This window comes from Brevundimonas sp. VNH65, assembly GCF_049445955.1.
Lineage (GTDB): Bacteria > Pseudomonadota > Alphaproteobacteria > Caulobacterales > Caulobacteraceae > Brevundimonas.
The window spans coordinates 110018-165781 of record NZ_JBMSDX010000007.1; the positions used below are offsets into that span (position 1 = coordinate 110018).

The 55764-nt window shown below is 69.5% G+C and carries 55 protein-coding genes (2 of these 55 only partly in view); 23 read left to right on the forward strand and 32 right to left on the reverse strand.

The window, feature by feature from the left end:
- From ACO2Q1_RS12185 to ACO2Q1_RS12195, 3 genes are all read right to left on the reverse strand, one after another.
- Positions 1-864, reverse strand: partial view of a S41 family peptidase gene (locus ACO2Q1_RS12185; protein ID WP_423329738.1) — the 5' portion only. The gene continues 411 nt to the left of window position 1, outside the view; only the first 864 of its 1275 coding nucleotides appear in the window; the start codon lies at positions 862-864; the stop codon falls past the left edge of the window.
- A 2-nt stretch (positions 865-866) separates the two neighbouring features.
- Positions 867-2183, reverse strand: a complete 1317-nt coding sequence (locus ACO2Q1_RS12190) for a S41 family peptidase (protein WP_423329739.1) — start codon at positions 2181-2183, stop codon at positions 867-869.
- Positions 2184-2276: 93 nt separating this feature from the next.
- The gene (locus ACO2Q1_RS12195) at positions 2277-2969 is read right to left on the reverse strand and encodes a hypothetical protein (protein WP_423329740.1); all 693 of its coding nucleotides are present in this window, start codon (positions 2967-2969) and stop codon (positions 2277-2279) included.
- Between the two features lie 126 nt (positions 2970-3095).
- Here ACO2Q1_RS12195 and ACO2Q1_RS12200 point away from each other — a divergent pair, with 126 nt between their 5' ends.
- The 4 genes from ACO2Q1_RS12200 (at position 3096) to ACO2Q1_RS12215 (ending at position 7876) form a co-directional block, all read left to right on the forward strand.
- Positions 3096-3806, forward strand: a complete 711-nt coding sequence (locus ACO2Q1_RS12200) for a response regulator (RefSeq protein ID WP_423329741.1) — start codon at positions 3096-3098, stop codon at positions 3804-3806.
- The gene (locus ACO2Q1_RS12205) at positions 3803-5380 is read left to right on the forward strand and encodes an ATP-binding protein (protein ID WP_423329742.1); all 1578 of its coding nucleotides are present in this window, start codon (positions 3803-3805) and stop codon (positions 5378-5380) included. The genes ACO2Q1_RS12200 and ACO2Q1_RS12205 overlap by 4 nt, the downstream gene beginning before the upstream one ends.
- 120 nt (positions 5381-5500) lie before the next feature.
- Complete coding sequence (gap, locus tag ACO2Q1_RS12210) at positions 5501-6508, forward strand: type I glyceraldehyde-3-phosphate dehydrogenase (RefSeq protein WP_423329743.1); 1008 nt, start codon at positions 5501-5503, stop codon at positions 6506-6508.
- A 171-nt stretch (positions 6509-6679) separates the two neighbouring features.
- Positions 6680-7876: a phosphoglycerate kinase gene (locus tag ACO2Q1_RS12215; RefSeq protein WP_423329744.1), complete on the forward strand. Its 1197-nt coding sequence runs from the start codon at positions 6680-6682 to the stop codon at positions 7874-7876.
- 1 nt (position 7877) lies between these two features.
- Here ACO2Q1_RS12215 and ACO2Q1_RS12220 read toward each other — a convergent pair whose 3' ends face one another.
- Positions 7878-8060, reverse strand: a complete 183-nt coding sequence (locus tag ACO2Q1_RS12220; protein ID WP_423329745.1) for a hypothetical protein — start codon at positions 8058-8060, stop codon at positions 7878-7880.
- A gap of 183 nt (positions 8061-8243) precedes the next feature.
- On the opposite strand from ACO2Q1_RS12220, the gene fba reads away from it, so the two are divergent.
- The gene (gene fba / locus ACO2Q1_RS12225; RefSeq protein WP_423329746.1) at positions 8244-9329 is read left to right on the forward strand and encodes a class II fructose-bisphosphate aldolase; all 1086 of its coding nucleotides are present in this window, start codon (positions 8244-8246) and stop codon (positions 9327-9329) included.
- A gap of 25 nt (positions 9330-9354) precedes the next feature.
- Here the strand turns inward: fba and ACO2Q1_RS12230 are convergent, their stop codons facing one another.
- Positions 9355-9996, reverse strand: coding sequence for a DUF2799 domain-containing protein (locus ACO2Q1_RS12230; RefSeq protein WP_423329747.1), 642 nt, complete (start codon positions 9994-9996; stop codon positions 9355-9357).
- A 103-nt stretch (positions 9997-10099) separates the two neighbouring features.
- Here ACO2Q1_RS12230 and ACO2Q1_RS12235 point away from each other — a divergent pair, with 103 nt between their 5' ends.
- Entirely contained in the window at positions 10100-11104 is a 1005-nt protein-coding gene (locus ACO2Q1_RS12235) for an RluA family pseudouridine synthase (RefSeq protein WP_423329748.1), read from the forward strand.
- A gap of 13 nt (positions 11105-11117) precedes the next feature.
- On the forward strand, positions 11118-11432 hold the full coding sequence (locus ACO2Q1_RS12240; RefSeq protein WP_423329749.1) for a GNAT family N-acetyltransferase: 315 nt from the start codon (positions 11118-11120) through the stop codon (positions 11430-11432).
- Between the two features lie 3 nt (positions 11433-11435).
- Here ACO2Q1_RS12240 and ACO2Q1_RS12245 read toward each other — a convergent pair whose 3' ends face one another.
- Positions 11436-13076, reverse strand: a complete 1641-nt coding sequence (locus tag ACO2Q1_RS12245) for a DUF5605 domain-containing protein (protein WP_423329750.1) — start codon at positions 13074-13076, stop codon at positions 11436-11438.
- Between the two features lie 255 nt (positions 13077-13331).
- Between ACO2Q1_RS12245 and rpoH the strand changes: the two genes are divergently transcribed.
- A complete protein-coding gene (rpoH, locus tag ACO2Q1_RS12250; protein ID WP_423329805.1) occupies positions 13332-14219 on the forward strand; it encodes an RNA polymerase sigma factor RpoH in 888 nt (295 codons plus the stop codon).
- Positions 14220-14259: 40 nt separating this feature from the next.
- Here rpoH and ACO2Q1_RS12255 read toward each other — a convergent pair whose 3' ends face one another.
- The 8 genes from ACO2Q1_RS12255 to ACO2Q1_RS12290 form a co-directional block, all read right to left on the reverse strand.
- Positions 14260-15060 carry a response regulator gene (locus ACO2Q1_RS12255; protein ID WP_423329751.1) on the reverse strand — a complete coding sequence of 267 codons (801 nt, stop codon included), beginning with the start codon at positions 15058-15060 and terminating at the stop codon, positions 14260-14262.
- A 147-nt stretch (positions 15061-15207) separates the two neighbouring features.
- Entirely contained in the window at positions 15208-16503 is a 1296-nt protein-coding gene (locus ACO2Q1_RS12260) for an adenylosuccinate synthase (RefSeq protein WP_423329752.1), read from the reverse strand.
- Positions 16504-16575: 72 nt separating this feature from the next.
- The gene (locus ACO2Q1_RS12265; RefSeq protein ID WP_423329753.1) at positions 16576-17736 is read right to left on the reverse strand and encodes a phosphoserine transaminase; all 1161 of its coding nucleotides are present in this window, start codon (positions 17734-17736) and stop codon (positions 16576-16578) included.
- Between the two features lie 5 nt (positions 17737-17741).
- On the reverse strand, positions 17742-18665 hold the full coding sequence (locus ACO2Q1_RS12270; protein ID WP_423329754.1) for a DnaJ C-terminal domain-containing protein: 924 nt from the start codon (positions 18663-18665) through the stop codon (positions 17742-17744).
- 53 nt (positions 18666-18718) lie between these two features.
- Positions 18719-22474 (reverse strand): baseplate multidomain protein megatron, encoded by a 3756-nt coding sequence (locus ACO2Q1_RS12275; RefSeq protein ID WP_423329755.1) that lies wholly within the window; start codon positions 22472-22474, stop codon positions 18719-18721.
- The gene (locus ACO2Q1_RS12280) at positions 22474-22920 is read right to left on the reverse strand and encodes an NlpC/P60 family protein (RefSeq protein WP_423329756.1); all 447 of its coding nucleotides are present in this window, start codon (positions 22918-22920) and stop codon (positions 22474-22476) included. The genes ACO2Q1_RS12275 and ACO2Q1_RS12280 overlap by 1 nt, the downstream gene beginning before the upstream one ends.
- Positions 22917-23567, reverse strand: a complete 651-nt coding sequence (locus tag ACO2Q1_RS12285; protein WP_423329757.1) for a DUF2163 domain-containing protein — start codon at positions 23565-23567, stop codon at positions 22917-22919. The genes ACO2Q1_RS12280 and ACO2Q1_RS12285 overlap by 4 nt, the downstream gene beginning before the upstream one ends.
- Positions 23567-24184: a phage distal tail protein, Rcc01695 family gene (locus tag ACO2Q1_RS12290; protein ID WP_423329758.1), complete on the reverse strand. Its 618-nt coding sequence runs from the start codon at positions 24182-24184 to the stop codon at positions 23567-23569. Before ACO2Q1_RS12290 ends, ACO2Q1_RS12285 begins: the two co-directional genes overlap by 1 nt.
- Before the next feature lie 95 nt (positions 24185-24279).
- Between ACO2Q1_RS12290 and ACO2Q1_RS12295 the strand changes: the two genes are divergently transcribed.
- On the forward strand, positions 24280-24975 hold the full coding sequence (locus tag ACO2Q1_RS12295) for a DUF805 domain-containing protein (protein WP_423329759.1): 696 nt from the start codon (positions 24280-24282) through the stop codon (positions 24973-24975).
- A gap of 15 nt (positions 24976-24990) precedes the next feature.
- Here the strand turns inward: ACO2Q1_RS12295 and ACO2Q1_RS12300 are convergent, their stop codons facing one another.
- The 8 genes from ACO2Q1_RS12300 to ACO2Q1_RS12335 all read right to left on the reverse strand — a co-directional run bounded on the left by ACO2Q1_RS12300 (position 24991) and on the right by ACO2Q1_RS12335 (position 28906).
- Positions 24991-25566 (reverse strand): phage tail tape measure protein, encoded by a 576-nt coding sequence (locus ACO2Q1_RS12300; protein WP_423329760.1) that lies wholly within the window; start codon positions 25564-25566, stop codon positions 24991-24993.
- On the reverse strand, positions 25556-25714 hold the full coding sequence (locus ACO2Q1_RS12305) for a phage tail assembly chaperone (protein ID WP_423329761.1): 159 nt from the start codon (positions 25712-25714) through the stop codon (positions 25556-25558). The genes ACO2Q1_RS12300 and ACO2Q1_RS12305 overlap by 11 nt, the downstream gene beginning before the upstream one ends.
- A 26-nt stretch (positions 25715-25740) precedes the next feature.
- Positions 25741-26049, reverse strand: a complete 309-nt coding sequence (locus ACO2Q1_RS12310) for a GTA-gp10 family protein (protein ID WP_423329762.1) — start codon at positions 26047-26049, stop codon at positions 25741-25743.
- A complete protein-coding gene (locus tag ACO2Q1_RS12315; protein ID WP_423329763.1) occupies positions 26046-26462 on the reverse strand; it encodes a phage major tail protein, TP901-1 family in 417 nt (138 codons plus the stop codon). Before ACO2Q1_RS12315 ends, ACO2Q1_RS12310 begins: the two co-directional genes overlap by 4 nt.
- 99 nt (positions 26463-26561) lie before the next feature.
- Positions 26562-26966: a DUF3168 domain-containing protein gene (locus ACO2Q1_RS12320; RefSeq protein WP_423329764.1), complete on the reverse strand. Its 405-nt coding sequence runs from the start codon at positions 26964-26966 to the stop codon at positions 26562-26564.
- Positions 26963-27262, reverse strand: coding sequence for a phage head-tail adapter protein (locus tag ACO2Q1_RS12325; protein WP_423329765.1), 300 nt, complete (start codon positions 27260-27262; stop codon positions 26963-26965). Before ACO2Q1_RS12325 ends, ACO2Q1_RS12320 begins: the two co-directional genes overlap by 4 nt.
- Positions 27259-27525 (reverse strand): head-tail connector protein, encoded by a 267-nt coding sequence (locus ACO2Q1_RS12330; RefSeq protein ID WP_423329766.1) that lies wholly within the window; start codon positions 27523-27525, stop codon positions 27259-27261. Before ACO2Q1_RS12330 ends, ACO2Q1_RS12325 begins: the two co-directional genes overlap by 4 nt.
- 142 nt (positions 27526-27667) lie before the next feature.
- Positions 27668-28906 (reverse strand): phage major capsid protein, encoded by a 1239-nt coding sequence (locus tag ACO2Q1_RS12335; RefSeq protein ID WP_423329767.1) that lies wholly within the window; start codon positions 28904-28906, stop codon positions 27668-27670.
- A gap of 46 nt (positions 28907-28952) precedes the next feature.
- Between ACO2Q1_RS12335 and ACO2Q1_RS12340 the strand changes: the two genes are divergently transcribed.
- Positions 28953-29543 carry a hypothetical protein gene (locus tag ACO2Q1_RS12340; protein WP_423329768.1) on the forward strand — a complete coding sequence of 197 codons (591 nt, stop codon included), beginning with the start codon at positions 28953-28955 and terminating at the stop codon, positions 29541-29543.
- Positions 29540-30400, forward strand: coding sequence for a hypothetical protein (locus ACO2Q1_RS12345; RefSeq protein ID WP_423329769.1), 861 nt, complete (start codon positions 29540-29542; stop codon positions 30398-30400). Before ACO2Q1_RS12340 ends, ACO2Q1_RS12345 begins: the two co-directional genes overlap by 4 nt.
- A gap of 253 nt (positions 30401-30653) precedes the next feature.
- Here ACO2Q1_RS12345 and ACO2Q1_RS12350 read toward each other — a convergent pair whose 3' ends face one another.
- The 8 genes from ACO2Q1_RS12350 to ACO2Q1_RS12385 form a co-directional block, all read right to left on the reverse strand.
- The gene (locus ACO2Q1_RS12350) at positions 30654-31061 is read right to left on the reverse strand and encodes an HK97 family phage prohead protease (protein ID WP_423329770.1); all 408 of its coding nucleotides are present in this window, start codon (positions 31059-31061) and stop codon (positions 30654-30656) included.
- Positions 31062-31120: 59 nt separating this feature from the next.
- Positions 31121-31351 carry a hypothetical protein gene (locus ACO2Q1_RS12355; RefSeq protein ID WP_423329771.1) on the reverse strand — a complete coding sequence of 77 codons (231 nt, stop codon included), beginning with the start codon at positions 31349-31351 and terminating at the stop codon, positions 31121-31123.
- Positions 31348-32532, reverse strand: a complete 1185-nt coding sequence (locus tag ACO2Q1_RS12360; protein WP_423329772.1) for a phage portal protein — start codon at positions 32530-32532, stop codon at positions 31348-31350. The genes ACO2Q1_RS12355 and ACO2Q1_RS12360 overlap by 4 nt, the downstream gene beginning before the upstream one ends.
- Positions 32533-32570: 38 nt before the next feature.
- Positions 32571-33494: a phage head spike fiber domain-containing protein gene (locus ACO2Q1_RS12365; protein WP_423329773.1), complete on the reverse strand. Its 924-nt coding sequence runs from the start codon at positions 33492-33494 to the stop codon at positions 32571-32573.
- Positions 33491-33826 (reverse strand): hypothetical protein, encoded by a 336-nt coding sequence (locus ACO2Q1_RS12370; RefSeq protein WP_423329774.1) that lies wholly within the window; start codon positions 33824-33826, stop codon positions 33491-33493. The genes ACO2Q1_RS12365 and ACO2Q1_RS12370 overlap by 4 nt, the downstream gene beginning before the upstream one ends.
- Before the next feature lie 54 nt (positions 33827-33880).
- On the reverse strand, positions 33881-35077 hold the full coding sequence (locus ACO2Q1_RS12375; protein WP_423329775.1) for a DNA-packaging protein: 1197 nt from the start codon (positions 35075-35077) through the stop codon (positions 33881-33883).
- Positions 35016-35408, reverse strand: coding sequence for a hypothetical protein (locus tag ACO2Q1_RS12380; protein ID WP_423329776.1), 393 nt, complete (start codon positions 35406-35408; stop codon positions 35016-35018). The genes ACO2Q1_RS12375 and ACO2Q1_RS12380 overlap by 62 nt, the downstream gene beginning before the upstream one ends.
- A 107-nt stretch (positions 35409-35515) precedes the next feature.
- Complete coding sequence (locus ACO2Q1_RS12385; protein WP_423329777.1) at positions 35516-35980, reverse strand: YcgN family cysteine cluster protein; 465 nt, start codon at positions 35978-35980, stop codon at positions 35516-35518.
- Between the two features lie 86 nt (positions 35981-36066).
- On the opposite strand from ACO2Q1_RS12385, the gene ACO2Q1_RS12390 reads away from it, so the two are divergent.
- The 7 genes from ACO2Q1_RS12390 (at position 36067) to ACO2Q1_RS12420 (ending at position 44429) form a co-directional block, all read left to right on the forward strand.
- Complete coding sequence (locus tag ACO2Q1_RS12390) at positions 36067-37995, forward strand: ABC-F family ATP-binding cassette domain-containing protein (protein ID WP_423329778.1); 1929 nt, start codon at positions 36067-36069, stop codon at positions 37993-37995.
- A gap of 691 nt (positions 37996-38686) precedes the next feature.
- Positions 38687-39409, forward strand: a complete 723-nt coding sequence (locus ACO2Q1_RS12395) for a DUF4386 domain-containing protein (protein WP_423329779.1) — start codon at positions 38687-38689, stop codon at positions 39407-39409.
- Positions 39410-39558: 149 nt separating this feature from the next.
- Positions 39559-40605, forward strand: a complete 1047-nt coding sequence (locus ACO2Q1_RS12400; protein WP_423329780.1) for an ABC transporter substrate-binding protein — start codon at positions 39559-39561, stop codon at positions 40603-40605.
- Positions 40598-41374, forward strand: a complete 777-nt coding sequence (locus ACO2Q1_RS12405) for an ABC transporter ATP-binding protein (RefSeq protein ID WP_423329781.1) — start codon at positions 40598-40600, stop codon at positions 41372-41374. Before ACO2Q1_RS12400 ends, ACO2Q1_RS12405 begins: the two co-directional genes overlap by 8 nt.
- Positions 41371-42144 (forward strand): ABC transporter permease, encoded by a 774-nt coding sequence (locus tag ACO2Q1_RS12410; RefSeq protein WP_423329782.1) that lies wholly within the window; start codon positions 41371-41373, stop codon positions 42142-42144. The genes ACO2Q1_RS12405 and ACO2Q1_RS12410 overlap by 4 nt, the downstream gene beginning before the upstream one ends.
- Positions 42145-42204: 60 nt before the next feature.
- On the forward strand, positions 42205-43299 hold the full coding sequence (locus tag ACO2Q1_RS12415; protein WP_423329783.1) for a hypothetical protein: 1095 nt from the start codon (positions 42205-42207) through the stop codon (positions 43297-43299).
- 29 nt (positions 43300-43328) lie between these two features.
- Positions 43329-44429, forward strand: coding sequence for a DUF2336 domain-containing protein (locus ACO2Q1_RS12420; RefSeq protein ID WP_423329784.1), 1101 nt, complete (start codon positions 43329-43331; stop codon positions 44427-44429).
- 16 nt (positions 44430-44445) lie between these two features.
- Here the strand turns inward: ACO2Q1_RS12420 and ACO2Q1_RS12425 are convergent, their stop codons facing one another.
- Positions 44446-45678: a DUF2336 domain-containing protein gene (locus ACO2Q1_RS12425; protein WP_423329785.1), complete on the reverse strand. Its 1233-nt coding sequence runs from the start codon at positions 45676-45678 to the stop codon at positions 44446-44448.
- Positions 45679-45853: 175 nt separating this feature from the next.
- Here ACO2Q1_RS12425 and ACO2Q1_RS12430 point away from each other — a divergent pair, with 175 nt between their 5' ends.
- Both ACO2Q1_RS12430 and ACO2Q1_RS12435 read left to right on the forward strand, forming a co-directional pair.
- Positions 45854-47527, forward strand: coding sequence for an MFS transporter (locus ACO2Q1_RS12430; protein ID WP_423329786.1), 1674 nt, complete (start codon positions 45854-45856; stop codon positions 47525-47527).
- A gap of 128 nt (positions 47528-47655) precedes the next feature.
- Positions 47656-51063, forward strand: coding sequence for a PAS-domain containing protein (locus ACO2Q1_RS12435; protein ID WP_423329787.1), 3408 nt, complete (start codon positions 47656-47658; stop codon positions 51061-51063).
- A 3-nt stretch (positions 51064-51066) separates the two neighbouring features.
- On the opposite strand, the gene ACO2Q1_RS12440 is transcribed toward ACO2Q1_RS12435, so the two are convergent.
- Complete coding sequence (locus tag ACO2Q1_RS12440) at positions 51067-51696, reverse strand: response regulator (protein WP_423329788.1); 630 nt, start codon at positions 51694-51696, stop codon at positions 51067-51069.
- A gap of 173 nt (positions 51697-51869) precedes the next feature.
- On the opposite strand from ACO2Q1_RS12440, the gene ACO2Q1_RS12445 reads away from it, so the two are divergent.
- From ACO2Q1_RS12445 to ACO2Q1_RS12455, 3 genes are all read left to right on the forward strand, one after another.
- On the forward strand, positions 51870-53243 hold the full coding sequence (locus ACO2Q1_RS12445; RefSeq protein WP_423329789.1) for a DcaP family trimeric outer membrane transporter: 1374 nt from the start codon (positions 51870-51872) through the stop codon (positions 53241-53243).
- 86 nt (positions 53244-53329) lie between these two features.
- Positions 53330-55225, forward strand: a complete 1896-nt coding sequence (gene acs, locus ACO2Q1_RS12450) for an acetate--CoA ligase (RefSeq protein ID WP_423329806.1) — start codon at positions 53330-53332, stop codon at positions 55223-55225.
- Positions 55226-55428: 203 nt separating this feature from the next.
- A protein-coding gene (locus ACO2Q1_RS12455; RefSeq protein ID WP_423329790.1) for a class I SAM-dependent methyltransferase crosses the window boundary here: on the forward strand, positions 55429-55764 show its 5' end (the start). It continues 906 nt past the right edge of the window; the window shows 336 of its 1242 coding nt (coding positions 1-336); its start codon is at positions 55429-55431; its stop codon lies beyond the right edge, outside the window.

Genomic DNA, 55764 nt, shown 5'->3' on the forward strand with positions numbered 1-55764 from the left:
ATAGGCATAGGGCTGACGCTCGGCGAAGAAGGGGGACAGGGTCGCGCCCACCGCCCGCAACAGCCCGCCGCCGTTATCCCGCAAATCCACGATGATGCCCGGCGGCGGATCTTCGACGAGCTCCCGCATCCGGGCCAGGAACCAGTCGCGCGTGGCCGGGGCGAAATAGTCGAACGACAGGATCACTACGCCGTCGGCGCGGCGCTCCATGTCGCCCAGATGCGGCGGGAGGTCGACTTCCGGTAGGATCACGGTCCGGGATTGGTCGTCGGCGTCCGTGAAGATCAGTTCGTGTTCGGGTTGGCTCTTTGAGGACAGGCCTTCGCTTATGGGCTGGCCATCGATGCTTTCCAGCCGCCAGCCGCGCTGGATCTTGCCGGCCGCCGGGGCGTCGGCGCGCACCTCGGTGACGATGTATTGGCCGTCCACCACCCGCATGCCGAAGCCGATGACGGGCCGAGCCTCGCGACGATCCCGCAGCCGCTCGCGATAGCGGGTCGGGGTCACGGCTGTGGTGTGGGGATCCTTCAGCAGATCCAGCGTGGCGTTCAGCGCGCCATAGAAGCTTGCGTCGTCCGGTTGAGCCACGGCCGCGGCGCGCCGCTCCGCCGTCTCGCCCGCCCAATCGACACCGCCGAAATCCCGCTTGTAGAACCGCCGGGTCACCCAGCGCACGGCGGCGTCGTAGGTGCGGGCGTTCAGCGCCTCACGCGCGGGAGAAGCGTCGGCGACCTCCACCACGGGAGGCGTCGTCCTGTCGTCGGCGTAGGGCAGTGTCTGACATGCCGAAAGGGCGATCGCCAGGCCGGCGAGCAGCGTCCGCCCCACCGCCTGGCGCAACCTCGGGCATATCGGAAAGGCCAAGGCTATGACCCTTGGTCGGCGACGCCGGCCGAGGCGCCGACGGGCGCCTGTTCGGATGTGGCCAGCAGGCTCAGGGCGGCTTCCAGCGCAGGGTCGCGACCGGCACGGCGATCAGCGGGCGTCGTCTCCGCGAGGATGTCAGGCGTCACCCCCCGCTTTTCGAGCCGGACGCCGGCGGTGGTGACGAAATCGGCCCGACTGAGCGTCAGCCGACCTCCATCGGGAAGGTCGGTGTCGCGCGAGATCAGCACGGCCCCCGGCGACCGCGCGCCCACCACGATCGCCCGCCCCGCCTCCTGAAGCGCGGCCGGCGTCAGCTCAGCGGCGCTGCGGCTGGATCCGTCGATGAGCACGGCGAGACCGTTGGGCGCCGGCCGGCCCAGGGAGCCGCAGCCCGGGCGCACGCGCAGGGTCGCCGCCTGACCGGATCGGGTCGTGCGCACGGCCCAGGCCGTCCGATGCGGAAGGAAGCAGGACAGGACGGCGTCCGCCTCGCTGAGCAGGCCGCCCGGATTGGCGCGCAGGTCCAGAACCACCTCGGTGGCGGCGGGGAGGTTCGCAAGCTGTGCGCCCATCCACTCTCCCAGACCGCTTTCGAACTGTTCGATACGCAGCACCAGGACATCGGGGCGCGACCGGTCCGCAGAAAACAGGGGAACCGGCTCCATGACGCGCGGCCGGATCACCGCTGTCCGCACCGCGCCCGAGGCATCGGTGAAGGCGAGTTCGATCGGCTGGTCTTCCACCACCGGATCGGCGACCGTCCAGGGGCGTTCCGTCGTCGGCGGCAGCAGCCGCCAGCCGGGCTCGACGCCCGCCGCCTCCGCCGGAGAGCCCGGCCGCACACGTTCGACGCCGAATTGTTCGCCGTCCCGGGCGTAGAAGGTCAGGCCCAGAACCGCGCGACGGGTCCGGGCGTCCGCCTGATTCCGCACAGAGGCCGGCGACGCCGCGACCGCATGGCTGTCATCCAGCAAGGCCAGCATCCGCCCGAGCACGCGATACAGGGCCGCATCATCGGTCGCCACGAGGGCCTGGGGGCGGAAAGTCGACCGCGCCGCGACCCAGTCCACGCCGTGCAGGCCGGGGTCGTAGTAGCCGCGCCGAACCTCGTTCCAGACCTTGTCGAACACCTGTTGATTGAGCCGCGTCCGTTCGACGGAGGGGACGGGCGTCGGTTCCGGCGTCGAGACGACCACAAGCGTCGTCGCCTCGGCGGCGCCGACCCCCGGCGCGAGGCAGACGGCGACGGCCCCGGCGATAGCCGGGGCCGCGACCAGCGTGCGAAGGCTTCTGAGGAACGCCAGGACCAGGGACATGCGGACGATATTAGCGCCCCCGGCCCCACGCTCCAGTCCCCGTCACACCGATCCTGAAACGGACAGCGCAGAACTTCGTGATCGACCGCGTGGTCAATCCTCGCTCGGCCGTTCGATACGACGGGTGAAGACGTGGACATTGGAGCCCGGCCCATGTTCGCCGGCCTCGAGGGCTCCGGACGCGTCCTTGTCCATGCGGCGGAAGGCGTCACGCAGCGGCGCCAGAAACTCCTCTTCGGAGACCTTGCCGTCCTTGTCCTTGTCGAGATCGGCCGGCCCGCCAGGAACGCCCTCTCCGCCCAGGATCATCGCGCCGCCCGGCCCGCCCGGACGGCGCAGGGTGAACCGCATCGGGCCGCCGTCCGGCCCGCCTTCGCCACGGCCGATGATGGTGACCTCGCGCTCGCCCGGCCCGTCGGGCCCGCCAAGGAACATGGCGCGGGGGCCGCCAGCCCGTCCGCCGAGGACCAGCGGAGCTCCATTTCCGCCCCCTCCGCCGAGGATGGTGCGCGCCAGGGACCGGCCCTCGGTCATTTCGTCCCGCGAGATCCGGCCGTCATTGTCCTTGTCGAGGACGCGGAAGGCCTCTGTGGTCGGGCCGACATATTCATCGCGCGAGACAAAGCCGTCGCCGTCCTTGTCGAGGCGGGGAAACGCGCCGGTCCAGGTCATGCCGGGGCCGCCGCCGTCGGCGGTCACGATACGGACCTCCCGGCGGACCTCGGGGTCGGACGCCGCCGGAGCCTCGGCGGACAATGCGGCGGCGAGCGAAAGGGCGATGATCATGGGCGGTCTCCTCCGTTGAACCGAAGCCAGCAATCGCAGCCCCGCCTTGCATGGGTGTTTCAGGACGGGCGTCATTTGTTTCAGGGATGAAATGACGGCGCCGCGAGAGATCGCCATAAGGCAAAGATGAACGCTGAACTTTCCGCCCGCATTCTGGTGGTCGATGACGATCCCGGCATTCGCGAGGTGTTGTGCGACTATCTGGCTCAGCACGGCTTTCAGGCGTCCGGCGCGGCGTCAGCGGCCGAGATGGATCGCGCCCTGCAGGCCGGTCAGATCGACCTGATCGTGCTGGACCTGATGATGCCGGGCGAGGATGGACTGTCGGTCGTGCGGCGCCTGGGCGGAAAGGGTCCGCCCGTGATCATGCTCAGCGCGATGGGCGAGGAAACGGACCGGATCGTCGGTCTGGAGCTCGGGGCGGACGACTACCTGGCCAAGCCCTGCAATCCGCGCGAGTTGCTGGCGCGCGTCCGGGCCGTTCTGCGCCGTCCGCGCGAGGACGCCGAGATCGACAGTCCGCCCACCCTGCGTTTCGCGGGCTGGCGACTGGACCTCGTCCGTCGCGAACTCACCCGACCGGACGGCATGATGGTGGGACTGTCCGGCGGCGAATTCAGCCTGCTGCGCGCCCTGGTCGAACGTCCCGGCCGTGTCCTGACCCGCGATCAGTTGCTGGAGGCCGCGCGCGGCGTCGAGGCCGACGTCTTCGACCGCGCCATGGACGTCCAGATCAGCCGCCTGAGAAAAAAGCTCGATGACGGCTCGGGCGTCGATCTGATCCAGACCGTGCGCGGCGAGGGCTATCTGTTCGACGCCAAGGTCACGCGTCGATGACGCGCGACGTCCGCCCGGGCGGTTTCGGGGGCATGCCCGTGCTGGCCTCGGTCGCGGCCCTTGCGGCGTTGGCGGTCATCATGACCCAGGCCGTCGCCTTTCTGGTTCTGCTCCTGGCGCCCGAGCCGCGTCCGTCAGGGTACAGCCTGCGCGCCGCCGCCGAAGCCTTGCAGGGGCGGCCGGCGCAGAGCGGCGACGGCCGGGACATCCGCCGCAAGATCGGCTCCACCCCCATTGCACCGACCGACGCCCAGGCCGCCGATCCCCTGGCCGCCACCCTGCGAATGGCCCTGGCCCAGCGGCTGGACGCGCCGCCCGAGGCGATCCGGGTCCGGGTGGAGCGTCGCCGTCCTCCCGGCGCCCTTTTCCGCGAACGCCGACCGCCGCCGCCCATGGGCGAAACCCGATCGACCAGCTTCGTCTTCGTTCGCCGAAATGACGGCGCGCCGGTCGAGGGGGCGACGCCGGCGGACGGCGCGGCGTCGCCTGCCCCATTGCGCCAGGGCGACGACGCGGATCCGTCGGCGCAGCCCCGCGTCCTGATGCTTCCCCCCGGCGCCGGCGGACTGGGTCCGGGCCGGATCACCGTCGACACGACCACGCGTCAGTTCACGGTTCTGGCCGACCGCGTGACTTTCGACCCTTTTTCGGCCTCGCTGAAGTTGCCGGACGGTCGCTGGGCCACGATCGAGCCGCCGCGCGACCTGATCGCGCCGTGGCAGAGGCGCATTCTGCTGTCGATGCTGCTGTCGATGCTCATTCTGGCGCCGGTCGTCTGGCTTCTGGCCCGGCGGATCACGCGCCCGATCCGCGCCTTCGCCCAGGCGGCCGAACGCCTTGGGGACGATCCGGACGCCGAACCGCTTCAGGCCCGGGGCCCCCGCGAAGTCCGTACAGCCATCAGCGCCTTCAACGAGATGCAGGGGTCAATCCGCGGCCATATCCACAGGCGCACCCAGACCGTCGCCGCCATCGCTCACGATCTCCGCACCCCGCTGACCCGGCTGCGTTTTCGAGCCGAGCAGGCCCCTGGACACCTCCGCGACCGCATGGCGGCCGACATCGAGGAGATGGACGCCCTGATCGGTCAGGCCATGGCCTATGTGTGCGGTGAGACCCCGCCCGAGCGTCTGGAACGGCTGGATCTGAACGTGCTCGCGGGCGCCTGCGCCTCGGGATTCGCCGAAATCGGTCAGCCGGTGACCTTCTCCGGACGCTCGACGCTGCCGGTCACCGGCGATGCGGCGGGGCTGAAGCGGGCGATCGACAACCTGATCGAGAACGCCGTCAAATTCGGCGGCGCCGCGCGCGTGTCGGCCGCCGCCGAGCAGGGCCAGGCGATCGTGACGGTCGACGACGACGGGCCGGGGCTTGACGCGGGCGAACTGACGGCCGTCCTGGAACCGTTCGTACGCGGCGAGCAGTCGCGAAATCGCGCGACCGGGGGCGCCGGCCTCGGGCTGGCGGTGGCGCGCCAGGCGGCGCGGGCCTCAGGCGGCGAACTGACGCTGGCGAACCGGCCCGAGGGCGGCCTGCGCGCCCGGCTGAGCCTGCCCCTGGTCGCCGAGACCTAGGCGGCGACGTCCAGCGTCACAGTCGATCATTCTATGTGACCCTGGCGGGGTTGATCCCGGCGTTCCGGCGTTCCATTGAAGCCGGCAACGATAACACGCCTGCTCAGGAGACCTCCCGTCATGACTGTCCGCGTCGCCATCAACGGTTTCGGCCGCATCGGCCGCCTCGTGCTCCGCTCGATCGTCGAGCACGGCCGCACCGACATCGAGGTCGTGGCGATCAACGACCTGGGTCCGGTGGAGACCAACGCCCATCTGTTCCGTTATGACAGCGTCCACGGCCGCTTTCCCGGCACGGTGACGTCGGGCGAGGACTGGATCGACGTCGGCACGGGCAAGATCAAGGTCACGGCCGAGCGCGATCCGGCCAAGCTGCCGCATGCGGACCTGGGCGTCGACATCGCGTTCGAGTGCACCGGCATCTTCACATCCAAGGACAAGGCCTCGGCCCACCTGACCGCCGGCGCCAAGCGCGTCCTGGTCTCGGCCCCCGCCGACGGCGCGGACAAGACCATCGTCTTCAAGGTCAACCACGACACCCTGACCGCCGACGACATCGTCGTGTCCAACGGCTCGTGCACCACCAACGCCCTGGCCCCCGTCGCCAAGGTGCTGAACGACCTGTTCGGCATCGAGCGCGGCTATATGACCACCATCCACGCCTACACCGGCGACCAGCCGACGCTGGATACGATGCACAAGGACCTGTACCGCGCCCGCGCCGCCGGCCTGTCGATGATCCCGACCTCGACCGGCGCCGCCAAGGCCCTGGGCCTGGTCCTGCCGGAACTGAAGGGCAAGCTGGACGGCTCCTCGATCCGCGTCCCGACCCCGAACGTCTCGGTCGTCGATCTGAAGGTCGTCGCCGGTCGTGAAGTGACGGTGGACGAGATCAACGCCGCCCTCAAGGCCGCCGCCGAAGGCCCGATGAAGGGCGTTCTGGCCGTCACGACCGATCCGGTCGTGTCGTCCGACCTGAACCATATCGCCGCCTCGTCCACCGCCGCCCTGCCCCAGACCCAGGTCGTCGACGGCAAGCTGGCCCGCGTTCTCAGCTGGTACGACAACGAATGGGGTTTCGCGACCCGCATGTCGGACACGGCGCTGGCGATGGCGAAGTTCCTCTAGAGATAACGTCTCCTCCCTATCGCCGCTTGGCGATGGGGAGGGGGACCGCGAAGCGGTGGAGGGGTTCTGTCCGCCGCACTCATTCGGGGTGAAGAACCCCTCCGTCACGGCGCAAGCGCGCCGCGCCACCTCCCCATCGCTACGCGACAGGGAGGAGACAGGAGAACGACCATGACCTTCCGCACCCTCGACGACGCCAAGGATCTCGCAGGCAAGACCGCCCTGGTCCGTGTGGATTTCAACGTGCCGATGGAGGACGGGAAGGTCACGGACGACACCCGTCTGCGGGTCGCGGTGCCGACCATCAACCGGCTGCGGGACGCCGGCGCCAAGGTGGCGCTGCTGGCCCACTTCGACCGGCCCAAGGGCCAGCGCGTGCCGTCCATGAGCCTGAAGCCCGTCGTCGAGGCGCTGGAAAACGTGCTGGGCGCCCCCGTCCGTTTCGCCGAGGACTGCGTCGGACCGGACTCGGTCGAGGCGATCCGCGATCTGGACGCCGGGGGCGTGGTCCTCTTGGAAAACGTCCGCTTCCATGCGGCGGAAGAGGCCAATGATCCGGTCTTCGCCCAGAAGCTGGCGGATCTGGGCGACCTCTACGTCAACGACGCCTTCTCGGCGGCCCACCGCGCCCACGCCTCGACCGAGGGGGTGGCGCGCCACCTGCCCGCCTATGCGGGCGAATCCATGCGACGCGAGCTGGAGGCCCTGGATGCGGCGCTCGGAAATCCGGTCAAGCCGGTCATCGGCATCGTCGGCGGGGCCAAGGTCTCGACCAAGCTGGACCTGCTGAAGAACCTGGTCGGCAAGCTGGACCGCCTGGCCATCGGCGGCGGCATGGCCAACACCTTCCTGTTCGCGCAAGGCGTCGATATCGGCGGCTCCCTGGCTGAGCGCGACATGGCCGAAACCGCCCGGGACATCCTCGCCGAGGCCGAGGCGAAGGGCTGCGAGATCCTTTTGCCGATCGACGTGGTGGTGGCCACCGAGGTCAAGCCCGGCGCCGAGACCCGCACTGTCCTGGCGCGTGAAGAGATCGGCGATGACGAGAAGATCCTCGACGCCGGTCCCCTGACCGTCGAGAAACTCATCAAGGCCATGACGCTGTCGAAGACCCTGATCTGGAATGGGCCGCTGGGCGTGTTCGAGGTGCCGCCGTTCGATGTGGCGACCGTCAAGGCCGCCCGCGCCGCCGGTGATTTCGCCAAGGCCGGCATTCTCACTGCGGTCGCAGGCGGAGGCGACACGGTGGCGGCGATGCACCACGCCGGGGTGACCGGCGATCTCACCTTCGTCTCCACGGCCGGCGGCGCCTTCCTGGAATGGATGGAGGGCAAGCCCCTGCCCGGCGTCGAGGCCCTGAAGGCCTGACCTAGCCCCGCGTCCGGCCCCCGTTCTCGGCGTTGGTGCAGTCGGGCGACGCGCCGGTCGCGACCGTGCCGCAGCGCGGCGCGCAGTCGTCCGACCGGCGGCAAAGGTCGTCCGTGTCGCCCAGGTCGATTCCGGTGCAGGCGGCGAGACCGGACAGGCAGACGATCAGGACAAGACGACGCATGGTGCGTCCTTTCGATAGACGGTGGCCCGGCGGTCTAGCCGCACAGCAGCGCACGCCGCGACTGTCTGTTCCTGACCCCGTCCCTGCTCCTGCGCGTTACATCCGGCCTGTTACATCGCGTGACTTCGACCGCGCCCTCGGCTAAAGCGGTCGCAAAACATATACGGCTCAGGGGACTACACGATGGCGCGCATCACGCTGCGACAGCTGCTGGATCATGCGGCGGAGAACGACTACGGCCTGCCGGCCTACAACATCAACAATATGGAACAGGGTCTGGCGATCATGGAGGCGGCCCATGAGGTCAACGCCCCGGTCATCATCCAGGCCTCGCGCGGCGCCCGCAACTACGCCAACGACATCGTCCTGGCCAAGCTGATCGACGCCCTGGCTGAACTGTATCCGCACATCCCGGTCTGTATGCACCAGGACCACGGCAACGGCCCGGCGACCTGCGCCACCGCCATCCAGTACGGTTTCACCTCGGTGATGATGGACGGCTCGCTGGAAGAGGACGCCAAGACCCCCGCCAGCTATGAGTACAATGTCGAGGTCACCCGCCGCGTGACGGAGATGGCCCACAGCTGCGGCGTCTCGGTCGAGGGCGAACTGGGCGTTCTGGGCTCGTTGGAGACCGGCATGGGCGAGGCCGAGGACGGTCACGGCTTCGAGGGCAAGCTGGATCATTCGCAACTGCTGACCGACCCCGATCAGGCCGTCGATTTCGTGAAGGCCACCAAGGTGGACGCCCTTGCCATCGCCATGGGCACCAGCCACGGCGCCTACAAGTTCACGCGCCAGCCCGACGGCGACGTCCTGGCCATGAATGTGATTGAGGAGATTCATCGCCGCCTGCCCGACACCCACCTGGTCATGCACGGCTCGTCCTCGGTGCCGCAGGACCTGCAGGACATCATCAACCAGTACGGCGGCCAGATGCCCCAGACCTGGGGCGTGCCGGTCGAGGAAATCCAGCGCGGCATCAAGCACGGCGTGCGCAAGGTCAACATCGACACCGACAACCGCATGGCCATCACCGGCGCCATCCGCAAGGTGCTGGCCGAAAAGCCGGGCGAGTTCGATCCGCGCGCCTATCTGAAGCCCGCCAAGGAAGCCATGCGCGCCCTGTGCAGGGAACGCTATCTCCAGTTCGGCTGTGAAGGCCAGGCGTCTAAGATCAAACCCCTGTCCACCGCCCAGATGGCCAAACGCTATGCGTCGGGCGAGCTGAACCCGCATTTCGGCGCGGCGGCCGTCAAGGCGGCCTGAGGATCTCCACCGCGCCCGCCTTCGGCTATCCGCCGTAGGTTGGGATGAAACGGTTGGCCACGGCGTCGGCGTCGCGTTTGGCGACGTCGGCCTCGCCCTGAAGCCGCGCGACCTCGCTCAGCTGGCGGTCGCGGTCGATACGCAGATTGCGGACCCGCATTCGGATGGCGGCGATCTGTTCATCCGTCAGGCCTTCGGTCGCCAGCAGGTCCTCCTGAGCGCGAACATCGATGGCCAGTCGGTCGGCTTCGTTCTGCGCCGCGATCACGCGGTTCTGCAGTTCCGTCGCATGGCTTCGCGCATCATACACCAGCCGGCCGTCCGCCACCGCCAGCATGAAGTCCGGCTCCAGGTCGGGCGCACAGTAACCCTGGTTGTATCGTCCTCCGCGCCGTCCCATGGCGAAGCCGCTGGCCGGTCGGCACCAGACACGACGCCCCTGGATATGGCCCGCGTGATAGGCGTCGGCGTCCGGCGTGATCCCGTGCTCGACGCAGGCCTTCACATGGTCGTCCAGACGGCCGCTGCCTCGCCCGGCCGCAGCGTCACGATAACCCTGGGCGTTCCAGTCGGCCGCCACGCACTGAGCCTGGTCCAGACTGGGCTTCGGCGTCGCGCAGGCGACAAGCAACACGCCTGCCCCCATCATCATCATTACAGCGGTCACGCCTCGCATCATCGTCCTCCCCCCGTCCGCAGTTCGGCTTCGCGCATGGCCGAGCACATGTCGCCCTTCGCTTCCTGACGATGGAGCATGCTAAGGAACCGCCGTGTCCGACCCCGATCTGATCGATGACGACGAAGGCGTCGCCGAGGTGCTGCAGGCGTCCGTGGATGCGCCGGGCGTCCGGCTGGACAAGGCCCTGGCTGCCGCCTTTCCCCGTCTGTCACGCGCGCGCCTCCAGACCCTTCTGGCCGAAGGCGCCGTCACCCGCGACGGTCTGACTGTCAGGAGCGGCTCGGAGAAGGCGACGCCGGGCCTGTATGTCGTCGCCCTGCCGCCCGTCGTCCCTGCCGCCCCGACGCCTCAGTCCATTCCCTTGGCGGTCCTGTTCGAGGATGACGATCTGATCGTCATCGACAAGCCCGCCGGCATGGCTGCTCATCCGGCGCCCGGCACGCCGGACGGCACCCTGGTCAACGCCCTGCTGGCCCATTGCGGCGACAGCCTGTCGGGCATCGGGGGCGTGGCGCGGCCGGGCATCGTTCATCGACTGGACAAGGACACCTCGGGCGTCATGGTCGCGGCCAAGTCCGATCGCGCCCACGCGGGCCTGTCGGCCCTGTTCGCCACCCACGACATCGAGCGCACCTATGTGGCCCTGACGCGCGGCGCGCCTTCTCCCGACCGCGACCGGATCGTCACCCGCATCGGTCGCTCGCCACACGACCGGAAGAAGATGGCTGTGCTGAAAGCCGGCGGCCGCGAGGCTGTCACCGACTATCGCGTGGAGCGAAAATTCGCTGTCCCGGCCAAGGCGGGCGCGGCGCCTCTCGCCGCCCGCGTCGCCTGCACCCTGCACACCGGCCGAACCCACCAGATCCGCGTGCACATGGCTTCGAAGGGCGCGCCCCTGCTGGGGGATCCCGTCTATGGCTCGGGCGCCCCGGCCCAGGTCGTGCGCGCGGCGATCGAGCAAGCCGGCCTGACACGCCAGGCGCTGCATGCCGCCGTGCTGGGCTTCATCCACCCCGTGACCGGCCAGGCCTTGCGCTTCGAGACAGAACCGCCTGAGGATATGCAGACGCTGGAGAGGCTGCTCTCCGACCTGTGACGGAAATTTCCCCATGACCGACGACCTTGATCCGGACATTCGCGACAACGCCGAACTGAAGCGCTACGAGCTGACCGTCGACGGCGAGATGGCTGTGGTCACCTACAATCTTTCGCCGCCCAATCTCATGATCACCGAGACGCTCGTGCCCGTGCCGCTCGAAGGCAAGGGACTGGCCAGCCGACTGGCGAGACACGTCCTGGCCGACGCGAAGGCGCGCGGCCTGGTTCTCCTGCCCGTCTGCCCCTTCTTCTCGGCTTATCTGAAGAAGCACCCGGAACACGCCGAACAGGTGCATCCGACCTATCGGGGCATCCTGGGGATCTGATCCTCAGTCGATCCGGGTCACCCGCACCGCCATCCATTTCCGCCCCGGCAAGGCGATCGTCGGACGCGCCGGGTCGCGGAAGAAGTATTTGGTGTCTTCCCGCTTCTGCATGACGAACGCGCCTTCGATCGGCGTGATGGTCATGTTCCAGGTGTCCAGCACCTCGATGCGGAACCGCTCGCCGCCGGACAGTTCGTCGCGCGGCAGATCGACGGCCCATTCGGTCGGCGCCTCGTCCCCGAAGTAGCGCAGATAGTGGCGACCCGCGACGCCGCCCAGCCTCTGCTCCCACCACTTGTCGATGGGGTCTATGCCCGGTGTCGGCCCGGCGTCCATGACCGCCTTCAGGAAGGCCAGACGCGGCCAGCTTTCGCCGCGCAGCTCACCGCCTTCGCCCAGCCAGAAGCCGCCCGCCGTTCCGCCTGGCTTGGGGAAACACTCCGAATGGCCGACATAGGTCCCGCCGACCAGCCCGTGCCAGAACGCCCGCACCATCTCCGGCCCTGTCAGGTCGCCCCACCGCTCCTCCAGGTTGCCCTCGTAGCAGACCTCGTCGAACACCACCGGCTTCTTCCAGACGCTGCGATAGGTCTCGGCCCGCACGTCATCCAGCACGGCCGAGCCGTTCTGGATGCTGGAATGGGTCACCCACGGCTTGCCGTTGTCGTAGTAGCGTCGCCAGTTGTGGATCGACCTCAGCCGACCATGCGGATCGGCGTCGCGCACGACCTGGAACAGCCGGTCCCAGTCCTCGTCCGTCTTTGACTTCAGGATGTCGAACTCATTGGCCATCGACCACCAGACGTTCCGATAGGCGGACAGGCGCGCCACGACATAGCGCAGATAACGGGCGTCCTCTTCCGGCGTCATTTCATCGAAGCCGTGCCGGCCGTCATAGGGATGGAACAGGATGACATCGGCCTGCACGCCCTGGGCGCCCAGAGCCCGCACACAGTCGTCCAGCCGCTGGAAGAAGGCCGGGTTGAACCGCGCCAGGTCGTGATCCCGATCCCCCGGTCCGGTCCGCTCATAGGGATGCAAGGCCTCGTTGCTCGCTACAGAGGTGTTGGGAAACACCAGCATGCGGATCTTGTTGAAGGCGGTCTTCTTCAACGTCTCCAGGGTCTGACGTCGCCGCGCCTCGGGCTGATGCGGCCAGCCATAGCTGGTCGTGCCGACCTGCCGGAACGGCGTCCCATCGGCATGGGCGAAGTGATAGCCGGCGACGACTTCGACCGGCCCGTGGTTTCCGGATGAAGGCTCGACCACCTCAAACCGCCCCTGGCGACCGTTCAGCGCCGCCAGATCGCTCTCGGTCCGCCAGGTCCACGTCCCCGTTTCCGGTGGACTGAACCGCACGCGAAACACCGAACCGCCGTCGTGGAAGCCGGCGACAGCCATGGTCGTCGCACCATTCGAGAAGCGGGCCGTCACCTGGACGTCGAACGGATTGTCGGGACTGGGGGCTTCGAACATCAGTTCCGCGACACCCCAACGCTCGATCTCGTTTGACCGACCTTGGCTTGCGCCGCCGACGCCAGACGCCGCTCCCGCCGCCATCGCTCCGCTCGCGACCAACGCCCCTCGGCGCGTCAAACCCCGTCCCATCACCCTCTCCTGCCCGGCCTTGTCTACCGGTGTCATAGAGACGCCGACCTATCAACCAAAAGGTCGCCGAGGTGCATCTTGAAAAAAGACTTACCTGCCCCATATCGTTGCGTGATCGCGGCGGGACGGCGCAAAGTGGCGCCCCGGCCACGGTCACGCTTTCGTGCGACGACCCGTCCCTAAAAATGGCCGCAACCGATCTCTATGTTCTCGGTTGAGGGGACAGGCGAAGGCGCACGCAAGGTGGCCGGGACCGAAGAGCCCGCTCGTCTGATCGGTCGGAGGGACCAAATGGCTGCCAACAACACGCTCGCGGTGATGTCGCCTGAACAGGGACTGTCGCGCTATCTCACGGAAATCCGCAAGTTTCCGATGCTTACGAAGGATGAGGAGTTCATGCTCGCCAAGCGTTGGAGCGAGCATCAGGACCCCGAGGCCGCGCACCGGCTCGTCACCTCCCATCTGCGCCTCGTGGCCAAGATCGCGATGGGCTATCGCGGCTACGGCCTGCCGATTGGCGAAGTGATCTCCGAAGGCAATGTCGGCCTCATGCAGGCCGTGAAGAAATTCGACCCTGACAAGGGCTTCCGTCTGGCGACCTACGCTATGTGGTGGATCCGCGCCTCGATCCAGGAATACATCCTGCGCAGCTGGTCGCTCGTGAAGATGGGCACCACGGCGGCGCAGAAGAAGCTCTTCTTCAACCTGCGCAAGGCCAAGAGCCAGATCTCCGCCTTCGAGGAGGGCGATCTGCATCCCGAACACCTCTCGGCCATCGCCACCAAACTGGGCGTGTCGGAGGAAGAGGTCACCAACATGAACCGTCGCCTCGGCGGCGACGCCTCGCTCAACGCTCCGATGCGCGTGGACGGCGAAAGCGAATGGCAGGACTGGCTTGCTGACGACACCGCCGTGTCTCAGGAAACCAAACTGGCCGACGATGAGGAAAAATCTCTGCGCATGGGTCTGCTCCAGGAGGCGATGGAGGAGCTGACAGAGCGCGAGAAGCACATTCTGACCGAGCGTCGTCTGAAGGACGACCCCGTCACCCTCGAAGAACTCGCCGGACAGTACGGCGTGTCTCGCGAACGCGTACGTCAGATCGAGGTTCGCGCCTTCGAGAAGCTTCAGAAGGCCATGCGCGCCGCCGCTGAGGAGCGCAATCTGGTCGACGCCTGAGGCCTTGGCCTCGGCGACCCGGAACCCGGCGACCTCGGCGTCAACCGGCGCGCGCGGCCGGCGTCGCCGGTGCGGCCATCGCCAGAAGGGTCTCGACCGGCGCCTTCAACACCGCGCGTGACACAGGTCCGCCGGCCAGCAGGGTCTGGAGGCGGTTGGCTGCAACGGCCAGGTCGGCGTCTCCGGTCCGAACGCCCAGCGCCTTCAGGGTCTCGGCCTGGCGCGCAGCCGACCGCAGGGCCTGCGCCGGATCGCTGTCGAACTGGGTGAAGGCGGCGTTGAGGATCTTCAGCGACTGATCCTTGATCGCCGCCGGGCTGGTCGCCTCCTGGTCCTGCTTGCGCTTGCGCGGCCCGGTGTAATCGCCAGAGTTGAACCGGCGGCGATCCGGACCGATGTAGGTCATGCCTTCGATCCAGTCGCGCGGCTTCAGAGCGATGGTCTCGACGCGTCTGAACAGGTCGTTGGAGGTGAAGGGCTTGCGCAGGAACTCATGCACGCCTGCGTCGCGCGCGCCCTTGATGGTGCTGGCGGTGGCCTCGGCGGTCACCATGATGACCGGCACGGCGCGACTGACCAGGCTCGACTTGCGCAGGCGCCGGACGAAGGTTTCGCCGTTCAGCTGAGGGCCGGTCCGCTCGGTCAGCACCAGGCCCGGCTCCATGTCCTGCACGGCGTACAGGGCCCGGTCTTCGGCCGTCTCGACGGCCACATCGCGCGCGCCGATGCCCTTCAGCAGGTCGGCCAGCAGCCGCGCCGGAGCAGGATTGGGATCGACGATGACGACACGGCCGACGGTCGGGGCGATGCGTTGAAGGGTCTTGGCGTCCAGGGCGAACAAGGCGGGCTCCGTTACAGGCCCAACCCATTCTCACGTCTGGGTTAAGTTCGCGTTGAACCTAAGCGCGCGCCGCCCATTTCCGGCGCCCTCCAGGGCATAAAGCGACCGGTCATTGGGCCGGATCGCCCATCAGGCCGCCCTTCCAGCCTAGCCCTGGAAGGGATCTCTCATCAGGATGGTGTCGTCCCGCTCCGGGCTGGTCGACAACAGGGCCACCGGAGCCCCGATCAACTCCTCGATCCGCCGCACATATTTGATGGCGTTGGCGTTGATGTCCTTGAAGCTGCGCACCCCGCCGGTGCTTTCGCTCCAGCCTTCCAGTTCCTCGAACACCGGCTCCGCCGCCGCCTGGTCCTTCAGGCTGCTGGGCAGATAATCCAGGACCTCGCCGTTCACCCGATAACCGACGCAGATCTTCAGCGTCTTCAGCCCATCCAGCACGTCCAGCTTGGTCAGGGCGATGCCGTCGATCCCGTTGATGGCCACCGACTGACGCACCAGCACCGCATCGAACCAGCCGCAACGTCGCGCCCGGCCGGTATTGACACCGACCTCGCGCCCCACCGTCGCCAGGTGCTCTCCGACCTCGTCATGCAGTTCACAGGCGAAGGGACCCTCGCCGACGCGCGTCGTATAGGCCTTCACGATGCCCAGCACATAGCCGACCCCGCGCGGCCCGAGCCCCGACCCCGCCGCCGCCTGGCCCGCGACCGTGTTCGAACTGGTCACATAGGGATAGGTGCCGTGATCCACGTCCAGAAACGCGCCCTGCGCCCCCTCGAACAGCACCCGCTTGCCGCCCTTCTGCGCCTGATCCAGCACCCGCCAGGCCGGCTTCACGAACGGCAGGATCTTGGGCGCGATCTCGAGCAGTTGCGCCAGCAGGGCCGCCGGATCGATCGGCTCCAGCCCCAGACCCGCCCGCAGCGGATCGTGGTGCGAACGCAGCCGGTCGATCTTGACCTTCAGATCGTCTTCATTGGCCAGGTCGCAGACGCGGATCGCGCGGCGTCCCACCTTGTCCTCATAGGCCGGCCCGATGCCGCGACCGGTCGTGCCGATCTTGGCCCCCGGCGCCTTGGCCGCCGCCTCGCGCGCCACATCCAGCGCCGGATGGATCGGCAGGATCAGGCAGGCGTTGTCTGCGATGGTCAGGATGTCGGGCGTGATCGCCACGCCCTGTGCCGTGATCTTCTCGATCTCTCCGACCAGATGCCAGGGATCGACCACCACGCCATTGCCGATGATCGACGGCTTGCCCTGCACCACGCCCGAGGGCAGCAGGGCCAGCTTGTAGACCTTGCCGTCCACTACCAGCGTATGGCCGGCGTTGTGGCCGCCCTGGAACCGCACCACCATGTCGGCGCGGTTCGACAGCCAGTCGACGATCTTGCCCTTGCCCTCGTCGCCCCACTGGGCGCCGACCACCGCCACGTTCGCCAAAGCACTGTCTCCGCTGAATGCGGGCGCAGCCTATAGCCGGGGAATCAGCGGATGTCCTCCCGGACGCGACATTTATCCGTGCTCAGACACCACGACCTCGAACGCCCACTCCAGCCAGGGCAGGGCCGCAGCCACGTCTTCGGCCTCGACTGTCGCCCCGCACCAGATCCTCAGACCCGCCGGCGCCCGGCGGTAGGATTCGACGTCGAACGCAGCGCCCTCGGCTTCCAACAGCGCCTTGAAGCGCATCACGAACTCGTAGCGCCCCGCCTCGTCCAGACCGGCCACGCGCGGATCGACGAACTTCAGACAGACCGATGTGGTCGAGCGCGTCTCCGGCGTCTCGGCCAGGAAGTCGATCCACGGAGTCCTCTCGACCCAGTCGGCCAGGACGGCGAAGTTCGCGTCCGTACGCCGGATCAGCTCCGGCAATCCGCCGACGCCCAGCCCCCATTCCACAGCATCGATCCAGTCCTCGATGGTCAGGACGGAGAAGGTGTTGATCGCCACGCCCTCGGCCAGAGCCCGGTCGAATCCGCCCTTCTCGGCGGTCAGCTTGAGCACCTTGGGCAGTGGCCGGTCCGGGACGAAGCTATCCAGCCGCGCCACCGCGCGCGGCGACAGGCACATAACGCCGATACCCGCCTCGCCGCCCAGCGCCTTCTGGAAGGAAAAGGCCACCACATCCAGCTTGGACCAGTCCAGCGGCATCGAAAACGCCGCCGAGGTCGCATCACAGATCACGATGCCCTCGCGATCCGCCGAGATGAAGTCCGCGTTCGACACGCGCACGCCCGCCGTCGTGCCGTTCCAGGGAAAGACCAGATCCTTTTGCGGATCGACCCTGGTCAGATCCGGCAGCCGGCCCCAGTCGGCCGACAGCACCTCCGGCTCCAGCTTCAGCCGGTCGCGAACCGCCGTCTCCCACTGTTTGCCGAAGTTCTCGAACGCCACAACCTGGACCGGCCGCTCGCCCAGCATCCCCCACAGGGCCGCCTCGATCGCCCCGGTCTGCGACCCAGGCGTATAGAGCATCTGAAACTCCGCCGGGACCTGCAGCAGCTCGCGCGTCAGCTTCAGGGCGTGTGCGAACCGCTCCACGACCTCCGGCGCACGAATGCCGCGCCCCAACAGCTCGGTCGGCAGGGCCGCCGGCGAATAACCTGGACGCTTGGCCGTCGGTCCGGATGAGAACCAGGGCCGCTTGGGCCGTACATCGGGTTTCACGATCATCGTCATCACCGCCCCGGCGTGTAGGGGCGCTTTGTCCGCCAGTCCTCGGCGAACTTCGTCAACGCCTCGTCCGGATCTTCCGGCAGGGTGACGACCAGCTTCGCCAGCAGATCTCCGCGACGGCCGTTCGCCATCGCCCCACGCCCCTTCAGGCGCAGCACCTTGCCCGAATTCGACCCCGCCGGCAGGGTCATGACCACCTCCCCCTCCGGCGTCGGCACGCGCACCTTTGCGCCCAGCACCGCATCGGGAACCGACACCGGCAGATCCATCGTCAGGTCCGCGCCGTCGATCCGGTACAGGGGATGCGCCGCGATCTTCAGCTCGATCAGGGCGTCTCCCGCCTCCGTTCGCCCCGCCGAGCCCTGGCCTTTCAGCCGGATCGTCTGACCGTCCGTCGCTCCCTTGGGAATGGTGACGTCCAGGGTTCGGCCATCGGAAAACTGGATACGCCGCACCGCGCCGGCGATCGCGTCCTCCAGGCTGATCTCCAGGGTGGCCCGTACGTCTGCGCCCTTGCCGCCCCCGAACCCGCCGCGCGGACCGCCGCGCATGCCCGAGCCGAACTGGCCGAAGATCGCGTCCAGATCCAGGTCGTCGAAACTGGCGCGTCCTCCTGGACCGCCGGTGTGACGCGCGCCCTTGCCGAAGTCGAAGCCGCTGAAACCTCCGCCGCCCGCGCCGCCGAAACCCGCATATTGCTCTCGGCCGTCGGCGTCGATCTGGCCGGAGTCGTATTTGGCCTTCTTCTCGGCGTCGCCCAGCAGGTCGAACGCCGCGGTCACACGCTTGAACCGATCCTCTGCGGCTGCATCACCGGGATTCTTGTCGGGGTGCAGATCCTTGGCCAGCCTGCGAAAGGCCTTCTTGATCTCGTCCGCGCTCGCGCCCCTGGAAACGCCCAGCTCCTTATAGGGATCGCCCGCCACGTCAGATCGTCCTCCGCATCATGCCAAGGATCGTCAGTTAAGCGATGCGCCCCTCAAAGCAATGGGAATCCGTCGCCCAGACTGATCATGACCTCCGGTCCCCACCGCCCATCCGCCCCCTTCTGCGCCACGCCGGCCCGGGACTCCGCATCCAGACCGTCCGGAAACGCCGCCGCGACGTCGGCGTTCGACAGGAACATATCCGCGCTTTCCACCACCCGGACGCTCCGCTCCTCGTCGCCTTGCGACAACCGGACCCGATAGGTTTCGTCGGCATTCGAGCCTGCTTCCGCGGCGCCCCACCCGTCCAGGTCAGTCGGCGATCGCCCGATCCAGCTCACCGCCAGGCCATCGACCTGTGACGCCACCCTCAGTCCGACCGGCGCCCAGGTGCGCGAGCGCCGACCGTCGAACGTCCCGACCACCTCCGTCATCGTCGGGCCGCCGGGCGGGTTTCCGACCGGCGCCGCCCGCCAGATCATAGGCAGTCCACGCTCATCTGCGCGCTCCGCCAGCCGGACCAATTCGCCGTTCAGGAACACCAGGGCGGCGCCCTCCGACGCCCCGGCGCCTGCCTCAGCCTCGGTTCCCCTCTGGCCGCGCAGCAGACCGCTCAGCCGCCACAGTCCGCCCGGCGCGGGTTCAGCGACACGAAATTGCACCAGTTCCCAGCCTGACGCCGTCTCCAGCGCCAGCAGGTTCTCACCGCCCAGCACCGCGATGTCCGGGCGGCTGCTCGGCGCATCGCCTTCCACCCTGACCAGCAGTGACCGGACCCGATCCCACCGCCCAGCCGAGCCGGCGCCGACCGGCTCCACCAGTCGACCGACCGTCGCCGACCTCAACGCCTGACCACGTGGAGTCAGATGTTCGGGCGCGACTCCGGCCCACACCTGCATCGGCGTCCACGGATCCCCGGCCACCGCCGCCAGAAGCCGAGAATCTCCGGGGTCATCAAACAACGGCGGCAGGTCCAGCAGACGCAGAAACGGCGCGCCGGGCGGCGAGGGCGAATCCGGCGTCCGCCATTCCGGGGTCATATCCAGGCGGTCTGCGCGAACGACCGGCGCGAGGGTCGCGGTCGCCGCCTCGTCCAGCGCGATCCGGTCGATCCTCCAGGCGCCTGAGCGTCCCTCGACCCAAACCTGATCTCCGGCTTCCAGCCGCAGCGCCTCCAGGGGCCCCAGCCTCACCGCCAGCGCCTCGCTCGCCTCCGCTTCGGCCAGCGCCTGTCGCGCGACATGGGTGGCCAGTCGCGCCTCGCAAACGACCGGCAGGTCTATGTCTGCACCGCCGCCGCTTCCCGTTTCGGACCGCACGACCGCCGACCCGACCTGATAGTCCGCCGTCTCGTCGAGAAACCTCACCCGCACGGCGTCGGGCGACGCCTCCAGGGCCCGCATCCGCACCGAGGCGTCGGCGGCGTCATCCAGCGCCAGCGCGTCCAGACCCAAGGTCGTGACCGTCGGCTCATCCCCGACGAAGACCAGCCGCCCGCCCCGTTCGGCGGCCGCCAGACCCAGGGCCGTCATCAGGGGCTCCACCGCGTCGCGCGTCCGCATCGGTCGATCGATAACGTATCCGGTCAGCATCTCCTGCGTATCCCCGACCTCGAACGCGTCGTCCTCCAGGCCCCCGCGTCGCAGCACCGCCGTCAGGATCTCGGCGCCCTCGCCGCCGGCGCGGCCATTCAGCCAGTGTCCGCGCCGCCAGGCTGCGGCGTCCGCCCATACGTCTTCCCGCGCCGGAAAGGCGGGGAACGGCCGGGCGTCCCAGCACCAGGCGTCGGCGCCCTGCAACATCCGCCCTTCATAGGCCGATGAAAGAGGGTTGTTCTCCGGTCTGTCGAAGTGGGCCAGAATGGCCTCCAGCATGCGCTTCTGCATCCGGTCATCGCGCGCGCCGGTCGAATGCGGCGGCAGGCCGCTCTCGGCGCTCTTCGGGTCGAGAAACAGGTTCGGCGCATTGGCCCCGCGATCGACGGCGGCGCATCCGAACTCCGTCAGCCGGATCGGCTTCATGGCCGGTTCCCAGGCCGTGGCGGCCGGGCTGCGAACGCCGCCCACACGATCGTGATGAGCGTTCGACCACCATCCGACCAGATCCTTGACCCGATAGACCCAGTCCTCTCCATGCGCACCGTCGGTGATCGGCGCACGGGCCTGAGCCTCCCGCGCGGTCGCATTGGGATAGTGCCAGTCGAACCCTTCCCCGCCCGCGACCTGGGCGGCCAGATAGGCCGGGTCATCCGGCCCCCAGACGCCGGGCGCATCAATCCCGCCCTCGCCCTCGCGCCAGTCGCCCATGGGCGGATACCAGTCGATCGCCACATGATCGATCGCCGGATCGCTCCACAGCGGGTCCAGATGAAAGACCACGTCGCCCGTTCCGTCCTCCGGCCTGTGACTGGCGTACTCAGACCAGTCGGCCGCATAGGACAGGCTGGCGTCCGGGCCCACGATGGCCCGACATTCGGCGGCCAGGCTCCGGTATTCGGTCACGGCCGGATGCCCCCCGTCCGCGTCCCGGGTCCAGGTGACGCCGCGCATCTCCGACCCGATCAGCAGGCCGTCCGCCCCCGTCTCCGCGACCAGCGCCGCATAATGCAACGCCAGCCGACGAAGCCCCCAGTCTTCCGGACCGCCGAACAGGGCCGCGATCTGCGTCGCGGCCTCGGCCCCGTCCTCGCCCCGGATGCGTCCGCGCCAGGGATAGGCCGCCTGCTCCGGGTCGCCGTAGGGGTCTTCCAGCCCGTTGCCGGGCGGGATGTCCATGAAGATGAACGGGTAAAGCACCACCTGCCAGCCCCGCGACTTCAGCGTCGCGACGGCCTGACGCACGCTTTCATCCGAGGGCGTGCCCCCATAAGCCGGAGCCCCTTCATGGTCGGAAATGAGATGCGCCTCGGCTCGTCCAAGGCCTGCGACCGACCAGGTCTGAGGCGTGGTGATCTTGTCCCGACGCTCCACGCCCGGCCGCACGCGACAGTGTCCGGCCCTCAGGTCATCACCGAACCAGCCGACGACCAGGTTCACCCGTTTCAGCTTGGGAAACCGAAGCGCCAGCTGTTCGACGGAGGTCAGAAAGTCGGAACGGCTCTCCACCTGATGCACATTCTCGGCGGTCGCCCTGGCCAGACCGTCGCGACGGAATACGGGCTCCGAGGCCAGGACGAACTCGCCCGCGCCGGGAATCAGGCAGACGCCCTCCAGGCTGTCGTCCAGCCCCTCGCCGCCGACGCGCCGTATGACCTCGAAACTCAGCTGCGGCGGCCGATTGCCGTAACGCGCAAGAGACAGATCCTCGAACACCACATAGGCTGTACCCCGATAGGCGGGCGTCTCGCCCGCTTCGACGGCCTCGATCAGCGGGTCCGGCGGCTGATCCGCCTCGCCGAGATGAACCCGCATCGCCACCCCGGTCATGTCCATGGGCTGGCCGTCCGCCCAGATGCGGCCGACCCCGGTGATCGGCCCCTCGCAAAGGGCGACGGCAAAGCTCAGGGAATAGGCGGTCTCGACCGTCTTCTGTCCGGCCTTGCCGCCGCCCTCCTCCTTGCGGGTTTCGCGAAACCGAGCCGCCCATATCAGTTGACCCGTCACCCGCGCCCGGCCCAAGACGCAGGCCATCGGCGCGCCCTCCGCCGAGGACTGCACCCTCAGCCCCTCAAGCCTTGGCCCCCGCTGCCGCGCCGGCGACAGGCTGCTGATGACGGCCCGGTCCACCAACCCGCCCAGCGCGGAGCCGACGGCCCGTCCCAGCCCGCCCGCGACCGCGCCCCCGACCGCCCCCAGAACGACCTGCGCCATCAGTTTTCCCCCTCCGTCGGCCAGGCGAAGGCCGCCGTCAGCCGCCGCCGCCACCAGTCGCCCAGCCAGCTTTCGACCACCGCCCGCCCCCAGTAGGCGTGGATCATCCTCCCCGACCCCTCCACGGCCGATCCTTCCGACAGGACCGCACAATGTTTGGCCGCTGATCCTTCGGACATGCGGAACAGCAACACCTGTCCCGGCCGGGCCGCCTCCGTCGGAATCGGCCGGAGCCATCGCTCCAGCGCCCGCGCCAGTCGCTCCTCGCCGCCCGCCTCGGCCCAGTCCGGCGAATAGGGAGGCGGCGCCTCCGGCTCAGGCCCGACCACCTCCCGCCACACCCCGCGCACCAGACCCAGACAGTCCGCGCCCTCGCCCCTGACGCTGGCCTGATGCCGATAGGGGGTGCCCAGCCAGCCTCGCGCCGCCCTCAGGACCGCGCTCATCGGCGGCTCCCTCCGTCATGACGCCCGCCGGTCGCCGGATAGACCGTCAGGAAGTCGTCACCCGGAATGTCCGGGAACCCCTGAAAGTTGACGCTGTTGCCGAAAACCCCGCGACAGGTCGCCCAGGTCTTGTCGCAGTCCAGACCCGGAAAGGCGTCGCGATCGACGCCGCACCGAACGTCTCCCAACCGCGCGTCGCAGCTGCGGCCATAGGTCCGGCCGACTACCCGTTCCAGCGCGGCCATCGGCCCGTCCAGTTCGGCGACGAAGGCATCGCCCTCGCGTCGGATGCGGCTGATCGTTCCGGACCAGATCCGCACCTTCAGGTCCGGCTGCTCCCAGTCGACCCGCCAGGTCTCCAGCCGCGCGCCGTCATATCGGCCCGCCAGAATGTCGATCTCCGCGAGCCGATCGTCGGTCGCCCCGCCGATCGCCATGTCGCCGGGCGCCAGTCCCGTTGCGGCGCCGACGGCGCCCTGGGTCAGGCCGCTCGCCGCGCGACAAACCACGCCGTCCAGCTCCAGATCGCGGTCATGATCGGTGAAACCCATCGCCGCGCCCTCGCCCGGTCTCAGCAACCAGGCATGGCACAGGGTCGCGGCGCCGCTTTCGATCCGCGCGGTCAGCGCCTCCGGCACGTCCCGCATCAGACCCGAACCTCGATTAGCGGGACGGCGACGACACGGCCCGCGCCGAAACCTTCCAGCGTCACCTCGATCCGGTCGGTGTCGAACCGCACCGGCGTGTCGAACTCGAACCCCGCCGCTACAGTCGCCCCCGACGCCGGCGGTTCGTTCAGGTCGATATGGCCCATCGTCAGATCGACCGAGAATTCGTCGGCCGGCAGTTCGACGCCGTCCAGGGCCGCGCGCACCGTTCCCTCGACCGGCTTGCGGATGTCCCTGCTCACGCCGCCGGCGGTCTTGCTCAGCTGAAAGCGAACCCGAATCCCGTCGCCTTCGCCGAGAACCTGGTCCGTGGGCGCGATGCTCGCGCCCGGCGCACAGGACTTGAAGTCGGCGAAGTCGCGAAACCGGAACGCTCTCAACCTGCCGCGCCTCGCCTCGAAGAAGGCGGTCAGGTCGGCCATGTCGTCCAGCGACCGCAGACCGGCCCCGATCAGGTATCGTCGCCGACCGTGGGCCCAGGGCGTCGACCGTCGCTCGAACCCCGAGGCCAGGGTGACGACCTCGGTGCGTCGCTCCACCCCTCCCGTCGATCCGAACGCCAGCCGCAGCGGCAGGCGAACCTCGTCGAACCCCATCCCGTCCTTCCTTTCCGTAACTTGTCGCCGGCCGCCGCATGGGCCAGTCTCGTTTTCGGGGCGATCTCGCCCCGCCACGCCGGGGAGGGCGACGGATGCGCGGTGAAATTCTCACCTTCGACGACACCACGGGCGCGGGCCTGATCAGCGGCGACGACGGCCAGCGTTACGACTTCAACGCCACCGACGTTCAGAGCGGCGCGCCGGCTCCGGCCAAGCGCGTCGACTTCGTCGCCGTGGACAACCAGGCGGTCCAGATCATGATCCTGGTCACCCCGCCCCAGGCCGAACCCCTGTCCGCCGCCGGCTTCACACCGTCGACCTCGGCCGCCGACGCCATCGACTGGCGGTCGCTGTTCATCAGCTTTGACGGCCGCATTCGACGCACCCACTTCGGCATCGGCTGGCTGATCCTGTTCGCCGTCGGGATCCTCACCGGCTGGCTGCCCCTGATCGGGTCGCTGATCTCCCTGCTGCTGATCTGGCCCAACACCGCCATCACGGTGAAGCGCCTGCACGACATGGGGCAGACCGGCTGGCTGGCCGTCATCCCCTGGGTCGCCAGTATCGGCGGTTTCATCATCGGCGGATCCCTCGTGGGCTTCTCGGTCCTGTTCAACCTTCAGGGCCTGGAGGACGAAGATCCCGCGGCCATCCTCGCCGTCATCGGTCCGATGTTCGGGATCATCGCCCTGGTCACGCTCATCTGCCTGGGCTTCTTCCTGTGGGTGCTCCTGACCCCCGGTCGTCCCGGATCCAACCGGTTCGGTCCGAATCCCAAGGGCGAGTGAGCCAGAGCCCCGTCTCTACATCCGGCGCGCGCCCAGGCTGATGGCGCGCGCCAGCATCTGGGCGATCTGGGCCTCCGACCTCAGCAGGCTCTCCGGTCCTCCGGCCAGGCTCAGGTTCACCGTGACTGGCGCGACGCTCGTCGCGGGTTCGATCGTCCCTGTCGAAGACGGGCGGAACACCTCGCGTCCGCGCTCCCCGACCAGATAGGCGCCGTCGCGCATCACCGCGCCGCCGTCGGCCCGCGCCCCGCCGAAGCCGCCGCCGAACAGTCCTCCGACCGCCCTCGCCACGGCGGCCCCCAGCCCCGCGCCGGTCGGGCCGCCCGCGCCGCCGCCTCCGCCGATTCCCGCCAGGGCGTTCACCGTCGCCAGCGCGGCCCGGGCCAACTCGGCCAGGCTGATCTCCCCGTCGGCCGCCGCCCGCGCCAGCGACCGCGTCAGGCTTTCGCCCGCGCGCCCGAACGCCGCCTCGATCGCCGAGGCCGCCCGTTCGGCCGGCGCCTGCAACGCCTCCAGCGCCGCCGCCGCCTCCGCCGCGCGCACCGGCACGTCCGACAGGCTTTCGGCTTCCCGCATCATCTCATCCGTCATCGGGCCAGACCTCCCTCATCCGCTCGAACTCGGTCCGGCTCAACGGCGTCGAGCCCGCCGGCGCGCCCGTCAGCATCCGCCATTCCCGCAGCGACAGCCGCCAGAACGCGTCAGGCGCCAGTCCCATCGCCAGCGCCGTCCTCAGCATCGGACCCCACCCCGAATCCACGCCGGTCACGCCGCCGCCGCGAACGCCGCCGCCACGGCCTCGGCCGCCTCCGGCGCGCTGACCGGCGCCGTCGCCAGCGTCCGTGCGAACTCGGCCTCGCCCCCGCCCCTCAGCAGGGCCGCCAGCACCAGCATCAGATCCCCGGCGGACAATTTCCGCATCCGTTCCGCCAGCGCGCCGACGCCCTCCAGTCCCAGGCCCGTCTCGATCTCGGCCAGGGCGCCCAGCGTCAGGCACAGCCGTCGGGACTGCCCCGCCAGGATCGCCGTCGCCTCGCCCCGCGCCGCATTCCCGATCTCAGGCGTCGCGGTCAAAGCGCCGAGAACCCGATCTCGCCCGCGCTGGCCAGGCTCATGGCGAAGCTCGCCTCACCCTCATGCTCTCCGGCATATTCCAGCGCCGACACCAGGAACGGCCCCTCCAGCGTCCCGAAATCCGGCACGATCAACCGCCAGCTTCGCGCCGCCTGGCTGAAGAAGACCTCGCGGATCAGGGCGTCCGACGCCGCGTCCCGGAACACCCCCTGGCCGGACACCGCCGCCGACCGCACTCCGGCTCCGGCCAGCAACTCCCGCCACCGTCCGGCGCTGTCGCCGTCCGTCACATCCACCGTCCGCGCGTTCAGGGACACGGTCCGCGCCCTCAGGCCCGCCACCGTGACGAACGTCTCCGGCGACCCGCCGTCGCCGATCTTGAGCAGAAGGTCCTTGCCGCGTTGCGCGCCCATGTCTGTAGATCCTCGTCATCCTCGGCCAACGGAGCGGGCGCCGCCCGCACAGGCCGGGCCGAGGACCCAGCCGCTCCGAAACAGTCTTTTCCGCCGGACTCAGGCGTCTTCCGTCACGGCCCTCAGCCGCATGACCCCATAGGTCCGCCGCCCGTCGCCGCTGCGGAACACGTCGGTGAAGACGGTTCTCAGGCTGACCGTCCGGACCCCGTCGGCGACGATCTCCGCATCGTCCAGGGCCGCCCTGACGGCGGCGCAGACCGCCTTGGCCTCCTCGCTTCCGCCGAACCGCGACACGCAGCTCAGGCTCAGCCGGTGCTCCACGCCTCCGCCGTCCGCGCCCACGGGTCGGCTCTCGCTGCGCCCGATCCGCAGCCAGGGCGCGACCGCATTCGCCGGCGGTTCGTCCCAGATGCGCGGCGGCTCGCCCAGCAGGGCCGTCACCGCCGCATCGCCCGCCAACCGCGCGATCAGGCCCCTGGCCAGGGCGTTCTCATGACTCATGTCAGCGCCTCCAGCTCCAGCCGCATCCCGCCGTCCAGCGTTGTCGCCCACACGCGCCAGTCGCCGCCGCGAAACCGCAACACCCGTCCGATCGCCAGCCGACCGTCCCGCCGCGCCTCCGCCGTCAGCCTCCGCCCCTCACGCCGACGTCCGTCCTCGGACGTTTCGGTCGGTCGCTCGGCGCCGGGTCTCAGCCAGACCTGACCCTGCTCGACCCAGCTGACCGACCGTCCGCCGTAGGGGGTCTCGGCCTCCAGCGGCTCCATGATCTCGGCCAGGATCCAGGCCCCGCTCACAGCCGCATCTTTCGATAGGGCGCGATCCAGGCCTCGACGGGCCGGATGTCGATCTCCGCCTCCCCGCGCTCATAGGCCCTCAGCGTCAGCATCAGGATCGCCAGCCTCAGGGGCGCCGGCGCCTCGGCGTCCAGCGCCAGTCCCGTCTCGCCTTCCACTCGCGCCCGCGCCGCCGCGATCAGGGTCGCGATCAACGCGTCCTCCGCCGGCTCCGCCGCGCGCAGGAACAGTTTCGCCTCCGCCAGAGTGACGGGTTCGGTCATGAAATCTCGCTTTGCTTGATAGGGGCGAGTGACGCATGGCGAGTGGCGAGATCGCCGAACCCCATCGCCCTCACCGTTAGGAACCGTCGGTGGCGAGCGGCGCTTCGCTCGTCACTCGCCACCAACCACTCGTCACTCGTCCTTACGAGGCGGCGAACTTCATCACCTTGATCGCGTCGAAGTTCTGCACCCCGCCACCCACGCGCTTGGTGGTGTAGAACAGCACATAGGGCTTGGCCGAATAGGGGTCCCTCAGCACCCGCACCCCGGCCCGGTCGACGATCAGATAGCCCCGGCGGAAGTCGCCGAAGGCGATGGCGGCGCTGTTGGCCGCGATGTCCGGCATGGTCTCGATCTCGGTCACCGCATAGCCGAGCAGCGACGCCGTCTCGCCCGGTCGCGTCGCCGGCGTCCAGATGTAGTTGCCGTCCGCGTCCTTGAACTTGCGCACCGTCGAAACGGTCCGTCGGTTCATCACGAACCGGGCGCCCGGCCGATACTGGGCCCTGGGCGCATAGATCAGGTCGATCAGCCGGTCCGTCGGACTGGTCGCGGCGAAGGCGCCGGCCGCACCCGACGCCACATAGCCGATCTCGCCCCATTCCTGATCGGCCTCGGCCACGAGATCATAGTCCAGAAAGCCGCGCGGCTTGTTGGTCCCGTCGCCGTTGACGAAGGCCTCCGTCTCCTGTGCTGCGAAGGCGTCTTCAACCTCCGAGGCCAGCCAGTCGTCCAGATCGACCAGGGCGTCGTCCAGCAGGTTCTGCGTCGCCGCCGGACAGGCGTAGAGATCGGCCGAGGGAAACTCCAGCAGGGCCAGGGTCGCCGGATCGGTCTCCGGCCGGGCCGCCGTCTCCGCCGCCCAGCCGCAGGCCACGCCCGCCGTCGACACCGGCTTCCTGAACACCCCGGCCGCCACCGTGCGCACCGTGGCGATCTCGCGCATCGGCGACACCGCCATCAGCCGCCGCTCGATCGCCCGCTCCGTCTCTGGCGGAACCACATAGCCGCCCGAACTCGGCGCCGACGACAGCCCCGCCTTCACCTCCAGCAGCGCCGACGCGCCCGTCCGCACATACCCCTCGAACGCCTGCTTGGCTTCCAGGCCCGGCGCCTCATGAACGGGGGTGATCGGCACGGCCGTCCCGATCGCCGGCCGCCGCATCTCGCTGACCATCCGGTCCAGCCGCGCCTGGGCGCCGGCCACCGCCTGATCGATGCGCGCCACCTTCTCCTCCAGCAGCACGTCGGCCGAGCTCTTGCGCTCGATCTCGTCCAGCCGCGCGTCGTTCGCGCCCTTGAACGCCTCGAACGCCGCCAGCATGTCGTGCAGCACGGCGCGCGCCTCCGCCGAAGCGGGGACGTGTTTGGTCTCTTTCATGATGTCTCCGGTTTGAGAAACCGCAGGTCGCGGTTAGGTTCGGGGCGTGCCTCAGCTCGCCCGGAAATTGATCGACGCGATCCAGAACACCCTCCTGGATGGTCTGATCTTTCGACTCTTGAATATGCTGATGGCGTCCCTGGCGGCGGCGCGGCTCTCTGGCGTCGAGACGGCGCCCGACTACGCGTTTCTTTTTCTGATCCCCGCCTTCATCGGCCTGATCTTCATGGCGTGGCTGTTGGGGTTCTTGGCGAACCGCTCACAACCCCCTGCGACGACCCCGCTCGCACGGCTGCATCAGCCCAGACGAAACGGATTCGAAGCGTGGCACGATCCTCCGGCGGGGGGCCTGAATCCCCCGGTCTTCTTTCGCCGCTTCGTCAAGGTTCTGAGTCGGGCGAACCGTTGGCTTGCAGTACCTGCCTGGATCGGCTGGATCGTCGGCCTGCTCGCCCTCGTCGCCCCGAGTTGGCCGTCACCCGAATGGCGCGCGATGGATGGCGGAGTCCTTGATCGCTACGCAGACCTGATCTTCGCTTCTGTTCTCGCCCTCGGCCTACTCCTGTCTTTTCTGATGTGGGCCAGTGAGTCGAACCGACGCCTGACCTCCGCATCACAGACACAGGCCTCGGCATGACCGACAGATACCGCCGTCAGGTCCACAGCCCCCCGCGCTTCACCGCGCTGGAGACCCGCCTGATGGCGGCCCTGGCTCACGACCTGCGCCAGACCGTCCCCGACCTCGCCGGACAGTTTCAGAACGCCCGGCCCGGCCTGCGCCGCAACACCGCCTTCGGCTACTACGCCGAAACCGTCGTCGATCTCGCCCGGCCCCCGGCTTACCCAACCCCGGGCTCTGGCCCGACCGGCCGCTTCGGCACGGTCCACGCCATGCTGTCCGGTTTGCGCGAGGCCGTGTCCTTCCAGGTCGAACTTCTCAATGGCCGACTTCTGGGCCTGCACGCCGACAGCTACGGCCAGGACACCCGCGCCATCGACTTCGCGACCGTCCCCGTCACCGAAATCTTCACCCTCGACGCCTCGGGCCGATCGATTCCGTATCAGACAGCCGGCAGCCGGCACGTGGACAACCTCTCGCACCGCCTCCCGCCCGCCGCCGGCGCGCAGCCGACACCGCCGCGTGTCGTCCACGTCAGCCCGGCTCGCGCCGGAGAGACCGTCGCCGCTCGAAAGCCCCCAGCCCCACAGTCCGCCACCCCACAGGCCGCCCCCCAGCGACGCGAGCCGGCTCCCGTCGCCGCACCCGCCCCGGCCGAAGCGCCCCTCGACGGAGCCTCGCTCAAGGTCGGCGTCTGGGTCACGCTCGGCGCCCTGGCCTTCCTCGCCAATCTGATCTTCGACGTCCCCGCCGTTGCGGCCGCCATCCTGGTCGCTTTCATCGGTCGGGCCGCCACTTCGCCCAAGGCCCTGCCGATCATCGCCGACGCCTTGAAGTCCTGGCGAGCTCAACAGAAGGCGCCTTCCGGTTCCTGACGCCGCACCCCATTCCCGGCCCCCGCGCGCAATCCTTCCTTCTCCCGTTTGGGAGAAGGTGGCCCGCAGGGCCGGATGAGGGGGCGGCTTCGCATTCGGCGCCAGCCGTCGCACCGACGGTGACACGGCTCACGCCGACTGCAGCGATTGTCCCCTCACCCTTGAGCGCCAGGACGACGGCTGCGCCGCCGTGCGCTCAAACCCTCACCCAACCGGGAGAGGGAATTTTCGAGCATCGACAATCGACCGAATGTCATCCTTCGCCCACGACCCTGAACCGCGCCCCCACCAACGCCGGAAACGCCACCAACGACACCTCCCACAGCTCGACCCGGCTCAGCACCCTCAGTCGCCCCTCGCGCCGCGCCGCCGCCGTGCGAAAGCCGATCGACAGCCCGTCGACCGCCCCCGCACGAGCCGTCGCCTGCGCCAGTCGCGCCTCGGCCGACCAGTCCATGATCCGTCCACGGACGAACAGGCCCCTGCCGTCCTCGACGACGTCGTCCCACACCCCGACGACCGCGTCCGCCTCATGCCGGCTCAGCATCCGCACGCCCTCGGCGCCCGTCCGCGCCAGGCTCTCGGCGAACGCCCCCTCGGCCACCACGTCGCCGTTCAGGTCCGCCACGCCCCAAAGGGACGCATAACCCTCGATCGCCATTCCTCCCCCATCGGGGGAGGGGGACCGCGCAGCGGTGGAGGGGGCTGACGCCGTCACCCTCATCTGCCGCCCTCCAGCCGCCGCTCGACCCGCTCCACCGCCTGACGCGTCGCCACGCCCTGTTCCTCCAGCCGCGCCAGCCGCTCGGCGACCTCGCCCTGCGACCCGACGCCGGTCTCCAGCGCCGCGATCCGCGCCGAGGCCGCCCCGGCCCAGATCAGGGCCGCCGCCGTCTGCACGATCAGGGCGGCGACCACCGCCGGCGGGATCCGCCTCCAGTCGTCGCTCATTCTCCCGCCTCCAGCTGTCCCAGGCCCGCCATCCGCCGCCGCTCCTCGACCGTCAGAAACGGCGCCGCCGCCAGCCGCGCCCACAGGGCGTCGCGCTCGGGCTGCAGGGCCGCAACCGCCTCCAGGTCCGGTTCGATCCTCAGTCCGGGCGACCGCTGACCCAGCCACCCCGACAGCGCGCCGGCCGTCTTCCTCACCAGCGGCAGGACCGCCTGCCGCCAGAAGGCCAGCTGCGCCTCGCGATAGTTGGCGTAGGTCGCCTCCCCCGGAATCCCCAGCAGTTGCGACGGCACGCCGAAGGCGAGGCCGATCTCCCGCGCCGCCGCATGCTTGCCCTCGATGACGTTCATCTCCGCCGGGGACAGGCTCATCGGCTTCCAGTCCAGTCCGCCTTCCAGCAACAGCGGCCGCCCCGCGTTCCGCGCGCCCTGATGGCTGTCGGCCAGCTCCGCCTTCAGCGTCTCGAACTGTTCGGTCGTCAGCCGCTCGCCGTCCCGCGCCCCGTAGATCAGCGCCCCCGACGGCCGCGCCGCATTGTCCAGCAGCGCCTTGTTCCAGGCCCCCGACGCATTGTGCACGTCGATGGCGAAGGCCGCCGCCTCCATCGGCGACAGGCCGTAGTGGTCGTCCGTCGGATGATGCAGCCTCAGGTGCATGACCGGCGACCATCCGTCCGCCTCCCGCCCGATCCGCACCGACCGCCCGGCGACCTCATAGTCATAGGCCTCGGGCCAGCCCGAACGGCCCGGCACGATCTTCACCCGATCCGGACGCAGGGCCCACACCTCGTCGGGCGGCCGCCCGGCTGCGCCCACGCCTTCGACATAGGCGTTGCCGGCCGTCTGCAGACCGATATGCACCGCCTCCAGCAGCTCGACGCCTGACTGTTCGGGGTTCGGCTTGGCCAGCAGCCGCGCCGCCGGATCGTCGTCGCGCCTCACGCCGTCGCGGAAAACCGCCAGCGGAACCGACGCCGCCGCCTCTGCGATCATCCGCACGCAGCGATAGGCCACCGGATTCTTCACGAACCCCTCGTCGGCCAGACTCGCATAGTCGCGCGGGGTCCAGCGCGGCCGACCCGTCCCGTGCAGGGCGATCATCGGCCCCGCGCGGCTGTCCTTGAACTCCGGCGCGTCCGCGCGCCGCCGACCCGCTCGGGGCCGTCGCCAGAAGGGTGTCATCGCATCTCCTTGTCGCGCTCTCGACCGGCCGCCGCCGGTCAGGCCAGGAACTCCAGCCGCCTCAACTCTCGTCCCGGACCGGTCCTGCCCACGACGGTCAGGGCGGCGGCGATGTCGAACATCGCGCCCGGCGTCAGGCCCCCGCCTGCGCCCTCCACCCCGTCGAAATGGATCGACCGCCAGGCCGTCTTCCCTGCGGGAACAGTCGTCGTGATCGTCGGCGCCCCACGGGTCGCCGTCGCTCCGACGGTCAGGATCGGAGACGTCGGCGTCGTCCCCGCCTCCGCCTGGATGTGGAACGCCTCGACCGCCTGACCGGCCACGGCGCTGTCGGGCCCCACCCCTACGGTGCGCGGATTCGACGTATTGGGCGTGAACACGAACGACACCCGGAACACGCCCTCGCCCAGGGCGACGTTCGCCACAGACGACACCGCCCCGGACGCCTGATTGGCCACCGCCAGGCTTCCTGCCGCCCCCGTCACCGTGCTCTCGGTCACCGCCACGGCGTCCCTCAACACCACCCGCGCCCGGCCCGAAGACCCGGCGCGATAGCAACAAGAGATCAAAAGCGGCTGCCCGCTGACGACGGCGATCGGTGCGGCGCTCAGTTCCGCCCGGTTCCAGGTCGCCCCGGTCGCGGCGATCGTGCGTCCTGTCAGGTCGCCCCATGCGCCGCCCTCGCCCAGGGTCGCGCTCACTACCGACCATCCCGTCCCGGCTGGCCGGCTCCAGGCGACCGCATTGGCGGCGGCGGCCTCGATCAGCAGGCCCCGGTCCGTGACCGTCGCCGCTCCGGCGGCGAAGACCCGCGGACGTCCACCCTCGTCAAAGGCCACGGCGGAGCCGGTGCGGGCGTAGGCGACTCGACCCGGCAGGCCGGCCGCAAACCTCAGAACGGCGGGCTCGCCCGGCCCGAGCGTCTGTCCGCTGCGCCCCAGCCGACCGACCCGTCCGATCATCCGGCCGCCCACAGATGCAGGTCGGCGGGACCCGCGCCGCCGCGCGACAGGGCGATCTTCTCGCCTTCATCGATGCGGATTCGCGCGCCCGTCCGCTCCGCCTCGCCCGCCCCGGTCGGCAGGACACAGGTGAAAACCGCCCCTTCGGTCGCCCGCACCTCGACGTATTGGGTCGCGTCCAGCAGTTCGACCGTGGTCGCCGTCGCGGCGCCGGCGCCCACGACAGCCTCGGCCCGATGCGGCTGGGCGGCTCGCCCCTGAAAAGCCTGGGCCCCGCGCGCATAGCCTCCCGGATCCAGACAGTTGAAGAAGTTCACATAGGCCTGCGCCATTCCCGGCCGTCCTCCCGTTGTTGATTGCGTCCCGCCGCGGCTCGCGCCTCGCGATCAAAGCCGCCGCAGTCGCGGCTTGCCGCGCCGCCCCAGCAGCAGGTCGGTCACCGCCCAGACCAGGGCGTCGGCCCGGTCCGGACTGTCACGTCCCCCGTCGCCCATCCGCATCAGCTCCTCCTCCAGCTCGGGAAAGGCGCCGCAATGGACCACGCGGCCCTGTTCATAGAGGGCGGCCACCGGCTCAGCCCGAAGCTGTTTCGCCAGATGCGCCCGCACCCCTCGCGTGCGCGCCCCGCACCGAGCCTGACGCAGAACCTCCATGACCATGTCCCCGCCCTGGTTGATCTCGGCGATGACCCAGTCGGCCTGATGTCTCGCGACGATCTCGGCCACGGCGGTCGCCCAGCCGATCGGCGATCGCCCCCGCACCGTGGCGTCCTCCAGCACATAGGCGGTGCCTCCGCGCCGCCCGACCACGACGATGCCGCAGGCGTCGCCGCCCGCCGTCGCCGGAGGATCGACGCCGACCACCACCGTCTCCAGATGATCCGGCGCGGCGCCTCTCGCCCGCCCCAGCATCTCGAGGCTCCACAGGGCGCCGTCGCCTTCCAGGACCCGGCCGTCGATCTCCTGCGCCTCCAGCCGCGTGCCGGCGTAAAGCGCCTTCAATCCGTCCAGAAACGCCGGCGACAGATTCGCCGCATTCACCGCCGTCCCGGCCCGGGTCACCACCGTCCCCGCCTCGTCGATCAGCGTCCTCAGGTCCCGGATCGGCCGGGGCGTCGTCGTCACCGCCAGCCTCGGCGCCTCGCCCAGGCGCAGGCCCAGCCTCAGACTGGCCAGGGTCTCGCCCGGCGCCTTCCAGGCGCAGAATTCGTCGGCCCAGGCGTGATGAAACTGCGGCCCTCTCAGCCGATCCGGCTCCTCGGCCGAAAAGGCTTGGGCGACGGCCCCGTTCGGCCAGACCAGACGCCGCCGCGACGCCTCATAGGCCGGCCGCTGATCGGGCGGCGCGATCGCCTTCAGTCCCGACGGCCCCTCGATCATCACTTCGCGCACGTCGTGCAGCGTCGGCCCGACCAGGGCCAGTCGCCGTCCGGGCTCCGCCAGACCGCTCAGCCATTCCGCGCCCGCCCGCGTCTTGCCGGCCCCTCGCCCGCCCAGGAACAGCCAGGTCCCCCAGTCGCCGTCATCCGGGATCTGACAGGGATGCGCCCAGGCGCGCCAGTCGGTCTCGATCAGGCTCAACACGTCCGCAGGCAGGGCATCGATCAGCGCCCTTCTGCTCGAGCTCGGCAGCGAGACCAGCCAGTCTGGCCAGCAGACGCTCTCGCCGGGCGACATCTCCGCCGGCTCCATCGACTTCATCTGCGCCCTTCACGTCCTTCTCCAGTCGATCCAACTTCAGGCGCCGTTCGCGCGCGGTGATCGCCAGGGTCACATTGCGCACCCGGCGCGCCATCGCGTCGTCGTCCAGCTCAACCCCGGTCAGCAGCAGGTCGTCCAGCCGCGCGTGAAAGGCGTCGACCGCCTTCTGCTTCTTGCGGGCTTCGGCGGCGAGCCGCTCGCGTCTTCTGGGCATGAACAGATCATAGGGCGCCCACGCCCTTCGGCCGGAAACGCGCCTCAACTTTCACGAATTCGCGTGTGAATTCAGCGATCGGAGGCGCCTATCTGCGCCAGAAGCGGTCAGCTTCTGTCGATATCGAACTCGGGCGCCTCGTGATCGACCGCATCCTCGGGCGCCGCAAGGTCCAGTTCGGAAAAGGTCTTGCCACGCACCGACACCCCGGCGCGATGCACGCTCTCCGGGTCCCCGGACACCAGCGGGTGCCACGCCGCCAGCGAGCGACCCTCGTGCAGCCGCCGATAGGCGCACGACCTGGGCATCCACTCCAGCGCCTCGATATTGTGCGGCGTCAGCTTGATGCAGTCCGGCACCTGGGCCTTCCGGTTCGCATAGTCCGAACACCGGCACAGCGCCCCGTCAAACAGCCGGCAATGCGCCCGCGTGGCGAACACCTCGCCCGTCTCCTCGTCCTCGAACCGGATCAGACAGCACAGCCCGCACCCGTCGCACAGGCTCTCCCACTCGACGGCGGACATCTCGGCCAGGGTCTTGGTTTCCCAGAAGGGCGGCATGAGGCGGCTCATACAGACCCGTCCGCCGAATGTCCCGATCCATCAGCGCGACGATCCATCGTGGCGTCCCTTCGCCGCGCCCGCTATACGCCCCGCCCATGGCCGCCCGTCCCCCCCTCGTCGCCCTCAAGGACGTCCGTCTTCAGGACGGGCCTCGCCCCCTGTTCGACGGCGTCGACATGGCTATGGAGCCGCGCAGCCGCGCCGCTCTGGTCGGCCGCAACGGCGCGGGCAAGTCCACCCTGATGAAGGTGGTCATGGGCCTGATCGAGCCGGACTCAGGCGACCGTTCGGTCCAGGCCGGAACCCGCTTCGCCTATGTGCCGCAGGAGCCGGTGATCATCGGCGACACGCTTCTGGACTACGCCGCGTCCGGAGAGGCCGAGCCCTGGACCGCCGAGGCCTGGCTGACGACCTTCGGCCTCGACCCCGCCAAGTCCACCCAAGGCCTGTCCGGCGGAGAAACCCGCCGCGCCGCCCTCGCAAAAGCGTTTGCCGAAGCCCCCGACCTGCTGCTGCTGGACGAGCCGACCAACCACCTCGACATCCTGGCCATCGAGTTGCTCGAGACCGAGATTCTGTCGGCCCGCTGCGCCGTCCTGGTGGTCAGCCACGACCGCGCCTTCCTGAACCGCATCACCGACACCGTCCACTGGCTGGAAGGCCGCCGCGTCCGCACCCTCGACAAGGGTTTCGACGCCTTCGACGACTGGGCCGCCAAGGTCATGGAGGAAGAGGCCGAATCCCTCCGCCGCCTGACCAAGAAGATCGAGGCCGAGACCTACACCTTCTACCGCTCGATCACCGCCCAGCGCACCCGCAACGAGGGCCGCGCCCGCGCCCTCGTCGCCATGCGGGCCGACCGGGCCGAACGGGTCCGCGACCTGCCCAAGGAGCTGAACCTCGGCGTCGATTCCGGCCCCCTGTCCGGCAAGCTGGTGGCGGAGATCAAGGGGGTGTCGAAAGGCTTCACCGCCGCTTCGGTGAAGAGTGCTGGTGAGCAAGAAGTGAGCCTCGACCGCGGCTCCGAGAGCGACCCCGCTCACCCCTCGCTCACCAGCACTCTTCACTCCTCCCGCCGCATCCTCTTCAAGAACCTCACCACCCGCATCCTGCGCGGCGACCGTTTGGGCATCGTCGGTCCAAACGGGGCGGGCAAGACCACCCTCGTCAAGGTGCTGCTCGGCGAACTGGCGCCGGACGAGGGCTCGGTCCGCATGGGCGCCAACCTTGAACCCGTCTATCTGGACCAGTCGCGCGAGGGGCTGAAATCCGACATGACCCTGTGGGACGCCCTGACGCCCGGCGGCGGCGACAGCATTCTGGTGCGTGGCCGCTCCATGCACGTGGCCGCCTACGCCAAGGACTTCCTGTTCCAGGAAGCCCAGCTGAAGCAGCCGATCTCCACCCTGTCCGGCGGCGAGCGCAACCGCCTGCTGCTCGCTCGCGCCCTGGCCCAGCCCGCCAACCTCCTGGTCCTCGACGAGCCCACCAACGACCTGGACATGGACACCCTCGACAAGCTCGAGGAGCTGCTGGAGGGCTATGACGGCACCCTGATCCTGGTCTCCCACGACCGCGATTTCATCGACCGCCTCGCCACCTCGACCCTGGCCCTGAACGGCCGCGGCGACATCGTCGAAACCCCCGGCGGCTGGACCGACTTCCTGCGCCAAAACCCCGGCTTCCTCATTCCTCCCCTTTCGGGGGAGGGGGACCGGCCAAGGGCCGGTGGAGGGGGCCAGACGTCGGGCGCCCGCGCCACGCCCGCGCCCCCGCCGAAAAAACCGACCAAACTCTCCTACAAGGACGCCCGCCGTCTGGAAGAACTGGAAGGCCTGCTCGAAACCCTGCCCGCCACGATCGCCAGACACGACGCGACCCTCGCCGACCCCGACCTCTATACCCGCGATCCCAAGGCCTTCGACGTCGCCATGAAGGCCGCCGAAAAAGCCCGCGCCGACCTCGAGGCCGCCGAGCTGGAATGGCTGGAGCTGGAAGAAAAGAAGGCGGCCCTGGCGGGCTGATCCAGCCTAACGGCCGCCACTCTCTCAAACCTGTGGACACAAGCACCGGCTTGAAAATTCTTTCGAATTTCGATCCATCCACCGATGTTCACAGACTTGCCCACCGCCGCCGGACGCATTGCGCACATCGGGGCTGTTTCGGGCGCTTGCCTCATAGCGGGTTTCGTCGGAACGTCAACGGGCCGAGGGACACGGCGGCGCGGAAATCCGGTGAGAGCCGGAACTTCAAGCGGACCGGTCCGGCTCTCTGACCCGACGTTTCGGGCGGTCTTCGGATCGTAACGAACGGGAGGCAGGGCCCAGGCTTCGGACCCCGAACGCTTCGGCGGACAGGGTCGCGGGGAACCAGGCCGGGATCGTTGGACGACGCGAGGTTTAGAGACCCCGCGAGACGCCTTCGAACAGGAGCCGCCAGATTACAGCCGACCGTTTCCGGGGCTCGCCCCGCAGACGCTGAAGCCAGGGATCTGAACCTCAACGGCCAAGTCCAACCCGGACTTGGCGAGGGGACGAGGAGCGCCGGTCCGCCGGAGCCCTTCGTCCCCTCGCTCAATTCCGGAACACGTTCCGGCCGGCTCGAACCTTGCTGATCAGACGCAAGGCCATTGCCTATCCGTAACTTGACCGGCGTTCGAAGGGCTTGTTCGCTGGTTCCGGCGCCAACTCCCGGAGCGCCGGTCGAGGCCGGAGCATGACGGACACCTCGCTTTTGCAATCTCGCGCGGCGGATCGTCTATGGCGACGCCAGGCTCTGCTCGCCGGCGCTCTCTACTTGTATATCGTCGTCGCCGGAGTGGTTTCGGAAGCGTTCGTCCGCGGCGCCCTGATCGACTACCAGGACGCCGCCGGGACCGCGCGGGCCATTCTGGGCCAAACGATGCTCTATCGGGCGGGATTCTCGCTCGAAATGGTCATGCACCTGTGCGACCTGGGCTTGGCCGTCCTCCTTTATCGGTTGCTGAAACCGCAAGGACCAGCTCTCTCGCTGTTCGCCGCCGTCCTTCGGCTCATGGTCGGCGCTGTCGCCGCAGTCCGCGCGCTGCTGCTTGCGGCCCCTCTGGTGCTGCTCGATGCACCCAACGGGATGGATGCTTTGTCCGGGCCACAAAGAGAAGCCCTGGCGCTCCTCGCCCTGCGGATGCACGGTCAGGCCTACGACATCGCCCTGGTCTTCTTCGGGGTCGCCCTCCTGGCTCTCGCCGTCCTCCTGGCCCGGTCGCCGCGTTTCTCGCCGCTCCTCGGCGCGATGATCGGCTTCGCCGGAGTTTGCTACCTTCTGAACAGTTTCGCCGGCTTCTTGGCCCCGCCCCTGCAGTCCGCAATGTTCCCCTTCATTCTTCTACCCTGCCTCGTCGCTGAAACGGTCCTGGCGATCTGGCTCGTGGCTTTGGGCGTCAGGAGATCGGATCCTTAGCGACGCGGTCGCTCACCGCCTGAGCGCGTCTCCTCCTCGCGCCGCACGCGGGGGGAGGTGGATCGGCGCCGCTTGCGCCGAGACGGAGGGGTTCTGCTACCTCCAAACCCGCCTTTCCTTCGCCGTCTCCGCGCTCTAGCTTCCGGCCCATGTCGCGCGACCAGAATCGCCCCCTCCTGACCCGCCGCCGCGCCTTGATCGCGGGCGGCGCGGCTGTGGTCGGCGCAGCCGCCGTGGGCCTGCGTGGCTGCGATCGCCAGGAAGCGCCCCTCGACGACCAGGGGCGTGTGCGCCTGCGCTTCGCCACCGACTGGCGCGCCCAGGCCGAGCACGGCGGCTTCTATCAGGCCCTGGCGTCCGGCGCCTACGAACGGCGCGGCCTGAACGTCCAGATCATCCAGGGCGGCCCGGCCGTGAACGTGCCCCAGCTTCTGGCCTCGGGCGCCGTCGAACTGGGCATGGGCTCCAACAGCTTCATCCCGCTGAACCTGGTGCAGGAGCGCGCCCCGGTGAAGGCCGTGGCCGCCTTCTTCCAGAAGGACCCCCAGGTCCTGATCGCTCACCCTGATCCCGCGCTGGACAGCATCGCCGATCTCGCCGGCCGCCCCTTCCTGCTGTCCGACGCCGCCCGCACCGCCTGGTGGCCGTGGCTCAAGGCCAAATACGGCTTCACCGACGATCAGGTGCGCCGCTACAACTTCAACCCGGCGCCCTTCCTGGCCGACCGCCGCGCCGTCCAGCAGGGCTATCTGACCAGCGAACCCTTCACGATCAGGCGTGAAGGCCGGATCGAACCCAAGGTCTTCCTGCTCGCCGACGACGGCTATGACTCCTACGCCGCCCTCGTGCTCGCCCCCAACAACTTCGCCCGCGACAACGCCCAGGCGCTGCGCAGCTTCATCGCCGCCTCGGTCGAGGGCTGGCGCGACTACATGAACGGCGACCCGACCGCCGCCAACGCCCTGATCCGGCGCGACAACCCCGACATGACCGACGAAATCCTGCTTCAGGCGCGAGAGGCCCTGAACGCCAACGGCGTGGTTGAGGGCGGCGATGCGGCCCTGTACGGACTCGGGGCCATGACCGCCGAACGCTGGCAGGGCTTCTTCGAGGCGGTGTCCTCGACGGGCGTCTATCCGACCTCGTTGAACTGGCGCGACGCCTTCACCGACGCCTACCTGCCCGGCCGTGGCTGATCCGGACCTTCCGGTTTCCGCCCCCCTGGTCGTCCTCGACGAAGCCCGTATCCGCTACGCCGCCTCCGGCCGCGTCATCGGCCCGCTTTCCCTGTCCATCGCGCCGGGGGAAATCCTGGCCGTCGTCGGCGCCTCCGGCGCCGGCAAGTCCAGCCTGCTGCGCCTCATCGCCGGCCTTGAAGCCGTCGCCGACGGTCAGGTCGCCCGGCGCGCCGCAAGGATCGGCTTCGTCTTCCAGGCGCCGACCCTGGCCCCTTGGCGCGACGCCCTGGCCAATGTCGCCCTGCCCCTGGAGCTGAACGGCGCGCCGGCTGCGACCGCCCGGGCGCAGGCCGGCGAAGCCCTTGCCGCCGTCGGCCTCGCCGACCATGGCCGGCGCTTTCCGCATGAGCTGTCCGGGGGCATGGCCATGCGCGTCTCCCTCGCCCGCGCCCTCGTGACCGATCCCGATCTGTTGTTGCTGGACGAGCCCTTCGCCGCGCTCGACTCGGCCAATCGCCGCCGCCTCGCCGCCCTTGTCCATGACCTCTGGCTGGCGCGGCCCCGCGCCGTCGTCTTCGTCACCCATGACGTGGAGGAGGCCGTTCATCTGGCCCGGCGTCTCGTCGTCCTCGGTCACGACGGGCGGATCGCCGAGAGCCTTGACCTGCCCGGGCCGGTCCCCAGACCCGAAGGATGGCGCACGACCGCCGACTACCGCCTCGCCGTCGAACGCGCGGCCCGTGCGCTGGAGCGCACCCTCGAAACGACCGAGGGCGTGACGTCATGAGCCGCCTGCTGCCCGCCCTCGGCCCGCCCCTCATCCTGACCATCGTCCTGGCGGCGGCCTGGACGGGACTTTGCACGGCGTTCGCCCTGCCGGCCTATCTGCTGCCGACGCCGGCGGCCGTCGCCGTCGCCCTGGTTGAGCGGGCGCCCGTCCTGGTTCCCTCGGCGCTTCGCACCCTGGCGATGGCGCTTCAGGCCCTGATCCTCGCCGCGGTCGTCGGCGGCGGTCTGGCGGCGGCCCTGTCGTTCAGCCGGCTGGCCGAACGCGCTTTCCGCCCGCTCGCCGTGGCCGTCCAGGTCACCCCCGTCGTCGCCATCGCGCCCCTGATCCAGATCTGGGTCGGGCTCGATCGCGCCGATCTGGCCGTCATCCTCCTGGCGGCCTGCGTCGCCTTTTTCCCGATCTTTTCCGGCGTGCTCACCGGTCTGCGATCGGCCGATCCGGATCTGGAGCGCCTGTTCGACCTGTACGGCGCCTCCCCGACGCAGCGGCTTCTCAAGCTGCGCGGCCCGACCGCCCTGCCCTTCATCCTCGAGGGTCTGCGCGTGGCGGCGGGCCTGGCGGTGATCGGGGCGGTGGTGGCCGAGTTCGTCGCCGGCTCCGGCGTCGCACAGGGACTGGCCTGGCGCATCCTGGAGGCCGGCAACCGCCTGCGCACGGCCGAGATGATGGCCGCCTTGGTCTGGCTGACTTTGCTCGGCCTCGGCCTCAACGGCGGCCTCGCCCTCCTGCGCGACGCCCTCCTGCGCCGACGCGGCGGGCAGCGTTAGCGCACGGTTAATCGCCGCACCCCTAGTCTGACGCCGCCACCCATGTGTGCGGAGCCGGCCATGTATCGCAGTCTCATCCATTTGGCGCCGATCGCCGCCGTCGGCCTCGCAGCCTCGGCGATGGCGCCGGCCGCCCAGGCGCAGGACATGCGCTATCTGTCCTGGACCGGAAAGCCGGCCGCCGCGCCGGCGCCCGCGCCGGTCTCCGCGGCCCCGACCTCCGGCGTCCGCTATCCCTCGATGGCGGCGATGGGCCGCCCGTCGCGCTACAGCCCCTCGGTCGCCTCGGGCGGCCTGACCCCGGCCGACGCCTGGTTCAACCCGGTCCAGCCGCGCCCGCAACCCGCGGGCGCCCCGCCCTATGGCGCGCACGCCGCGCCGCCGCCCGTCGCCCAGCCCTACGCAGCGGCCCCGACCCCGCCCACCCTGCCGCCGCCGCCCTATGCGCGCCCGCAGCCCGGCCAGCCGACCCTTCCTGTCCCGGCCTACGCCGCCGCCCCGACGCCGATGCAGATGCCGACGCCCCAAGGCTACCCGCCCATGACCTATGCGGCGCCGACCATGGCGGGCCCGGCCCCGCACCCGGTCCCGACCGCGCCCGTCCAGCAGGCCGCGCCCCCCGCAGCCTGGACCCAGCCCGGCTATGCGCCCCAGGTCTATTCGGGCGGCATGCCCGCGCCGTCCCAGCCGGCTCTGTCGCCGCAGACGCCTTCGCCCGTCGTCTCCGGCCCCGCCTGGGCCAGCCCCCAGCCCGCCATGACCGGCGCGACGGTCACCGATCCCATGGCCCCCCGCCGCGACGCGCCGATCTTCAGCATCCAGGCTGCGCGTGACGCCGGCCAAACCCCGACGTCTCAGGCCCCGACGCCCCAGCCTCCCGCGCAACCCATGGCGCAGGGACCTTCGCAGTTCCCGACCGTCCAGGCTTCGCCACCGCGCGAGGGCGCCCGCTACTATTCGGTCCACCGCCAGGCCGGACGCGAGCCCGATCCGGCCGAGATTCCCGACAGCGTCTATGCGGTCATCCCGGAGGGCGCCTTCCTCGACGCCGCCCGCCCCGACCTCGCCGACCCGCCCCCCGCGCCGGTGGCCACGAGGACCATCAACGGCCGCATCCAGGCGATGAATCGCGGCGACGATCCCAGTCTGCCTTGACCCAGCCTTCCTTGACCCAGAGCTCCCCGATGCCCGTCGACGCCTCCTCCGGCTCCCGGCTGCCGGAGCTGATCGCCCTCGCAGAAGAAGCCTCCAGCGACAGCCGGCGGGCCCTGTTGCGCGAGCTGACCGATTCCTTTTTCGGCGCCGCCACCCGACCGGTCGCGGAGCAGGCGCTCTACGACGACGTCCTCTCGCGGCTGGCTGACGAGATGGAGATCGGCGTGCGGGAGGAGCTGGCCCAGCGTTTCGCCGATTCGCCGTCCGCGCCCCGCGGCCTTGTTCGGCGCCTGTCCATGGATGACGCGCGCGTCGCCGCGCCCGTTCTCGCCCGGTCGCCGGTCCTGACCGAGGACGACCTCATGGCCGTCGCCCGCAGCCAGGGCCAGGAACACCTGCGGGCTCTGTCCAGCCGATCCGGGATGAGCACGGCCGTCTCCGACGTCCTGGTCGAGCGCGGCGACGATCAGACGCTCGGCGTCCTGCTGGCCAACCCCTCCGCTCCCCTGTCCCGGGCTTCGGCCGAGATCGCCGTCCGCCGGGCCGGCGCCAACCCCGCCCTGCATGAGGCGGCCGTCGAACGCCGGAACCTGCCGCCCGATCTGCTGAACCAGATGTATTTTGTGGTCGAGGCGCGTCTGCGCCGCCGAATCCTGGAGCGCAACGCCGACATCCCGGCCGATCAGCTCGAACAGGCCCTGTCCGCCGTTCACGCCCGCGTCGCCGTCGAGGACGGCGCCCTGCCGGCCGACTATCCCCAGGCGGTCATCGACGCCCGCGCCGTGACGGCGTCGGGTTCCGTCTCGCCGGAGGCCCTGGTCACGCTTCTGCGGCGACCGTCGCGCACCGCCTTCCTTGTGGCCCTGGCTGACCTCGCGGACGTAGACTACGCGCTCGCCGCCCAGATCGTCGAGCGGCGGGAAATCGACGCCCTGGCGGTGCTCTGTCGCGCGGCCGACCTGGACCGGGCGCTGTTCCTGACCTTCGTCATCGCCATCCTCGGGGGCGGCGACGCCAACGCCATCGGCCAGGCCAAGTCCTATGGGCGTCTCTATGGGGACCTGACACGCGATCAGGCGCTTCGGACGGTGCGATTCTGGCGCGCCCGTCGCGGATCACAGGCGGCCTGATCCGCTCCGACCGGGCCTACCGCCTGAAGTCTTCACCCAGCGCCATGGCGGCGGCCCGCTCGGCGACGGAATATTCGCCGATGGCGCTTTCGTCGCCTTCCCGGATCGCCAGCACCAGCTCCGGCGTCAGGGCGGACGACAGGGCCCAGTTCCAGTATCTCAGCACCGTCTGGGCGCGATCGACGGCCAGCATCTCATAGGTGACGATCACCCGTTCCCAGTCCGGATGCGGCGCGCCGTCCGCCGTGACCTCCGGTCGACGCATGGAGCGCCACAGATTGCGCAGGTCCTGCCGGCCCATGCCCGTGCCCTTGCACAGGATGGCCAGCGGCTCGCCGCCGGCGTCGCCCATGATCTTGGCGCCGGTCAGCGGCTTGATCCCGGACAGATAGGCGATTTCGGCCGCCACCTCGCGCTTCAACCCGCCCTCGGCCGCCACGGCGACGGCATGCTCCAGACTGTCATAGGGGCTTTTCTCGATCGCGGCGCGATTGCGCTGGCGACGTTCGATGAACTGCAACGCCTTGCGTGACACTGCGTCCTGCCATCCCTCGGCGGCGGCCATGGCGAAGACGTCCTCCACCACCTCCTGCATGACCTCGCGCGAGACCGCGAACCGCTGGAGGATGGTCTTGCGTTCCTCCGGCCCGCACCACCAGAACATCACATAGGCCCCGGACGGCCGCAGCTCCGGCCTCCGCAGCAGGGGCGCGCATAGCGCCGTGACGCCACGGCTCAACCCGACGATATGCTCGACGCCGCTCTGCGACAGCCGGGCTTCGCCGTTGCGCAGCAGCGCCTCGATCGTCGGCGTCTCCTCGTGGCGGATCAGTTCCTCGGTCACCACCTCGGACAGACCGCGACGGCGCGCGATCATCAGCCGATGCTCCGCCCCGGCGTCGCGGGCGCAGCCCAGCAGGTCCGCGTCGTTCAGCGCCGCACACCGATCGATCAGCAGGCCGGCGATCTCGGGCGCATCGCGCAGCAGGAACCGGGTCAGGGCGTTGGGCGCCTCGCTCAAGGGCGCCAGGCGCTCGGCCACCCGCTTCCGCTCCGGAAAGCTGGCCAGCCGCAGCATCTCGACCAGCAGGTCTCCCGTCACCGCCCGTTCGAACGCATTGATCCGGCTGCCCGGCAGGGACACCACGTCGGCCAGCCGTTTCAGCAGGGCCGCACGCGACTTCGGCGTCGCCGGCGCGGGAGGCGGCGACGCGACGCCGTCCTCATCAGGGAGCAGGGCCTCGGACATGGAACGGGAATCTATCCACGATCGGTTAACCGCGCGTGACGCAGCCGGGGGCCTAAGACCAAAGTCGCGCTCTCCAAGCCGCACCGCGCCTGCCATGGTGCCGGAATGCGATCTGTCCGCTCCAGCGGACGACGCCATACAAGGCCGCAAAGGCAGAGCGAGGGAGGCTCACACCATGACAGACAGCGCCATCGGCGCCCCGAACCAGGAAGACCACGTCGTCGGTCGCAACGACAAGCTCGTCATCCTGGCCTCATCCGTGGGCACCGTCATCGAGTGGTACGATTTCTATCTGTACGGCTCGCTCGCCGCGATCATCACCGTCCAATTCTTCTCGGGCGTGAATGAGACCACCGGCTTCATCTTCGCCCTGATGGCGTTCGCCGCGGGCTTCGCGGTCCGACCGTTCGGGGCCATCGTCTTCGGTCGCCTCGGCGACCTGTGGGGCCGCAAGAACACCTTCCTCGTCACCATGCTCCTGATGGGCCTGTCGACCTTCATCGTCGGCATCCTGCCGTCCTATGCGGCCATCGGCATCGCCGCCCCGATCATCCTGGTGCTGATGCGGCTGATCCAGGGTCTGGCCCTGGGCGGCGAATACGGCGGCGCCGCCACCTACGTCGCCGAGCACGCCCCACAGGGCAAGCGCGGCTTCTACACCTCCTTCATCCAGATCACGGCTACGGTCGGCCTGCTGCTCAGCCTGGTCGTGATCCTCGGCGTCCGGTCCGTGCTGGGCGAGGAAGCCTTCGCGAGCTGGGGCTGGCGCATCCCGTTCCTGGTCTCGATCCTGCTGCTGGGCGTCTCGCTGTGGATCCGCCTGAAGCTGTCGGAAAGCCCGGCCTTCCAGCGCATGAAGGCCGAGGGCAAGGGCTCCAAGACCCCGCTCAAGGATTCCTTCGGCAAATGGCCGAACCTGAAACTGGTGCTGATCGCCCTTCTGGGTCTCGCCGCCGGTCAGGCCGTGGTCTGGTACACGGGCCAGTTCTACGCCCTGTTCTTCCTGGAGCGGGTGCTCAAGGTGGATCCGTCCCTGTCGAACGTCCTGATCGCCGCCGGCCTGTTCCTGGCCACGCCCTTCTTCATCTTCTTCGGCTGGCTGTCGGACAAGATCGGCCGCAAGCCCATCATCCTGGCGGGCTGCCTGCTCGCAGCCCTGACCTACTTCCCGCTGTTCCAGGCCCTGACGGCCGCGGCCAATCCGCGCCTCGCCGAGGCCGCCGCCTCGGCGCCGGTCACCGTCTACGCCGACCCGGCCGACTGCCACGTGCAGTTCGACCCCATCGGCAAGACCGTGTTCAACCACTCCTGCGACCTGGCCAAGTCCTACCTGGCCAAGGCGGGCGTGACCTACACCAACGTCGAGGCTCCGGCCGGAACCGTGGCCGAGGTCCGCATCGGCGACCGGTCTGTGGTCCAGAGCTTCCGCGGCCAGGATCTGTCGACGGCCGAGTTCGCCGCCGAGAAGAAGGCGTGGGACGCGGGTCTGGGCCAGGCTCTGGCCGACGCCGGCTATCCGGCCAAGGCCGACAGCGCCCTGGTCAACAAGCCCATGGTGATCGGCATCCTGTTCATCCTGGTGCTCTATGTGACCATGGTCTACGGCCCGATCGCGGCGGCCCTGGTCGAGATGTTCCCGACCAACATCCGCTACACCTCAATGTCCCTGCCCTATCACATCGGCAACGGCTGGTTCGGCGGCTTCCTGCCCACGACCGCCTTCGCCATGGTCGCGGCCACGGGCAACATCTACTATGGCCTCTGGTATCCGATCGCCATCGCCGTCCTCACGGTCATCGTCGGCTTCCTGTTCGTGAAGGAAGGCAAGGACGTGGATCTTCACGCCTGATCCTGCTCGGGCGTGAACCTGGGGGGCGGGTCGATCGGACATCCGGTCGACCCGCCCTTCGCCGTTGCGGTCGCTCCTCACGCCCCGGCTTGCCGTCGGCGACCTGACGGCCTCTAGATGCGAAACTTATGGCCCCCGCCTTCCCTTTCGTCCTGCTCGGCCTGGTGCTCGCCTATATGGCGGCCCTGTTCGTCATCGCCTGGCGGGGCGAGCGGCCCGGCGCGGGCGCAGGCCGGGGCGTGGGCCCGACGGGCTACGCCCTCTCCCTGGCCATCTACTGCACCTCCTGGACCTACTACGGCGCCGTCGGCACGGCGGCCCGCGACGGCTGGGAGTATCTGCCCATCTACCTGGGACCGGCCGCCGGCCTGATCCTGCTGTTTCCGGTCTGGCGTCGCATCGCCGCCGCCGCCCGACGCGAGAACGTCGGCTCCATCGCCGACTTCCTGTCCTCCCGCTACGGCAAGAGCGGAACCCTGGGCGCCCTGGTCGCCGTCGTGGCCATCCTGGGATCCCTGCCCTACATCGCCCTGCAGCTGAAGTCCCTGTCGATGGCCTGGCGACTGGTCACCCACGACACGCCGGTGGCCGGCTCCGAGCGCGTGACGGTCACGGTGATCGCCCTCCTTCTGGCCGCCTTCACCATCCTGTTCGGCGCGCGCCGGTCGGATCTGACGGAACACAATCGCGGCCTGATCCGCGCCATCGCCCTCGAATCGATCGTCAAGCTCGCGGCCCTGGTCGCCGCCGCCGGTTTCGCCGTCGTCCTGCTGCTGGGCGCGCCGTCTGCCGAGACCGTCACCCGCGCCCTTGGCGGTCTGACCGCCTACCCGACCGTCGACAGCCGGTTCCTGGCGCTCAGCCTGGTGGCCCTCGCCGCCGTCTTCTGCCTGCCGCGTCAGTTCCATGTCGGCTTCGTCGAAGGCGGCGACGCGGCCGACCTCCGTCGCGCCCGCTGGGTCTTTCCTCTCTATCTGCTCATCACCTCCCTGGCGGTGATCCCCCTGGTCGCGGCAGGCGGCCTGTTCGCCAACGTGGCCGACCCGGACCTGTTCGTCCTCGACATCCCCTTCCGCGCCCAGGCCCATGTCCTGACCGCCGTGGTGTTCGTCGGCGGCTTCTCGGCGGCGACCGCCATGGTCATCGTCGAGACCGTCGCCCTGTCGGCCATGGCCTCCAACAGCCTGATCCTGCCGCTGATCGCCCGCGACCGCTGGCAGGGGCGTGAGGCGGCCTCAGACATGGCCGGCGCCATCCTGCAGGTCCGCCGCATCGCCATCTGCGTCGTGTTGTTCCTCGGCTGGCTATGGTTCCAGGCCATCGATCGCTCCACAGGCCTGGCCTCCATCGGCCTTGTCTCGTTCGCCGCCCTGGCCCAGCTCGCCCCGGCGCTGTTCGGCGCGGTGCTCTGGCGCGACGGCCATGCGCGCGGCGCCATCGCCGGCATCCTGGTCGGCATGGCGATCTGGGCGGTCTTCCTCGGCCTGCCCCAGGTCGGCGCAGCTTTTGGCTTCGGCGCGGGCGGCCTCAACCCTTTCGGCCTGTCGGACCCCCTGCCGACCGGCGTCGCCCTCAGCCTGGCCGCCAACCTGTCGGTCTATGTCTGGGTCTCGCGTCGCGCGCGCCCCCGGCTGATCGACCGGGTGCAGGCCAGCGCCTTCGTCGATCGCTACGCCCGTGACGGACACGATCCCGTCGCCGGTCCCTCGGGCGCCTCTGTGGGCGACCTGCGGACGCTCGTGGCCCGCTTCCTCGGCGAGGCCGGCGCCCGCCGCGCCTTCGCCGTCTTCGCCCAGGAGACCGGCCGCCCCCTGCGAGACGCCGATCCCGCCGACACCGGCCTGGCCCGCGCCGCCGAGCGGATGCTGGCCGGAGCGGTCGGCGCCCCCTCGGCGCGCCGCGTCATCGCCGCCGCCCTGGCCGGAGGCGGTCGCGCGCCGGAAGACGTCGTCCGAATGCTCGACGAGGCGTCCCAGGCCGTCCAGTTCAACCGCGAACTGCTACAGGCCGCCCTCGACAACATCGACCAGGGCGTCAGCGTCGTGGACGAGGACCTGCGGCTCGTCGCCTGGAACGCCCGCTACATCGAACTGTTCGATCTCCCCGCCGGCTACGTTCACGTCGGCCTGCCGGTCTCCGCCGTCTACCGACTCAACGCCGAGCGCGGCGAGGTGGACAAGGCCGACATCGAACCCTGGATCGAGCGCCGGCTGGACGCCCTCCGCCGACGCACGCCGCACGATCACGAACGCGCCCAGCCGAACGGCCGCATCCTGCGCTCGACCGGGTCCCCCATGCCCGACGGCGGCTATGTGACCACCTATTCCGACATCACCGAACTGCGCCGCGCCGCCCAGGCCCTGGCCGAGGCCAACGAACGGCTGGAGGCGCGCGTCGCCGACCGCACCGCCCGCCTCGACGAAGCCCGCCGCACCGCTGAGGCCGCCGTGGCGTCGAAGACCCGCTTCCTCGCCGCCGCCAGCCACGACCTGCTGCAGCCGCTGCACGCCGCCCGCCTGTTCATCGCGGCCCTGCGCGACCCCGGCTCGAACGGTGATGCGTCAGCGGCGCGCGACCTTGCCGAAAATGCCGACAGGTCGATCGAAAACGCCCACGGCCTGCTCAAGGCCCTGCTGAACCTCTCCCGCCTCGAAGCCGGCGGGATCAAGCCCGCCGTCGCCCCTCTGCCGCTGCAGGGTTTGTTCGACGATCTGGAGCGGGAGTTCGCGCCGCTCGCCCGCGCCAAGGGTCTGTCCCTCCGCTTCGTCGCCGACCGCCGCTGGGCCGCCTCGGACCGCGACCTTCTGCGCTCGTTGCTCCAGAACCTGGTCGGCAACGCCATCCGCTACACCGACAGTGGCGGCGTGCGAGTCGGTGTCCGCACCCTCGGCAGCGAGTTGCGCATCGAGGTCGTCGACACGGGTCGAGGCATCGCCGCAGATCAGCGCGAGGCCGTGTTTTCCGAGTTCACCCGCCTGCCGGGCGTCACCGGCGACGAACCGGGCGTCGGCCTCGGCCTGGCGATCGTCCGAAGCGTCGCTGGTCTTCTCGGACATCGCCTCGACCTGTGGTCCGAAGTCGGCAGGGGATCACGCTTCGGCGTGACGGCGCCCCGCGCCACGCCCCAGGCTGCGATCGCCGCACCCTCCTCCGCGCCGATGTCCCGCCGCGGCCCCGCGCCGCGCCGCGTACTCTGCGTGGACAACGAGCCCTCCATCCTGCACGGCCTCAAACTGCTCCTGGCCAAGTGGGGGCTGTCGGCGGTCACCGCGCCGGACGCCGCCGCCGCGCTCTCGGCCTCCGGCCCGTTCGATGCGGCCCTGGTCGATCTGCATCTCGGAGACGGCCCGGACGGCCTGTCCGTGATCGCCGCCCTCCGCGCGCAGGGTGTCTCTCACATCGCTTTGATCACGGCCGACGCCGAGGAAGACCTGGCCGCCCGCGTGGCGGCGACCGGGGCGGTCCTCCTCTCCAAGCCGGTGCGCCCGGCCGCCCTCAAGGCGTTTTTGATGCGCCCGGTTCAGGACGAGGCATAGGCTTCAGCCCTCGAGCTCCAGGCTCTGCGCCGCGATCACCGCCTGCGTCCGGTTATGCACGCCCAGCTTTCGGAACACGCCGGTCAGATGCGCCTTGATCGTCGCCTCGGTGACTCCGAGGTCCCAGGCGATCTGCTTGTTCAGCCGCCCCTTCTTCAGCCCGACCAGGATGCGCAGCTGCGACGGCGTCAGGCTGGCGATCCGCGCCTCCATCTCCGCCGTTTCCGCGTTCTCCGGCTCCAGCCCCTCGGGCGTCCAGGTTTCGCCCTCCAGCACGGCGGAAATGGCCAGCACCATCTGGTCGAGATCCGCAGATTTCGGAATGAAGCCCGACGCGCCGAAGGCCAGGGCGCGCCGCACGGTCCGCGCATCCTCGCTGGCCGAAACCACCGCCACCGGCACGGCGGGATAGTCGGCCCTTATGCCGGTCAGACCGGCGAACCCGTCGCTGTCCGACAGCTTGAGGTCCAGCAGCAGCAGTCCGATCGCCGTCCCGCCCGCCGCCAGCGCTTCTCGCGCGCCCTGCAGACTGGGCGTCTCGACCACCTCCCGCCCCGGCGCGGCCCGGCTCAGGGCCGAAACCAGGGCGGCCCGGAACAACGGATGATCGTCGGCGATGACGATGCGGTCCATCAGGTTTCTCCCACAAACAACCCGGTCTGGCGCCGGACTTCCGCGCCAATCTGCCACCCCCCGACCTTGGTCGAAACTAGACCTAAGCCCAATGGCCGCGAAGACGGCCTGTCCGGAAGGTGGCGATGTCGAGGCGCACGTCAGATGCGCCCGCCTACCCGGAGGACATCACCATGAATCGCTTCTGCACGCGCACCCTTGCCTTGGGCGGCGCCGCCGCCCTCGCCCTGATGACCACGCCCGCCCTCGCCCTGCCCCAGACCGACACCGCCGCCCTCGAGGCGCGCATCGCGCTGCTGGAGGCGCAACTGGCGGCGCTGAGGTCCGAGGTGCAGTCCACATCCACGGTCCAGACCGCCCAGACCCATGCCCTGGCGCAGGACATCCTCCGCATCGAAAACCGGCCTGTCCCCGCACCCGCCGCTCCAGCCCCGTCCGCTTCGGCCGACGGCTTCCGCGTCGGCCAGAACACGCTCAAGTTCGGCGGCTTCATCAAGGCCGACTACATCGCCTCCTCCTATTCCGGCGGCGACCCGGCCAACGGCGACGCCTTGCGTGACTTCTACCTGCCCGGCGCGATCCCGGTCGGCGGCTCGGACGAAGGCACGGCGGCCGACTTCAACGCCCGCCAGACGCGTTTCTGGCTGACCACCGACGGCGTCATAGGCGGCCGAAAGGTCGGAACGCGCATCGAGATGGATTTTCAGGTCCTGCCCGGAACCGGCGACCAGCGCACCACCAGCCCCTCCACCCCCGCCCTGCGCCGCGCCTTCGTCACCGTCGACAACTGGCTGTTCGGCCAGGAATGGACCAACTTCCAGAACCTCGGGGTTTTGCCCGACAGCGCTGACTACATCGGCGCGTCGGAAGGCACGGCCTTCGCCCGCCAGGTCCAGGTCCGCTACACGCGCGGCCCCCTCTCCATCGCTCTGGAGAACCCCGAGACCACCGTCACCCCCTATCTGGCCGCGACCCGCATCGTCGCCGACGACAACAGTCTGCCGGACCTCACGGTCCGCTACGCCGTCGCCCGCCCCTGGGGTGAGGCCTCCATCGCCGGGCTGCTGCGCCAGCTGAAGTACGAAACCACCGGAGCCGGCGCGATCGAGAGCTCCACCGTCGGCTGGGGCGTCTCCGCCGCCGCCAAGCTCAAGATCGGCGACAGGAACGACCTGCGCCTGATGCTGACCGGCGGCGAGGGCATCGGCCGCTATGTCGGTCTCAACTTCGCCAATGACGCCGTGCTGGACGCCTCGGGCGAACTGGAGACCATCGGCGTCGTCGCCGGCCTGGCCAGCTATCGCCACGTCTGGTCGCCGCAGTGGCGGTCCAACCTGACCTGGTCGGCCCAGAGCGTGGACAATGATCGCGCCCTGGTCGGCTTTGGCGTCAACAAATCGGCCCAGAGCCTCCGGGCCAATCTGATCTGGACTCCTCTGCCCGCGATGGACGTGGGCGCCGAGTTGATGTTCGGTGAGCGTGAACTGGAATCCGGCGCTTCCGGCGACATGACCCGCCTTCAGGTCTTCGCCAAATACGGTTTCTGAGACAAGACCAGGGTGAGGATTGCGCAGTGAGCGACCACGATCAGGACATCTATCCCGTTCCCGCCGACTGGGCCGAGCGGGCGCATATGAGCCGCTCCGCCTATCAGACGGCCCGGACGGTCGCGCGGACCCATCCGGACGCCTTCTGGACCGAGGAGGCGCGGCGTCTGGACTGGATGACCTTCCCGCAGAAGATCAAGGACGTCTCGTTCGCCAGGGAGGACTTCCACATCCGCTGGTTCGAGGACGGCGTCCTGAACGTCGCCTGGAACTGCGTGGATCGCCACCTGGCCGAGCGCGGCGACCAGACGGCGATTATCTTCGAGGGCGACGACCCGTCCGTCTCGGGTCGGCTCACCTATCGCGAACTGCATCGCGACGTCTGCCGCATGGCCAATGTCCTCAAGGAAATGGGGGTCAGGAAAGGCGACCGCGTCACCATCTATCTGCCGATGATCCCGGCGGCGGCCGTGGCCATGCTGGCCTGCGCCCGTATCGGCGCGATCCACTCCGTCGTCTTCGGCGGCTTCTCGCCCGACAGTATCGCCGGCCGGATCGAGGACTGCGGATCGGCCTTCGTCATCACCGCCGACGAGGGCCGGCGCGGCGGCAAGACCATCCCGCTCAAGGCCAATGTCGACGCCGCCCTGGACAAGATTCCGACCGGCTTCAATACTCAGAAGGTCCTGCTGATCGCCCATACGGGCGCCGAGGTGAACGTCGTCAAAAACCGCGACGTCCTGTTCGAGGAGGCGGTGAAGTCCGTCGCCGACGACTGCCCCTGCGAACCGATGAACGCCGAGGATCCGCTGTTCATCCTCTACACCTCCGGCTCGACCGGAAAGCCCAAGGGGGTGCTGCACACCACCGGCGGCTACCTGTTCTGGGCCTCCTGGACCCATGAACTGGTGTTCGATTACCGCCCCGGCGAGGTCTTCTGGTGCACGGCCGACGTGGGCTGGATCACGGGCCATACCTATGTGGTCTACGGCTGTCTGGCCAACGGCGGCACGACCCTGATGTTCGAGGGCGTGCCCAACTATCCCGACGTCAGCCGTTTCTGGCAGGTGGTGGACAAGCACCAGGTCGAGATCTTCTACACCGCCCCCACCGCCCTGCGCGCCCTCATGCGCGAAGGCGACGCGCCGGTGACCTCGTCCAGCCGGAAGTCCCTGCGCCTGCTCGGCACGGTCGGTGAACCCATCAACCCCGAAGCCTGGCGCTGGTATCACGAGGTCGTCGGCGAAGGCCGCCTGCCTATCGTCGACACCTGGTGGCAGACCGAGACCGGCGGCGCGCTCATCGCGCCCCTGCCCGGCGCCACGGACCTGAAGCCCGGCTCGGCGACCCTGCCCCTGCCGGGGGTGGAGCTCCAGCTCGTCGATTCCGAAGGCGCGGTGCTCGACGGCGCCGTCTCCGGCAACCTCTGCCTCACCGACAGCTGGCCCGGCCAGATGCGCACGGTCTGGGGCGATCACCAGCGGTTCTTCGACACCTATTTCTCGACCTATCCCGGCAAGTATTTCACCGGCGACGGCTGCCGCCGCGACGAGGACGGCTACTACTGGATCACGGGGCGGGTGGACGACGTCATCAACGTCTCGGGCCACCGCATGGGCACCGCCGAAGTCGAGAGCGCCCTGGTTCTGCACGACGACGTGGCCGAGGCCGCCGTCGTCGGCTATCCGCACGACATCAAGGGCCAGGGCATCTACGCCTATGTCACCCTGAACCAGGGGGTCGCCGCCTCCGACGACCTGCGCAAGGCCCTGGTCGGCCATGTCCGCAAGGAGATCGGCCCCATCGCCGCGCCCGACGTCATCCAGTTCGCACCGGGGCTGCCCAAGACGCGGTCGGGCAAGATCATGCGCCGCATCCTGCGCAAGATCGCCGAAAACGAGATCGGCGCTCTCGGCGACACCTCCACCCTCGCCGACCCGTCGGTGGTCGAAGATCTGGTGAAGAACCGCGTCGCCGCATGAACGGCCTCGGCGCGCCCGATCCTTGAACACGCCTGTTCGAAGCCTAGATTCCGGACTCACGCCTGTCCGGCAATCGCCGTGACCGGCCACGCTGCGGTCCCGGCGCCCTCGCCCCGCTTTTTCGGCGGCGGCGCATCCAATGGGCCCTTTCGAGCGTAGCGTTGTCGATCCGGCCATTCCGGCGGTTCCGTTCGGAGAGGTCCATGTCCGCATCCGCGTTCGAGCATGTCCGCAGCCCCTCATCGCCCCGCGCGCCTTCTGCGGCCGGGCGCATGTTCCTCTGGGTTCTGGGCCGCATCGGACGTGACTGGCGCGGACCCGGCCTCATCGTCGAAACGCCCGAGGGCCACCGCCACGCCTTCGGCCCTCCAGCCGGCGGACCTGCCGGCGATCCGGCCCGGCTTGAGATCCACGACTGGCGCATGGTTCGGCGCGGCCTGACCGCCGGCGACATCGGTCTGGCCGAGGGCTATATGGCCGCCGAGTGGGATTCGCCGGATCTGGCGCGCCTGCTGATGGTCTTCGCCGACAATTTCGAA

Bases quoted from the DNA above. Each gene is read 5' to 3' on its own strand.
- ACO2Q1_RS12240 (WP_423329749.1), top strand. From the start codon at position 11,118: ATGACCGACGACCTTGATCCGGACATTCGCGACAACGCCGAACTGAAG.
- ACO2Q1_RS12200 (WP_423329741.1), top strand. From the start codon at position 3,096: ATGAACGCTGAACTTTCCGCCCGCATTCTGGTGGTCGATGACGATCCC.
- ACO2Q1_RS12380 (WP_423329776.1), bottom strand. From the start codon at position 35,408: ATGCCCAGAAGACGCGAGCGGCTCGCCGCCGAAGCCCGCAAGAAGCAG.
- fba (WP_423329746.1), top strand. From the start codon at position 8,244: ATGGCGCGCATCACGCTGCGACAGCTGCTGGATCATGCGGCGGAGAAC.
- ACO2Q1_RS12345 (WP_423329769.1), top strand. From the start codon at position 29,540: ATGACCGACAGATACCGCCGTCAGGTCCACAGCCCCCCGCGCTTCACC.
- ACO2Q1_RS12220 (WP_423329745.1), bottom strand. From the start codon at position 8,060: ATGCGTCGTCTTGTCCTGATCGTCTGCCTGTCCGGTCTCGCCGCCTGC.
- ACO2Q1_RS12365 (WP_423329773.1), bottom strand. From the start codon at position 33,494: ATGATCGGACGGGTCGGTCGGCTGGGGCGCAGCGGACAGACGCTCGGG.
- ACO2Q1_RS12370 (WP_423329774.1), bottom strand. From the start codon at position 33,826: ATGGCGCAGGCCTATGTGAACTTCTTCAACTGTCTGGATCCGGGAGGC.
- ACO2Q1_RS12300 (WP_423329760.1), bottom strand. From the start codon at position 25,566: ATGACGGATGAGATGATGCGGGAAGCCGAAAGCCTGTCGGACGTGCCG.
- ACO2Q1_RS12280 (WP_423329756.1), bottom strand. From the start codon at position 22,920: ATGAGCGCGGTCCTGAGGGCGGCGCGAGGCTGGCTGGGCACCCCCTAT.
- ACO2Q1_RS12395 (WP_423329779.1), top strand. From the start codon at position 38,687: ATGACGGACACCTCGCTTTTGCAATCTCGCGCGGCGGATCGTCTATGG.
- ACO2Q1_RS12275 (WP_423329755.1), bottom strand. From the start codon at position 22,474: ATGGCGCAGGTCGTTCTGGGGGCGGTCGGGGGCGCGGTCGCGGGCGGG.
- ACO2Q1_RS12360 (WP_423329772.1), bottom strand. From the start codon at position 32,532: ATGACACCCTTCTGGCGACGGCCCCGAGCGGGTCGGCGGCGCGCGGAC.
- ACO2Q1_RS12190 (WP_423329739.1), bottom strand. From the start codon at position 2,183: ATGTCCCTGGTCCTGGCGTTCCTCAGAAGCCTTCGCACGCTGGTCGCG.
- ACO2Q1_RS12290 (WP_423329758.1), bottom strand. From the start codon at position 24,184: ATGGGGTTCGACGAGGTTCGCCTGCCGCTGCGGCTGGCGTTCGGATCG.
- ACO2Q1_RS12440 (WP_423329788.1), bottom strand. From the start codon at position 51,696: ATGGACCGCATCGTCATCGCCGACGATCATCCGTTGTTCCGGGCCGCC.
- ACO2Q1_RS12410 (WP_423329782.1), top strand. From the start codon at position 41,371: ATGAGCCGCCTGCTGCCCGCCCTCGGCCCGCCCCTCATCCTGACCATC.
- ACO2Q1_RS12430 (WP_423329786.1), top strand. From the start codon at position 45,854: ATGACAGACAGCGCCATCGGCGCCCCGAACCAGGAAGACCACGTCGTC.
- ACO2Q1_RS12350 (WP_423329770.1), bottom strand. From the start codon at position 31,061: ATGGCGATCGAGGGTTATGCGTCCCTTTGGGGCGTGGCGGACCTGAAC.
- ACO2Q1_RS12355 (WP_423329771.1), bottom strand. From the start codon at position 31,351: ATGAGCGACGACTGGAGGCGGATCCCGCCGGCGGTGGTCGCCGCCCTG.
- ACO2Q1_RS12205 (WP_423329742.1), top strand. From the start codon at position 3,803: ATGACGCGCGACGTCCGCCCGGGCGGTTTCGGGGGCATGCCCGTGCTG.
- ACO2Q1_RS12335 (WP_423329767.1), bottom strand. From the start codon at position 28,906: ATGAAAGAGACCAAACACGTCCCCGCTTCGGCGGAGGCGCGCGCCGTG.
- ACO2Q1_RS12315 (WP_423329763.1), bottom strand. From the start codon at position 26,462: ATGGGCGCGCAACGCGGCAAGGACCTTCTGCTCAAGATCGGCGACGGC.
- ACO2Q1_RS12195 (WP_423329740.1), bottom strand. From the start codon at position 2,969: ATGATCATCGCCCTTTCGCTCGCCGCCGCATTGTCCGCCGAGGCTCCG.
- rpoH (WP_423329805.1), top strand. From the start codon at position 13,332: ATGGCTGCCAACAACACGCTCGCGGTGATGTCGCCTGAACAGGGACTG.
- gap (WP_423329743.1), top strand. From the start codon at position 5,501: ATGACTGTCCGCGTCGCCATCAACGGTTTCGGCCGCATCGGCCGCCTC.
- ACO2Q1_RS12295 (WP_423329759.1), top strand. From the start codon at position 24,280: ATGCGCGGTGAAATTCTCACCTTCGACGACACCACGGGCGCGGGCCTG.
- ACO2Q1_RS12385 (WP_423329777.1), bottom strand. From the start codon at position 35,980: ATGAGCCGCCTCATGCCGCCCTTCTGGGAAACCAAGACCCTGGCCGAG.
- ACO2Q1_RS12420 (WP_423329784.1), top strand. From the start codon at position 43,329: ATGCCCGTCGACGCCTCCTCCGGCTCCCGGCTGCCGGAGCTGATCGCC.
- ACO2Q1_RS12445 (WP_423329789.1), top strand. From the start codon at position 51,870: ATGAATCGCTTCTGCACGCGCACCCTTGCCTTGGGCGGCGCCGCCGCC.
- ACO2Q1_RS12425 (WP_423329785.1), bottom strand. From the start codon at position 45,678: ATGTCCGAGGCCCTGCTCCCTGATGAGGACGGCGTCGCGTCGCCGCCT.
- ACO2Q1_RS12330 (WP_423329766.1), bottom strand. From the start codon at position 27,525: ATGACCGAACCCGTCACTCTGGCGGAGGCGAAACTGTTCCTGCGCGCG.
- ACO2Q1_RS12435 (WP_423329787.1), top strand. From the start codon at position 47,656: ATGGCCCCCGCCTTCCCTTTCGTCCTGCTCGGCCTGGTGCTCGCCTAT.
- ACO2Q1_RS12390 (WP_423329778.1), top strand. From the start codon at position 36,067: ATGGCCGCCCGTCCCCCCCTCGTCGCCCTCAAGGACGTCCGTCTTCAG.
- ACO2Q1_RS12245 (WP_423329750.1), bottom strand. From the start codon at position 13,076: ATGACACCGGTAGACAAGGCCGGGCAGGAGAGGGTGATGGGACGGGGT.
- ACO2Q1_RS12215 (WP_423329744.1), top strand. From the start codon at position 6,680: ATGACCTTCCGCACCCTCGACGACGCCAAGGATCTCGCAGGCAAGACC.
- ACO2Q1_RS12320 (WP_423329764.1), bottom strand. From the start codon at position 26,966: ATGAGTCATGAGAACGCCCTGGCCAGGGGCCTGATCGCGCGGTTGGCG.
- ACO2Q1_RS12285 (WP_423329757.1), bottom strand. From the start codon at position 23,567: ATGCGGGACGTGCCGGAGGCGCTGACCGCGCGGATCGAAAGCGGCGCC.
- ACO2Q1_RS12400 (WP_423329780.1), top strand. From the start codon at position 39,559: ATGTCGCGCGACCAGAATCGCCCCCTCCTGACCCGCCGCCGCGCCTTG.
- ACO2Q1_RS12305 (WP_423329761.1), bottom strand. From the start codon at position 25,714: ATGCTGAGGACGGCGCTGGCGATGGGACTGGCGCCTGACGCGTTCTGG.
- ACO2Q1_RS12415 (WP_423329783.1), top strand. From the start codon at position 42,205: ATGTATCGCAGTCTCATCCATTTGGCGCCGATCGCCGCCGTCGGCCTC.
- ACO2Q1_RS12265 (WP_423329753.1), bottom strand. From the start codon at position 17,736: ATGATCGTGAAACCCGATGTACGGCCCAAGCGGCCCTGGTTCTCATCC.
- acs (WP_423329806.1), top strand. From the start codon at position 53,330: ATGAGCCGCTCCGCCTATCAGACGGCCCGGACGGTCGCGCGGACCCAT.